This window comes from Paenibacillus polysaccharolyticus, from assembly GCF_023714295.1.
GTDB classification, from domain to species: Bacteria; Bacillota; Bacilli; order Paenibacillales; family Paenibacillaceae; genus Paenibacillus; species Paenibacillus polysaccharolyticus_A.
In genome coordinates this window covers 57672-115342 of record NZ_JAMAUN010000005.1, presented here as the reverse complement: position 1 = coordinate 115342, position 57671 = coordinate 57672, and the positions used below count along the sequence as shown (strand labels likewise).

General features: G+C 47.6%; 43 protein-coding genes (2 of these 43 cut by a window edge). 10 read left to right on the top strand and 33 right to left on the bottom strand.

Translation table 11 applies throughout. The features are described from left to right. From M3629_RS14785 to M3629_RS14725, 13 genes are all read right to left on the bottom strand, one after another. A protein-coding gene (locus M3629_RS14785) for a glycoside hydrolase family 2 TIM barrel-domain containing protein (protein WP_251507651.1) crosses the window boundary here: on the bottom strand, positions 1–708 show its start. It extends 2922 nt beyond the left edge of the window; only the first 708 of its 3630 coding nucleotides appear in the window; it begins with the start codon at positions 706–708; its stop codon lies off the left edge, out of view. A 657-nt stretch (positions 709–1365) separates the two neighbouring features. Further along, positions 1366–3354 carry an IucA/IucC family protein gene (locus M3629_RS14780; protein ID WP_251507649.1) on the bottom strand — a complete coding sequence of 663 codons (1989 nt, stop codon included), beginning with the start codon at positions 3352–3354 and terminating at the stop codon, positions 1366–1368. Next, positions 3314–4573: a type III PLP-dependent enzyme gene (locus M3629_RS14775; protein ID WP_251507648.1), complete on the bottom strand. Its 1260-nt coding sequence runs from the start codon at positions 4571–4573 to the stop codon at positions 3314–3316. Before M3629_RS14775 ends, M3629_RS14780 begins: the two co-directional genes overlap by 41 nt. Next, positions 4570–5346: an HpcH/HpaI aldolase family protein gene (locus M3629_RS14770; RefSeq protein ID WP_251507646.1), complete on the bottom strand. Its 777-nt coding sequence runs from the start codon at positions 5344–5346 to the stop codon at positions 4570–4572. Before M3629_RS14770 ends, M3629_RS14775 begins: the two co-directional genes overlap by 4 nt. Then, entirely contained in the window at positions 5343–7403 is a 2061-nt protein-coding gene (locus tag M3629_RS14765) for an IucA/IucC family protein (RefSeq protein ID WP_251507645.1), read from the bottom strand. Before M3629_RS14765 ends, M3629_RS14770 begins: the two co-directional genes overlap by 4 nt. Beyond that, the gene (locus tag M3629_RS14760; protein WP_251508124.1) at positions 7381–9111 is read right to left on the bottom strand and encodes an IucA/IucC family protein; all 1731 of its coding nucleotides are present in this window, start codon (positions 9109–9111) and stop codon (positions 7381–7383) included. The genes M3629_RS14765 and M3629_RS14760 overlap by 23 nt, the downstream gene beginning before the upstream one ends. After that, entirely contained in the window at positions 9068–10522 is a 1455-nt protein-coding gene (locus tag M3629_RS14755) for an MFS transporter (protein ID WP_285888790.1), read from the bottom strand. The genes M3629_RS14760 and M3629_RS14755 overlap by 44 nt, the downstream gene beginning before the upstream one ends. Beyond that, positions 10516–11871 (bottom strand): diaminobutyrate--2-oxoglutarate transaminase, encoded by a 1356-nt coding sequence (locus M3629_RS14750; RefSeq protein WP_251507641.1) that lies wholly within the window; start codon positions 11869–11871, stop codon positions 10516–10518. Before M3629_RS14750 ends, M3629_RS14755 begins: the two co-directional genes overlap by 7 nt. Positions 11872–11943: 72 nt before the next feature. Continuing rightward, positions 11944–12966 (bottom strand): hypothetical protein, encoded by a 1023-nt coding sequence (locus M3629_RS14745; RefSeq protein ID WP_251507639.1) that lies wholly within the window; start codon positions 12964–12966, stop codon positions 11944–11946. 413 nt (positions 12967–13379) lie between these two features. Further along, positions 13380–14204 (bottom strand): ABC transporter ATP-binding protein, encoded by an 825-nt coding sequence (locus M3629_RS14740; protein WP_145332999.1) that lies wholly within the window; start codon positions 14202–14204, stop codon positions 13380–13382. A gap of 13 nt (positions 14205–14217) precedes the next feature. Beyond that, positions 14218–15261: a FecCD family ABC transporter permease gene (locus M3629_RS14735; protein ID WP_251507637.1), complete on the bottom strand. Its 1044-nt coding sequence runs from the start codon at positions 15259–15261 to the stop codon at positions 14218–14220. Beyond that, positions 15258–16271, bottom strand: coding sequence for a FecCD family ABC transporter permease (locus tag M3629_RS14730; protein WP_251507635.1), 1014 nt, complete (start codon positions 16269–16271; stop codon positions 15258–15260). Before M3629_RS14730 ends, M3629_RS14735 begins: the two co-directional genes overlap by 4 nt. A 96-nt stretch (positions 16272–16367) precedes the next feature. Then, complete coding sequence (locus M3629_RS14725; protein ID WP_251507633.1) at positions 16368–17387, bottom strand: ABC transporter substrate-binding protein; 1020 nt, start codon at positions 17385–17387, stop codon at positions 16368–16370. A 479-nt stretch (positions 17388–17866) separates the two neighbouring features. Between M3629_RS14725 and M3629_RS14720 the strand changes: the two genes are divergently transcribed. Next, positions 17867–18442, top strand: coding sequence for a hypothetical protein (locus M3629_RS14720; RefSeq protein ID WP_251507631.1), 576 nt, complete (start codon positions 17867–17869; stop codon positions 18440–18442). Between the two features lie 217 nt (positions 18443–18659). Then, positions 18660–20432, top strand: coding sequence for a glycoside hydrolase family 13 protein (locus M3629_RS14715; protein WP_251507629.1), 1773 nt, complete (start codon positions 18660–18662; stop codon positions 20430–20432). Between the two features lie 219 nt (positions 20433–20651). On the opposite strand, the gene M3629_RS14710 is transcribed toward M3629_RS14715, so the two are convergent. Genes M3629_RS14710 through M3629_RS14700 form a run of 3 tightly spaced genes read right to left on the bottom strand, consistent with a single transcriptional unit; the run spans position 20652 to position 24819 of the window. Continuing rightward, positions 20652–22004, bottom strand: a complete 1353-nt coding sequence (locus M3629_RS14710) for a class I adenylate-forming enzyme family protein (RefSeq protein WP_251507627.1) — start codon at positions 22002–22004, stop codon at positions 20652–20654. Next, the gene (locus tag M3629_RS14705) at positions 22001–23425 is read right to left on the bottom strand and encodes a BtrH N-terminal domain-containing protein (protein WP_251507625.1); all 1425 of its coding nucleotides are present in this window, start codon (positions 23423–23425) and stop codon (positions 22001–22003) included. Before M3629_RS14705 ends, M3629_RS14710 begins: the two co-directional genes overlap by 4 nt. After that, complete coding sequence (locus M3629_RS14700) at positions 23422–24819, bottom strand: alpha/beta hydrolase (RefSeq protein ID WP_251507623.1); 1398 nt, start codon at positions 24817–24819, stop codon at positions 23422–23424. The genes M3629_RS14705 and M3629_RS14700 overlap by 4 nt, the downstream gene beginning before the upstream one ends. Positions 24820–25319: 500 nt before the next feature. On the opposite strand from M3629_RS14700, the gene M3629_RS14695 reads away from it, so the two are divergent. Then, positions 25320–27476, top strand: a complete 2157-nt coding sequence (locus tag M3629_RS14695) for an alpha-amylase family glycosyl hydrolase (RefSeq protein WP_251507621.1) — start codon at positions 25320–25322, stop codon at positions 27474–27476. 148 nt (positions 27477–27624) lie between these two features. Here the strand turns inward: M3629_RS14695 and M3629_RS14690 are convergent, their stop codons facing one another. The 4 genes from M3629_RS14690 to M3629_RS14675 all read right to left on the bottom strand — a co-directional run bounded on the left by M3629_RS14690 (position 27625) and on the right by M3629_RS14675 (position 32695). Further along, entirely contained in the window at positions 27625–28911 is a 1287-nt protein-coding gene (locus M3629_RS14690) for an MFS transporter (protein ID WP_251507619.1), read from the bottom strand. Between the two features lie 245 nt (positions 28912–29156). Further along, the gene (locus M3629_RS14685; RefSeq protein ID WP_251507617.1) at positions 29157–29993 is read right to left on the bottom strand and encodes a sugar ABC transporter permease; all 837 of its coding nucleotides are present in this window, start codon (positions 29991–29993) and stop codon (positions 29157–29159) included. After that, on the bottom strand, positions 29990–31345 hold the full coding sequence (locus M3629_RS14680; protein WP_145415057.1) for a carbohydrate ABC transporter permease: 1356 nt from the start codon (positions 31343–31345) through the stop codon (positions 29990–29992). The genes M3629_RS14685 and M3629_RS14680 overlap by 4 nt, the downstream gene beginning before the upstream one ends. 60 nt (positions 31346–31405) lie before the next feature. Continuing rightward, complete coding sequence (locus M3629_RS14675; protein ID WP_251507615.1) at positions 31406–32695, bottom strand: sugar ABC transporter substrate-binding protein; 1290 nt, start codon at positions 32693–32695, stop codon at positions 31406–31408. A 449-nt stretch (positions 32696–33144) separates the two neighbouring features. On the opposite strand from M3629_RS14675, the gene M3629_RS14670 reads away from it, so the two are divergent. Next, complete coding sequence (locus M3629_RS14670; protein ID WP_145333466.1) at positions 33145–34179, top strand: LacI family DNA-binding transcriptional regulator; 1035 nt, start codon at positions 33145–33147, stop codon at positions 34177–34179. Positions 34180–34411: 232 nt separating this feature from the next. Here M3629_RS14670 and M3629_RS14665 read toward each other — a convergent pair whose 3' ends face one another. Further along, a complete protein-coding gene (locus M3629_RS14665) occupies positions 34412–35170 on the bottom strand; it encodes an SDR family oxidoreductase (protein ID WP_251507613.1) in 759 nt (252 codons plus the stop codon). Positions 35171–35365: 195 nt separating this feature from the next. Here M3629_RS14665 and M3629_RS14660 point away from each other — a divergent pair, with 195 nt between their 5' ends. From M3629_RS14660 to M3629_RS14650, 3 genes are all read left to right on the top strand, one after another. After that, positions 35366–35956 carry a TetR/AcrR family transcriptional regulator gene (locus M3629_RS14660; RefSeq protein ID WP_251507611.1) on the top strand — a complete coding sequence of 197 codons (591 nt, stop codon included), beginning with the start codon at positions 35366–35368 and terminating at the stop codon, positions 35954–35956. An 87-nt stretch (positions 35957–36043) separates the two neighbouring features. Next, entirely contained in the window at positions 36044–37087 is a 1044-nt protein-coding gene (locus tag M3629_RS14655) for a cupin domain-containing protein (protein WP_251507609.1), read from the top strand. A 126-nt stretch (positions 37088–37213) separates the two neighbouring features. Next, positions 37214–37933 (top strand): YoaK family protein, encoded by a 720-nt coding sequence (locus tag M3629_RS14650; RefSeq protein ID WP_251507608.1) that lies wholly within the window; start codon positions 37214–37216, stop codon positions 37931–37933. A 52-nt stretch (positions 37934–37985) separates the two neighbouring features. On the opposite strand, the gene M3629_RS14645 is transcribed toward M3629_RS14650, so the two are convergent. The 4 genes from M3629_RS14645 to M3629_RS14630 all read right to left on the bottom strand — a co-directional run bounded on the left by M3629_RS14645 (position 37986) and on the right by M3629_RS14630 (position 44834). Beyond that, positions 37986–39125 (bottom strand): toxic anion resistance protein, encoded by a 1140-nt coding sequence (locus tag M3629_RS14645; RefSeq protein ID WP_145332981.1) that lies wholly within the window; start codon positions 39123–39125, stop codon positions 37986–37988. A 79-nt stretch (positions 39126–39204) separates the two neighbouring features. Continuing rightward, positions 39205–40893 carry a vWA domain-containing protein gene (locus tag M3629_RS14640; RefSeq protein ID WP_251507606.1) on the bottom strand — a complete coding sequence of 563 codons (1689 nt, stop codon included), beginning with the start codon at positions 40891–40893 and terminating at the stop codon, positions 39205–39207. 12 nt (positions 40894–40905) lie between these two features. Further along, the gene (locus M3629_RS14635) at positions 40906–41637 is read right to left on the bottom strand and encodes a hypothetical protein (protein ID WP_251507604.1); all 732 of its coding nucleotides are present in this window, start codon (positions 41635–41637) and stop codon (positions 40906–40908) included. An 878-nt stretch (positions 41638–42515) separates the two neighbouring features. Continuing rightward, a complete protein-coding gene (locus tag M3629_RS14630) occupies positions 42516–44834 on the bottom strand; it encodes a beta-L-arabinofuranosidase domain-containing protein (protein WP_251507602.1) in 2319 nt (772 codons plus the stop codon). Between the two features lie 217 nt (positions 44835–45051). Between M3629_RS14630 and M3629_RS14625 the strand changes: the two genes are divergently transcribed. Together M3629_RS14625 and M3629_RS14620 are read left to right on the top strand one after the other, a co-directional pair. Then, positions 45052–45819 carry a helix-turn-helix transcriptional regulator gene (locus M3629_RS14625; RefSeq protein ID WP_251507585.1) on the top strand — a complete coding sequence of 256 codons (768 nt, stop codon included), beginning with the start codon at positions 45052–45054 and terminating at the stop codon, positions 45817–45819. Positions 45820–46290: 471 nt separating this feature from the next. After that, positions 46291–46806: a GNAT family N-acetyltransferase gene (locus tag M3629_RS14620; protein ID WP_251507575.1), complete on the top strand. Its 516-nt coding sequence runs from the start codon at positions 46291–46293 to the stop codon at positions 46804–46806. Positions 46807–47008: 202 nt separating this feature from the next. On the opposite strand, the gene M3629_RS14615 is transcribed toward M3629_RS14620, so the two are convergent. Further along, entirely contained in the window at positions 47009–48052 is a 1044-nt protein-coding gene (locus tag M3629_RS14615; RefSeq protein WP_145332974.1) for a 2,3-butanediol dehydrogenase, read from the bottom strand. A 140-nt stretch (positions 48053–48192) separates the two neighbouring features. Between M3629_RS14615 and M3629_RS14610 the strand changes: the two genes are divergently transcribed. Beyond that, a complete protein-coding gene (locus M3629_RS14610) occupies positions 48193–49098 on the top strand; it encodes a LysR family transcriptional regulator (RefSeq protein WP_251507573.1) in 906 nt (301 codons plus the stop codon). Between the two features lie 167 nt (positions 49099–49265). Here the strand turns inward: M3629_RS14610 and M3629_RS14605 are convergent, their stop codons facing one another. The 7 genes from M3629_RS14605 to M3629_RS14575 all read right to left on the bottom strand — a co-directional run. Beyond that, on the bottom strand, positions 49266–51020 hold the full coding sequence (locus M3629_RS14605; protein WP_251507571.1) for a methyl-accepting chemotaxis protein: 1755 nt from the start codon (positions 51018–51020) through the stop codon (positions 49266–49268). Between the two features lie 411 nt (positions 51021–51431). Further along, positions 51432–51797: a ribonuclease toxin immunity protein CdiI gene (gene cdiI, locus M3629_RS14600; protein WP_154891164.1), complete on the bottom strand. Its 366-nt coding sequence runs from the start codon at positions 51795–51797 to the stop codon at positions 51432–51434. A 20-nt stretch (positions 51798–51817) separates the two neighbouring features. Beyond that, positions 51818–53125, bottom strand: a complete 1308-nt coding sequence (locus M3629_RS14595; protein WP_251507569.1) for a WXG100 family type VII secretion target — start codon at positions 53123–53125, stop codon at positions 51818–51820. A gap of 311 nt (positions 53126–53436) precedes the next feature. Further along, the gene (locus tag M3629_RS14590) at positions 53437–54795 is read right to left on the bottom strand and encodes an amino acid permease (protein ID WP_285888782.1); all 1359 of its coding nucleotides are present in this window, start codon (positions 54793–54795) and stop codon (positions 53437–53439) included. Positions 54796–55418: 623 nt separating this feature from the next. Further along, a complete protein-coding gene (locus tag M3629_RS14585; protein WP_251507567.1) occupies positions 55419–55877 on the bottom strand; it encodes a GNAT family N-acetyltransferase in 459 nt (152 codons plus the stop codon). Between the two features lie 137 nt (positions 55878–56014). Further along, complete coding sequence (locus M3629_RS14580) at positions 56015–57403, bottom strand: DUF1963 domain-containing protein (protein WP_251507566.1); 1389 nt, start codon at positions 57401–57403, stop codon at positions 56015–56017. A 20-nt stretch (positions 57404–57423) separates the two neighbouring features. Next, a protein-coding gene (locus M3629_RS14575) for an alanyl-tRNA editing protein (RefSeq protein WP_251507564.1) crosses the window boundary here: on the bottom strand, positions 57424–57671 show its 3' end. Its footprint extends 934 nt past the window's final position; the window shows 248 of its 1182 coding nt (coding positions 935–1182); its start codon lies off the right edge, out of view; its stop codon occupies positions 57424–57426.

Sequence of the window (57671 nt, the reverse complement as noted above, 5' to 3'; positions counted from 1 at the left end):
TTCATCTATAGCGCTCGCCACTATCTCCGCCTGAGAGGATGCAATGACTTCACCGTTGTACAGAATCGTATGCAGCAACTGCGCACGCTGATTCTGTTCCAGACACAGCTCTGTATCTACCTCCACCTGCCAGCCATCGGGTTGCTGCTCTATGGAAACATAGATGCCGTCCGTTACGATGTGATTGCGACTCCTCGTTTTCAGCCACACATTACGATAGATACCCGCCCCGGAATACCATCTGCTGTTCGGACTCTGATGCACAACTTTGACCAAAATTTCGTTAACCCCGTCCAACAACGCATTCGTAATTTCGTGCTCAAACGCAGAGTAACCATACTTCCACTCCCCAACAAACTGCCCATTCACATATATGGATGAATCCATGTATACCCCGTCGAAACACAGAATCACCTGCTGCTCATCCTTCGTATATTCAAACGTCTTGCGATACCACCCAATACTGTTCTCATATAAATCCAGCGTATTGTAGATCAGCCAATCGTGAGGCAGCTCAACCGCCTCGAAGGAAAGCTCAGTCAGCTGTGTAGGGTCAATACGACCCGTTGGCTCGGTGAGATTTGTTTGCTCAGTAGAATTCGCATCTTTAGTAAGATCAGTATCTGTATTAGACTCCGTCCGCTTTGTAACGCTTAAATCACTTTTGGCAAATTGCCATCCGTTATTAAAAAGTCTCTTCGCATTCATGCCATCTCTCACTCTCTTCTGGTTGAATAATTTATTACGTTAAACAGCCTAATTCCGCTTTCAAATCGAAAACCTTTTCGTAAAATGATAAAAAATTCTTCTCGGTAGTTAACAATGCAACAATTATACCATTTCTCTCATCTTTGTAACGTAATTTAATCTAACTAATCAAACAAAAAAGTGAACGTTTTCACATCTGGCATTAATCTTTTATCGTATGGCACCTTAACATAATCTCACGATCTACGACGAAACCAACATCAAAAAAAAAGCAAAAAAAGGAGGCAACCCGCGCACGGGCCACCTCTAGATGGCTGATATCAGTTGAAATTCTGTTTTACGTTCCCCGTCTTATCTCTCTAATCACGGCTCTCTAATTAAGCCTCGCTAACTTCAGCCCCTCCCCTTACCACCTGTCCCTTTTTCTAACGATCACCAGAGACGCTATTTGGGCAGAATCACACCGTTTTATTTTCTAACGATCACAGGGAACCCTATTTTGAGAAAAGGAAGTGAAAACAGGCGATAAACCTATGTTTTTTGCGAAATAAGCTCCCTGGTGATCGTTAGAATTCCAGAGGACCCTATATCACTCCAATAAGCTCATCTGAGATCGTTAGCGTTGTTAAGTTATCGGAGGAATACTCCCATCCAATCCTACGCCTTGTAAAAAGGGTTCCACCCTTGGCCTTTGCCCGATGGCATCGCGCCTGGCACACCGTCCGCCTCAAGCAGCGGACGGACAACTAACTTCACAGGCCACGCCTCGCTCTCGAAGATCACGCGCTCCAGCGTGGACCGATCCGTCTCGGGAAGCTGCACCTCGTGCAGTGCTTCCCGCCAGGCCTGCTCCGTGATCTCCCAGAACTTCGTTTCCGGGATGTTGTACACTTCGCTCATCGCTTCCATGATCGAAGCCAGATTCACCTGCGTCCCAAGGGACTGCACATAAAAGATCAGCTTCTGGATCGTCTCATTATAGAGACTGTTCGAATACCCCGGACGAATATGATATCCCGGATCAGCAATTCCATGTTTGTCCAGATACGGTTGATGCAAACGCACAGAGTCATGATCCCGGAATAATAGTCCCTCCACCTGATTATGCTCCAACACCAGACAGCAGTTCTGACCATGAATCTCCGGTACAACCCCCACCTTGAACAAACGCATCACGATATCATAGAATGTAGTCGCAATTTGATTGTAGAACTCCAGAACATCTTCTACACTCAGATTCCTGCCCATGATTTCGGTGAGCAGATGGTGCCCATCCAGATTTACGCCGAGTGCAGCCATCGGCACAATTTTGTAGCCATCATCCAGCAGTTCGGCGGGATAGACACGAATCTGTGCTGCCAGATGCCGCGGGTGATCGTCGAACAATCCCATGGACTCCGGCATGAAGCCCCACCAGTTCTGCTCCTCACACATGTACACGTTCTCTTTCAATGTCTCGTCACAAGCCACTGCCTGCCTTAACATCTTCTCTCCCACAAGTCCATTCAGCAGCTTAACAACCGGAAGATATCGCGCGGCACCGAGCGACAGCACACTAACGGGCAACTTGAGCATGAGTGCAGACTCAGCCGTTTGAGCCATCGACCGCAGAGATGACGTAGCAAATACATCTCCAATCTGCGCATCCAGCACCACAACGCTGCCTTCTACGATTTCTTTCGTAAATCGCGGCAAAATGATGTGTTCCAGCTGCCAAGGATGCACGGGCATAGGCAAGTACTCGTCCATCGACAAACCTCTGCGAGAGCATTCAGCCTGAACTTCCTCTCGCTGAGCATCATACAGCATATCCAGAATCGACAAGCCGTCTTCACATCCCTGTTGCACAGCATCCCGCTTAATCGCTACCCAGCGCAATCGAATCTCCTTACCGAACTCAGCTGCGTATGTCTTAACATCTTCGGTCCTGAATCCAACCTTTGCTTTGGAAGAAGGATGGAACGGGCGATCCCGAAGCGCAGCAATACGCTCACTTTTCACAAACCATTCATATGCGGACTTCGGACGGTAAGCAGACAACGTCTGCACCTGATTCCAACCAAGTTCATAGTGCTCTACAGCCAGGTCCAAACTTGCCAGAAAATCTGCCACACCCGGCTGCTTAAATTCATCTTCGGATAACGCCCGTTTCAACACCGCACGCCCCACGGCCGCCGGAGTATCAAGCATCGTCCAGCTTCCATCCGAATATTGCTGATAGATCGGTGATCCCTGAACCCACTGAATGCCTTGTCTTACTCCGTTTTCAACTAGACAAATTACACCTTCGGTATGCAAACCCAGACTGAAAGGCGGCGTAACAACGGACATATCCTGAGCACTAGCGTGATCCTCAGTAGAGTTACTCTCACTGAAATTATCCAGCGTAAAGTTATACTCATTGGAGTTATACCCACTCTTGTTCTGCTCATCGACAATGTCATGTACATGTTTCTTCGCGCTACCCTTTTCCCATTGAGCATACCCCTGATATAACTGTCGAAGCTGTGCAGGTGCAGTAGCAAAATCAACAAAACGGTGACCTTGCAGTGGAAGTAACTGCTCAGCGAGCAGGCTATTCATCAGATCGGACATCACCTGCTGTTCAGCAGTTTGCCGACTGGAACGTTGCATTAACGTTGACATGTTCATCACCCTCCATCAAATAGTGGAATGCCGGGTGCGGATGCCCCAGGAAATCATGATGCGAGATCGTCCAGGCGTACGCACCGGATTTTTCGAACACAATCACATCGCCGACTCTTAAATGGTCAATCTCTGCATCGGAGTGCATACGATCCTTCGGCGTACATAATTCACCTACAATATGAGCTCGCTCTCTCCGCACCTCAGGTCTTGTAAACTCATGCTTCCATCGATCCGTATATACAATGTGGAAGGGATGATTATGTCCCCATGATGCAGGCAGCCGATGATGATGTGTACCTCCCCTTAAAATGACAAACATCTGTCCGTGCGAACGTTTAATATCCGTTACCTCGGTTGCATAATAACCGTGATCTGCCACTAACAAGCGACCCGATTCAAAAAACAATTCTCCCCCTCGGGTAGCCAGACGATTTCTAGCTTCACTCTGCTGCAAAAGCGTGGTAAACAACGACCAGTCAAAGCCCGGACTCCCGTCATATGTCACACCAAACCCTCCGCCTGCATTGACCACGTCCACCTGCAAGTTATATTGCTGTTGCCAGCGCTCTACCTTTTGCAAATATAGCTCGATCATCTCGGCATGCAGTCTGGCGTCCATATTGTTCGACAGGGAGTGGAAATGGAATCCGCATAACCGAACCGAACCCGCGCCTTCCACACGAATCAGCTCCATCACTTCCTCCACCGCCTCTTCATCGATACCAAACGGACTTGGGCCACCGCCCATCACAATTTTGGTTTGTGGCAAGGTACTTCGCAAGTTGATGCGGAGCAGCACACGCACCTCGGGCTTCTGTTGCTCTCTCTCTTTGGCAATCGCAATGATACGGCGCAACTCCAGCAGGCTCTCTACATGGATATAACTCACGTTATGCTCGATCGCCAGCTTCAGCTCGCTCTCCTTCTTACCCGGGCCGCCAAACAGGATCGGAATTTCCTGGCTCACCGCCCGAACCTTGAGCAGCTCGCCAATAGATGCCACCTCGAAACCCTTCACGAGTGGAAGTAGCGCTTCAATAATACGTGGATCGGGATTGGCTTTGATGGCATAGAATAACTTCGTATTCCATGGCATCGTTTGCAACATGCCGCGGATCTGCTCCTGCATACCTGCCAGATCGTAAATGTACGCACAGATCGGTTCATGCTTTTGGCGTTGGATCACATCTAAGGCTTGCTGTACACTGGCTTTCATAACTGTTCACCTGCGCTTCCATAGTCATTCCGCTTTTGGGCGTAGGCTCGAAATGCCGTATTCCGGTCATCCCCCAGCACATAGATGTGCACACCACGCTCACGCCATACCGCCATATCTTCCATTCCTCGGGTGACTGTTGCATAAGGTACGCCGAATTGTTGCGCGTTCTCGTACAATACGCCTAGTGCTTCTCTCACATCCGGGTGGTTGGTCTGCCAAGGCACACCAAGTGATTGTGATAAGTCCGCTGCACCTTCCAGCACAAAGCTCACCTGCGGATGAGATAAAATCTCCGAGCTCTGACGTACCCCTTTCACACTTTCAATCATCGGCACGATCATCACCTGCGAGTTGGCTTCCGTAATGTATTCCGTTAGCGGAAATTTACCGAATACACCTGGACGCCCACTGTTAAGACTGCGCATACCCAATGGATGGTAATAGGCATGATGTACAGCTTCCTTCACTTGCGAGAGCGTCTCCACATGAGGAATCACGATCCCCTGTGCCCCGCAGTCCAGTACCTTCAGAATTACCGTGCGCTCGACCTTCGCAATACGTACAAGTGGTGTAATACCAACCAGTTCGGCGGCTCTTATCATCTCTTCTACCGATTCCATCGACGTTGCCGTATGCTCCAGATCAATGATGACAAAATCATAGTTGGCATGACCAATCATCTCGATGATGATCGGGTGCGGAATCGATACAAATAGGCCAAATACCTGCTGTTTGCGAGCAATCTTTTCCTGAAGCGTATTCTTCCTCATCGGTTTGCTGCCTTCTGTTCGTCTTCTTCCTTCGGTTTGAGTTCATCCTTCCGTTCAAGCATATCCTTGGCTAGCCGGAGTGGATTTTTTGTTTTGCGGAAATATAACTCCCCATCCCCATACAAACGGCGCTTCGTCATCTCTTCAATCAGGGCATCCTCTGCCAAAAGATTAAACATGTCAAACCGCTCGGCATACTCGGGATGTTGCCGCTGATAATCCAGAATTACTCCAGCGCACAGCTTCCAAAACGTTTCTTCGGACAAACCATATCGCTCCAACGACAGCGCAATATCCGTCATGCAGATAAAAAAGAACGCATCGTACGTATAGTCGCGTACCTCCGACACATCCCCGGCATAGATGAACGAATATCGATTGAAACTGCGATGAGTTTCCGGTTCAGGATGCAGCTTCGGTGCACGTTCCGGGTGCAGCAACTGATCGGGGACATAACGAACGCCATCATGTAAATCTTTCAGGATGATGCGTTTCGGCAACTCGTTTTCCAGTACCAAAATGATATTCTGGGCATGGCATTCAAACGCAATTCCGTGCGCATACAAAAGATGAATGACAGGCAGTGTAAGTGTACGCACCAAGGCCTCTGCCCATGGCTGAACCCCATGACGCTCGATCGCCTCCTGGATAAAAGGAACTCCGTTTCGTTGCACCAACATGAGAGCATTCAGTGGCCAAGCCATCTCGCCTGCATTCAGGTGAACGGATACATTTTCACGCCAGATCGCACCCAGGGTGCCATAAGCGCGGCCGTACTGCGTAACAGGTAATTGTTCGTAACGAAACGACAGACCCATGATTTCTTTTAAAATGGCAAACTGCTCGCGCTGCAACAGCTCATCTTCACGTATCAATTGACCCAGCCAGTCGCTAATCAGGGGTGCGTTTTGCGTTGTATGTTGGGCGAGAATACGTGTGCTAGACGTATTTGTAATACTCAAAGCCAGCTTGATGTAAGGTGCTTCTGGATTTTCCCGATTGGAGAGGGAACGAATGGATTGTTGCGCACGATAGGCTGAGGCCGAAGCCCCCAGATATATGATGTCTCCATCCATTAGTTGTTTGGCAAATATAGATTCGACCGCGTGCTCCCACTGCCACGGATGAATCGGAATGAATACGTAAGCATCCATATGTAAGGAAGCCGTTTTGTCCGAAATGACCTGACGGAATTGCTGCAAATCTTCCCTGGTCAGATGCTGTTCCAGCAGTGCTGCCAGATCATATCCATCGGAAATAGCCGCTTGAGCCAATTCTTTTCTCACCGCAACCCAAATGAGTGGAACGTCGGCATTGAACTCGGGGCCGTAGGCGAGATTGTCTTTCAGCGAGAATCCTAACCTGGACTTGTAGCTTGGATGATACAGATGACCATCAGTCATGTGACTTTCCAGCGCATCGTAGTGACGATCCCCTGCCGGAATGCGAAGAGGCAGCAAAGCCCGGCACTGACTGTCTTTCGCCATCGTTTCTTGCAATTCCTGAACAAATGCCGTCAGCTTTGCACCCTGCAAACGATTCAGCACCATCTCTTCCAAAAACACATCCAGATCCGTGCAGACAACGCCTTCGCGCTTGATCGACCCGACCTTCACCTTCACCCGTGCAAACGAAAACTTCTGCTCTGCGTCACACGTATACACCACGGATTCACCAGTTGCAGTAACACCGCAGGTCGACCACTCACTCCCGTTCAACTGACGATCCAAGATATCTTCGAACCACATCGCTTCCAGCGCCTGGCGTATGATCCTTTCCTGAACTTCCACATATACAGGGACTGCGTTGTCATTTGGCGTTCTAAGTCCTTTTTCCACAATTTGTGATTGGTGTGATTCATTAGATTGGGGTGATTCGTGTGATTCATTAGGTTCGTTTTGTTCGTTTTGTTCGTTTTTTCCGCTTCGTTCACTCGTGCTGTTAATCTTATTTGTTCCACTTGTTCCGCTTATTTCAGTTGTCTCTGTTTTTAACATTTCTGCTGGTTTACTTTCCTTCTTCTCTTCTGCCTCATTACCGATTTTCGCGAATCTCACGTGCTTCACTCCCTAAACGTTTCATGACGTTACCTACCGGCACATAAGCCGGAGTTTGACTAATGCCCGTGAGACAACTCACCAGATTTTGTTTGGCCAGAAAAGCGTCTGCGGTCAGCAAATGCTCCACATAAGCGTTACCTGTTCGTGCCCATTCTTCCTCAAGCACCTCACGTACCTGCATCCAGAAGTATTCCTCCGATACGTTCACATCCCGAGCCAATACATGAATTAACGAACCCAGATGGTTTACGATAAAATAATACGAGGTTCGCGCCCATGCCTTCTCACGCGAATAACGTAACAGCTCGGACACTTTTGAACTTAGAATCTCCCTTTGCTCATGCCGCTGCCATCCATCCACTAGCTGCTCATCTACACTGACCCCTTCCAGATCACGTACGATAAAAGCAACCGGCATGCCTTGCTCCAGCGTCACTAACGTATTCTGCAAATGGGCTTCAAAATGAATGCCTTTCTCTCCAGCCGCCCGTACAAGCGGCAACAGTGAACAGTCCAAGTATCGTGACAACCATTGCTCTACCTTGTCACGATCAACGACATCGGCATCATCCTGTCTACCACACAGCATGGTCACTAAGCGGGATGGTGCTCCTGGCAATGGCGACTCCACCAGACTGGACAATACATAGGTACTCGCAGCGTCGAACTCAATCGGACGATAAGCAACGGTGAATAATCGGGTAAGTTCTTCGTCCTCAAACTTACATGTCGCTACACCTGTCTCATATGCGATATGGGTACAAGGCTCCGCTTCGAAACAGCCCTGTTGCCACACATAATTGGACGCATCCAGTGTCCGCCGCATCTGCTCGGCACTATTGGTGCGAATCATATTCGTAATCTGCATATGCAGCGACAGCTTGATGTTGCAGTTCCAGTCCGGAATGTATACTGTACGTACGGAAGAAGTCGGATAGGCAAGGGGCCCTGCATGGCCGAGCAACAATATCTTTTCTTCAACGATATAGGACTGCAACTCGTCCAGACTGGAGATATACGCATACTGCCACGGATGGATTGGCACAATCCCATACATGGCCAGCTTTTCTTTGGATACAGACCATTCATGGCTTCCTAGAAGCTGATGCAGATCCATTTTGTCCGCATGTTGTACCCATTCCTCTGTATACACATCCTGCCTTACGGCGATGTAACAGAGCTGAAATGAGGTTCGAAGTTCTGGACTGTATCGCTGTACATCCGTGGCAGTGAAACCCCTGGAGTTTTTGGGAAAAGGATGAAACGGGTGACCGTACAGCAGGGATTGTTCAGAGGTAATATAGTCATATATCCCGAGATCGGACGCCTGCTCCATGTACAAGGTCATATTAGCCACACTGTTCTCCACTTTTTGAGTAAATTCACGAACGCGTTCGGCTCCCCGACCTTGATCTCCACTAATTTCAGACGATATCCAGCGTACCAGATCCCGGCTATGCACGGCTTGTCCATTCCAGTTCATGCTGAGATATTCATGCTCCCCCATCGCCGAGTAGTAGGATAGCAACCCCATCACGCTTACACGGCTGGTTGGAAAAGCAATCGTATACGTCAGCGTATCCGGGTTAAGCTGCATATGTTCAGCTTTTTTCGGCCCAAGCTCACGGATATAACAGTTCAGTAGCAACTTGCAGGAATGCTCATCGGCCTGTTGCTCCGCCTTGGACCGGAGTTTGTTTTCCATTTTGAACAATGAAGCCAACCTTCTTTCGAGTTATAAGTAAGACTAGAGGTAACGTCAGCAGAATGGCACAACCAAGACCTACGCATATTTCTTTAACGGCTCCCCATTTCGCTAACTCAATCGATCTTCCATGTTCGGCGAGCCATTGCCAGCGCATATCGTAATACAGCGTCATGCCCATGACTGCAAACGATGAAGCCAGTCGTTCAACCGTTGTGGACAGCACCGATCCTTCATGCATGTCTTCCTCAGGTAACGCCTGCAGTCCGATTGCAGAAATGCTCATACCGGACAGTCCTACGCCAATGCCCCGGCACGCCATGAGCACCCCGATGATCCATATGGACGCCCCCATGGGCAGAAAGGCAAACGTCAGAATAGATATCGATACCAGCAATGTGCCCCAAGCGATAAACTGAAGTGACCTCCCGCGATCCAGCAAGTTTCCTCCGATCCACATGAACAGACTCGTAGAAATGGAGAGCGGAATGAACAAGGCACCGGAAAGCGCTGGAGACAACTGAAATACCTCCTGAAAAAGCAGGGGAACCGCAAAAATCACGCCAAACATGACACAATCCTGAATCGTAGAGATCAGAACGGTAAGAGGAAATACACCTTTTCTCCGTAGCAACGAATAACGTATCAGCGGTTCATCACGTGTATTTTCAACCTGGATAAAACGAATAAGAAGCACTAGGCCAAGCACAATCAGTGTCCATGATATCCATGGAGCTACTGCTGGGCTGGCGTACACCTGTACGCCCAGACTGAGTGCACCCACTGCGCTAACAAGCCGTATCACACTGGATGGATGCCACTTTTTCCTGCGAGCAGGTGTGTAGGCTTGAATCACTCGTCCACAGCCGATCAATGAAAAAACAGCCAAGGGTACATTCAGCCAGAACAGCATCTCCAGCCTTCCATACTGAATGATAAATCCGCCAAGGGTCGGTCCAGCCGCAGGAGCTAGCATCAGCAGCAGTCCCCATGCACCCGTAATGCGTCCTCGAACCTCCGGGCCGTAGACATCGAACAGCAACACAAGGGATAAAGGAATCATCAGGCCAGCTGCCACACCATGCATGAACCTTACAAGTAGCAATACTTCAATATAGGAATGGAGCAATGCACCGAGCACCGAAAATACTCCATAGATGCAAATACCGAGCATATAGGTCCGCTTACGCCCCAGCCGATCTACGACTAGGGAAGCCAGCGGCATCGTTAATGTCATGGCGAGCATATACAGGGCAATGATCCAGCCGCCCGCCGTGGCGGAAATGTCATAATATTCGATAAAATACGGGATCAGCAGGTTAAAGGCACTGTTGGTAAGCACAAGCGTGAAGGCTCCCAGCAGAATGGCAAGTAAAACCGCATGCCGCCGAAGCAGTGATACACTCAGCATAAAGTTGGCGTTAATGCAATGGCTTCCGATACGGATTGTTCAAAGATCGCCAGTACCTCGCCTGCTTCCTTCTCCGTAATATTCAGCGGCGGCAAGAAACGCACAACCGCAGAATGACGTCCGCCAACTTCCACAATGAGTCCATTACGGAAACATTGCTGCTGTATAATGGACGCTAGTTCACCATGCTGTAGATAATGTCCAAGACGATCCTTACCCCCTTGCGGGTTAACCACTTCAACACCGATCATTAGCCCGCGGCCACGAACATCACCAATTTCGGCAAAACGGCTTTTCATCGCCTGTAACCTTGCCATGAACTGCTCACTACGCAGATGCACGTTCTGCATCACATTCTGCTCCCGAATATAACGGAGCGTAGCTAGACCTGCTGCCATGGCCAGCTGATTGCCACGAAATGTGCCCGTATGCGCACCGGGTTTCCACTGATCCAGCTCCTCCTTATAGATCACAACCGACATGGGAAGACTGCCACCTACGGCTTTTGAGCAAATAATGACATCAGGCACAATGCCCGCATGTTCAAACGAAAACATTCGACCCGTACGTGCAATGCCAGTCTGCACTTCGTCAATAATGAGCGGAATATTTCGTTCCACAGTAATTCGGCGTAACTCTCTCAGCCACTCAATATCTGCAGGAATCGCTCCACCCTCGCCCTGTACCGTTTCTACGATCACTCCGCACGGTGCAGCTATTCCGCTCTCGCAATCATCCAGTACATTCTCGATATACTGTGCACTTAATCGGGCAGTCATGCCTTCACCAACACCAAACGGACAACGATATTCATAGGGAAATGGCAAGAAATGCACATCCGGCAGGAGACTTTGCAGGTTTTCCTTTTTACTCAAATTGCCGCTCATCGACATCGTCGCTTGGGTTGAACCGTGATATCCACCTTGGAAAGCCAGAATGGACTTCCCGCCTGTAGCATGCTTCACCAGCTTAATTGCGGCTTCGACCGCATCCGCTCCCGTTGGGCCGCAGAACTGAATTTTGGATGTATTCCGCATCTCTTCGGGCAGTAAAGAGAATATCTCTTGCATAAACGAAAGCTTAAGTGGTGTGGCCAAATCGAGTGTATGTAATGGAATCTGCTGATCCAGAACATCCCGAATAGCACCAATGACTGATTCATGGTTATGTCCAAGCGCGAGTGTGCCCGCACCTGCCAAACAATCGTAATACTCACGGCCTTCCGTATCCGTGATCTTGATGCCTTGAGCTTTGCTGATGACGAGCGGGAAATGCCGTGGGTACGCTCGTGCGTTGGACTCCTTCTCGTTCTGCAGCTTCAGGTATTCCGTCTGAACCTCTACTGACATAACTCTCTAACGCTCCTTATCATCGATTCAGGCCCAATTGCCTGTACATTCGTTATTGAATAATGCTAAGCGCTAACTCTGACTGAGATATTCCAGATACTGCCGAACAACGTCTCGTGTCGTGCCGCCATGTGGATACACATGGTGAGTGAGATCTGGCAAGGCGTTGACCTCCAGAATGCCTCCCTGTTCCGTTGTAATAGGTACTCGAATGTCCTTACAGCGAACATCGATACCTGCAACGTCAATCTGGAGCGCTCGGGCTGCCTGTATCATCATGCGGGCATTATCCGGGTGAATGTCATCCGTACAATCGCTGTAAAATTCACTGATCTTTCCGGCTGCCGAATTACGGAGGTCATACAGTTCAATCTCCTGATCCACAGGAGAGACGTCATTCAAAGCAAGTCCTTGCTTACGCAATGTATCCAGCAGATGAGTATTTTCTAGGTCAATCGCGGGGAAAGCTTCGTACACACCAATCTCTGTGTCCTGCATGCGGTTCCGGTTCAGCATTTCAATCCGTTCACGGACAGACGAACTGCCGTTACCCGTCACATACACAGGACGGTATTGGTTAACCGCCGCTACCTGTCCGTTGATAATCAGCACCCGGTAGTCGGTTCCAATGACATATTGTTGCAGCAGTATGCTACTGCCATATTGGGTTGCGAGATGAATTGCCGCTTCCAGCTCAGCAACGGTGCGTACATCCAGCGTAACCCCCTGACTGCTGCTCGAATCCAGCGGTTTGACTACGATGGAACTGTATTGATGAAGGAAAACTTCGGCCTCTTCTCCCATGGCCGCTACAACGATATGAGGAGGAACTGGCATCCCCTGTTCATGCAGGATCAGATTACATGCCTGTTTATTCTTGGCAAGCAGTCCAGCGATCAGCGGTAGCCGGTGAGTTCTCGTTTTGTTAATGATGATCTGTTTGTGCTCCAAGGACAGTTTTAGAAAATCCTCACAACCATCCACCAGCAACTCGCACCCGATCCCCATCTCTCTTGCTTTGTTCAGAATCAGCCGATTCTGTAGATTCTCAAAACCTTCTGGAAATACGGAACATTTGGAACGAAGTAAATTCATATCCGACCTTCCTATCGGTTGATTTTATTGATAATGATTATCAGTATCACACAAAATCTATTTTATGGTAATTATTCACCCGTTGTCAATATGAAACTTTTCAGGGAAAAAATATCTTTATTTCAGAAGGGTATTGGCATTGTAATCGTGGAGTATTGGCATACTTAGGCATAACAAACAAGGCAAGCTATGGAGTTTCCAAATCCTCTGCTTGCCTGTTTCGTTATCCACATGACAATAAATTGATGGTACTGAGGAATAATTTGGGGGATGGATGGCCGTAAGAACATGACGTATACGGCTGTGTCCATGATGCTATAAGAATCGTAGCATTTGCCAAAAAGGCATAGCAAACGTACCGATTCAGCATTACGGGTATCTTTGACCAACAGGTGCCTCGAAGCTCTTGTTTATCAAGCCATCTGTGTATAACGTTGCTGCGTTTCATGCAGCTTCCTGCCTCTTCCGTGCGGGATACAGGTGGGTGTACCGAATAACGGATCTACAGCAATGTCACACTCCATCTGAAAAACGTTTCGTACGAGATCACGAGTGATGATATCCTCCGGTTTACCCTCTGCGTAGATGGACTTGTTGTGCACCGCAACGATATGATGTGCGTATCGACAAGCCAGATTCAAGTCGTGAAGCACCATCACGATGGTACGCCCCTCCCGTTCATTTAATTCAAACAGCAGATCCAGAATATCAATCTGATGTGTCATATCCAGATACGTTGTAGGCTCGTCCAGCAGCAATGTTTCTGTACCTTGTGCCAAGGTCATCGCGATCCATGCGCGTTGACGCTGACCACCGGATAACGCATCAACAGGACGATCTGCAAGTTCAGTCAGATGTGTAGACGCAAGAGCCAGTTCAACCATGCGCTCATCCTCACGCGACCATTGTTTAAGCCATGTCTGATGAGGATAGCGTCCTTGACGAACCAGCTGATTCACGGTCAAACCTTCCGGTGCCGTCGGTCCTTGGGGCAGAATAGACATGCGTCTTGAGATTTCTTTGGTGGGTAGCTTTGCAATCTCTTCACCATCCAATAGCACAGTGCCTGAACTGGACTTCAGCAGTCTTGCCATCGTACGCAGCAGCGTCGATTTGCCGCAACCATTACTGCCGATCAGGACTGTAATCTCTCCCTTCGGAATGGTCAGGTTCAAGTTTTCTATAATCGGATCTGCTCCATAAGAGATGGTAAGCTGTTTGGCTTCCAGAATACTCACGGCTCTCTCCTCCTCAATAATGGTTTCGATTCTTAAATAATAGATACAGAAAAAACGGTGCACCAATTCCTGCGGTAAATACGCCTGCAGGGATATCCAGCGGCAGAAATGCCGTTCGGGCAATGAGATCGGCTGTACATACCAATAAAGCACCTACAAAGCCGGATACCAGCAGCAAACTTCCAAACATCCGCCCTACCAGTTTTCGTGCAATATGAGGAGCAATTAAACCCACAAAGCCAATCGTACCTGCGACAGACACAGCAATCCCGGCGAGAAGCACACTGCATAATAACAAGGCAGATCGATGCCACTGCACCGTAACGCCAAGCCCTGTGGCAAGGTCATCTCCGAACTCCTGTGCATTCAAACTGCGACCAAACCACATGGCGAGGGGCAGAACGATGATAATCACAGGTAATATCGTCTGAATATCTGTCCATGTGGCTCCATAGATGCTGCCAGTTAGCCAAATATAAGCCTGACTTGCTGTATAGAACGGGCTTAAAATCAACATAAAGGTCGTGCCAGCGCCCGTTATAGCCGATACGCCTATACCGATCAGCACCAGCCGGATCGGACTGACTCCTTTTTTCCAGGCCAAGATATAAATGATGAATGCTGTTACCATCGCACCGATGACCGCAAAGAGTGGTAGCAATTTAATGCTTACGGCTCCACCCAGTAATGTTACAAATCCTACAGCTGCCACTGCAGCACCACCCGTTATACCGATGACATCAGGTGAGGCAAGTGGATTACGGATAATTCCCTGGAGCAGTGCTCCCGACATTCCCAGTGCGGCCCCGACAAGCAGAGATAACAACACACGTGGAAGCCTGAGTGTCAGCACGACGAAATCATGCTCTCCTGCATTCAGTCCAAAGATGGTGCGAAGGACGTCCAGTGGAGAAATAAAGTCACTGCCTAAGCTTGTTCCGACTACCCCTGCTACCAGAAACAGAAGGACACATACAGCGATGACCATCACGGACTTACGTTCCACTTGAATGGAAACAGTATCTTTTTTATTCCGATATGTCAGCATCTTCCTCATATCTTCGTCACCCCCTTCCGGGCGATATAGATGAAGAAGGGTCCGCCGATTAATGCCGTCATTACACCCAGCGGAACTTCCTGCGGTATAATGACCAGCCTTGCTACGACATCAGCTGACATTAGCAATATCGCTCCACCCAAGAAGCAATACGGGACAAGCCAGCGGTAGTCATTGCCAACAAATGCACGCATGATATGTGGTACGACCAGACCCACCAAACCTATGGAACCGGCAACTGCTACAGAACCACCCGCGAGTACTACCGTAACGATTCCCATCATCACTTTCACCAGAAGTACGTTCTGTCCCATGCCTTTGGCAATGTCATCCCCTGTTAATAACAAATTGATAGCTCTCCCCATAAATAACGACACCACTGCGGCTACCGCCATATAAGGTAGAACCGGATAGAGAATCTCCAGTGTTCGTCCACTTACCGAACCGGCAAGCCAGAACAGAACATCCTGCAGTCCCGTGCCGTCCAGCACAAGAATCGCTTGGGTGAAGGAGGCGAACAAGGCTGAAATAGCGGTACCCGCTAATACAATTTTGATTGGCGTCAGGCCATCACGCCCCAGTGAACCCAAACTATATACAATAGCTGCTGATATGGCTGCCCCGGCAAATCCAAACCACATCATCGTGGTCAAGGATGAAACGGACAGTACAACAACAGCAATAACAATGAAAAAAATGGCGCCTGAGTTAATTCCGAACACACTCGGGGATGCCAGCGGATTACGCGTCAGTGCCTGCATCAGTCCGCCTGCAACAGCCAGACTTGCCCCTACAACAGCCGCAATAATCGTGCGTGGCAATCGCTCTGTCAGAAGCACCACATGCTCTACTGATGTTTCATCATAGGACTGAACCGCATCCCACAACATATGAAACGTAATCGGTGTGCGTCCCAGAATCATGCTGGCGGTTGCAGCGACTAGCATAAGAATGAACAAACCAACTAACCCGTATATTTTCGCACTTGCCTTGGTAAAAAGGGGAAACATACTCTCACTCTTTCATCTATGAAGTGAAACAGGACCTGCCTGCCCATACACTTTGCTAACGAAAGTTCTGGTGCATGGCAGATCCTAATCCGGTTATTATTTATTCAGGTTGAACAGCTTGTATAGATCGTCCAGCATCATATTGGCTGATGTATATCCGCCTGCCATGTTCCAGGCTACCTCATCGACCTGGTACAGCTGATTGTTTTTCACAGCATCAAGGTTTTTCCAGAGCGGACTGCTCGTCCAATCTTTATAATTTTTCTCGATCGCAGCCGTATCCGTACCTGAATTGAAATTAAAAATCATGTCTGCATTCATATCCGGAATGGCCTCTTTGGATGTCAGTTCAACACCCCATTTATCTGCATCATGGCCCGCTGGTCTTGTAAATCCAAGTTCCTTCAGAATTTTACCTGCATAACCCATGTAGAAAATACGAACCTGATCTGCTCTGAAGTTAGTAATGGTTGCTTCAATCGGCAGACGGTCACCCATTTTCTCTTTGAAATCCGCTACGCGTGTCTCCCAATCGGCAAGTAGCTTATTCGATTGCTCTGTTTTGTTCATTGCTTCCCCGACCATCTTCAATGTTTCTTTCCAATCGAACAGCGTTTCGGTCACGACCGTTGGTGCGATCTGGGACAGCTGATCATAGATTTCTTCATCTCTAATTTTGGTAGCAATAATAAGATCAGGCTTCAACTTGTTGATTTCTTCCAGATTCGGCTGGGATTCCTGACCTACTTGCGGTACGCCATCCAGATCTTTACGCAGATATTCATATACCGGCTGCTGCACCCATGATTCCACGACACCTGCCGGTTTCACGCCAAGTGCAACAACGACATCATTCGCACCTTGGAACAGTGTCACGATTCGTTGCGGAGTTCCCGTGATTTTTGTTTCCCCCATGGCATGTTTGATTACCCGAGTCTCGTCTGTAGCTTTGACCGCTTGATCTCCATTCGTGCTACCTTCAGCACTTTTACCACTTGTTGCTGAGCTTGCTGTATTGGTTGTACCCGCACTTCCCCCTGAAGCACAGCCAGCCAGCAGCGAAATCATAAGAATAAGTGATGCATAAATATATACCTTTTTACTGAATCGAAACATGGAACCCGTCTCCCCTTTTCGTTCTAAATGATATTGAATCTCATTATCAATTGTATTGTAATGGAGTTGGGTGATTTAGACAAGCACTTATTTGGAAAAATATTTACGATTCATATCCAGCTTCATTTATTCTATAAACGCCGCTATAAAAGCAAATTTCAGGTTAATACATATAATATAAATCGATATTATCCAACGTTGGTGTAACCACTTATGTCAATTGTCACCTACTTCTTCTGGTCCAAATACAACTTGAACTATCCTTCTATTTCATGATGTGACGGTATACAAGTAAATTAATATTTATACATAAAAGTCTTATATTTATGAATAATTTGACCGTACTTTGTACTTTTCCTACTTAGAGTCGGCTCATATAACTCATCATTTATTCCTAAATTATTCCTGTAAATGAATCTCTTCTTATGTTAGATTATCCCTTGGAATAAAATCACAAATAGAGACAGGGGACGGACATTATGAAAAAGCATTGGATTCTTTCGATCCTGATGAGTATGGCGTTGATCGGCGGCATAGTTCTTCCAACAGGGCATTACGCTGCGGCAGCAGACAATTCCACTGTGATTTCGGACGAAGTAAACACGGAAGAGACAATCAACCAGGAAGAACAGGAACTTACGGCGGATGACCAAGATTTTCTGGATTATTTAGATGCATTGGAAGCAGCGGCTGTTTATGAAACGAAAGCTATAAACGCCATAGGCGGAAACACATACATCACCTCTGCCAATCGCAAATCTTTCTTTTTGACGTTAAACAACACAGCTATCCCGAATTACACAAAGTATGTTTCCATGCTGAAGCAGATCAAACCGGAGAATACGGAGTTGAAAAAAATCCATGACAAATTGATTAGAGGCAGCTACGCACAACTGGAAGGTTATCAGTTGTTCAAAAAGGCCGTGTCTAAAACAACAATAAACCGTACGTTCCTCAAGCAGGGCAATGACAAGGTTGCTGCGGGTAAGAAGAGCATCGAGCAGTACCTCAAAGAAGTTAAGACATACGGAGAACAACTGGGATTCCAGATGTAATATACTCGGCTCCATAATTAATTGATAATTAAGGAAAAAAAGTGTTTTCTTTTGCAAAAATAATTCGTATAATAACCGTATAATCAAAAGGCTATGCTGCCGAAAGGTACAACCTCGTGAACATGAGAGGTTGTGCCTTTTTTGCGTTTTCTACGCGTTTTTCACGGCATTCTCTAGCCCTATTTTGCATTTAACCATGTGACAAGGAGTGATATCTATGATTTTAGAAGCCATTTATCATCGTCCCAAACTGAACTGGTCTTATGCGTATAATCGCACAACCATGCATATTCGCTTGCGGTCCAAACGGGGAGATTTGGATGCCGTCATTGCGATTACAGGGGATAAATATGCCTGGGATCGGACGATCACACATATTCCTATGCAAATTTTCGCCCGGGACGAAATGTTTGATTACTGGGAAGCCGAGACATCTCCGCCTTACCGCAGACTTCGTTATGCCTTTCAGCTAATCCAGGGGGAAGATTCTGTGTGGATGACAGAGCGAGGATTTGAACAGGCACTGCCGGATCATCCGCTGGAAATGTTTGATTTTCCATTCATGAATCCGGTTGATATTTTTGAACCGCCTGCCTGGGTTAAAGATGCTGTATTTTATCAAATTTTCCCCGAACGTTTTGCGAATGGCGACCCATCTCTAACGCCAGCAAACGCTGAGTCTTGGGGCGGTACGCCTACACCTACCAATTTCTTTGGCGGAGACCTGCAAGGCGTGATGGATCATCTGGATCATCTTCATAAACTCGGGATCACAGCCATCTATTTCTGTCCATTGTTCGAGGCCACGACCAACCATAAATACAATACCGCGGATTACTTGAAAGTTGATCCTCAGTTTGGCACGAATGAACAATTGAGAATGCTAGTGGACGCATGTCATGCTCGTGGTATACGAGTCGTTCTGGATGCTGTATTTAACCATTCGGGAAGAGAGTTTCCTCCTTTTGTCGACGTAATGAAAAATGGCGCTAATTCCCCTTATGCGGACTGGTTCTACATCAAGGATTGGCCGCCACGGGTTGAGGATGGCATTCCAACCTACGAAACCTTTGCCTTTGAGCCGCTCATGCCGAAGCTCAACACGGAGCACCCGGATGTCAAAGCGTACCTGCTTGAGGTTGCACGCTACTGGATAGAGGAGATGGATATTGACGGTTGGCGACTGGATGTGGCCAATGAGGTGGATCACCAGTTCTGGCGTGAATTCCGTCAGACGGTCAAAGCAATCAAGCCCGATGCTTACCTGCTCGGTGAAATCTGGCATGATTCATTAATGTGGCTGCAAGGCGACCAGTTCGATGCAGTCATGAACTACCCTTTTACCAACTCCGTACTGGATTATGCCGTGCATGGCAAGCTGGATGGACTCGAATTCGCCAACGAGATCGGCAAACTGCTTGCTGCGTACTCCCAACCCGTTACCGAAGCAGCGTTTAACCTGCTGGGCAGCCACGATACGCCGCGGTTACTGACGTTATGTGATGGCGATATACGCAAAATGAAATTGGCTGTCACGTTGCTTTTCTCCTATCCGGGTGCGCCTTGCGTCTATTATGGGGATGAGGTCGGACTGGACGGTGGATATGATCCAGGTTGCCGCAAATGTATGGAGTGGGACGTGGGCAAACAGAACCGGGAACTGCTTGAATTTTTCATCCATACGATTGAGGTACGGAAGAAACATCCAGCTTTGCGCAGCGCGGGGTTAAAGATTATGTATGCCGAAGCAGGTGATCCTTGCCTTGCTATGGAACGTGTGGATTCGGAGACGGGAGAACGTATGGTACTGGTGATCAATGCCAGTGATGAGCCTCGTACACTGGAGCTTGGATGGGGAGATCATAACGTATGGCGTGACTTGTATACTGCGGCTTCGGTTGAGGCAAGACAGAACAAGTTGACCTTGGAGCTCGGCGCATACGGCTTCTCTTTGTTGCAATGTGAGGCGAAACAGCCAGCAGAAGCATGATTTTGGTAAAGGGTAAAATTCCGAAGGGCTGAACGTGAATAACGTCCGGCCCTTTTTTGTATAAAAAGCACACCCTTACGTCTGAAGCAACGTCTCTCCTGTATGAACAAAAAAAACGCACATCCCTTCGGATTTATGCGTTCTCCAGTTCATGGATTGTATTGGATTCATCAGCCTGATCATCCTCTGATTAAGCGGTTATGCATGATCCGGCGGCGATCATACCGGCTTTCTGACCTTTTTCATACGGGAGCTGACCAACGCTTCCTCTGTAATCACAATTTTCTGCGGAATTTTGTATGCGGGTAGTTTGTCTTGGCAATAAGTCCATATAGCCCTGCGAAGCTCTTTCAGTGAACTAGGGCCCGCGAGTCGCACTGTCGCTTTCACCTGCTGGCCTGTTATCCCGCTCACTTCTCCCGTAACTACCGCCGCTTCAATGCCATCCATCTCTTCAAGCACACTCTCCACTTCAGCAGGGTACACTTTCCAGCCACCTACGTTAATAATCTCGGAACGCCGACCCAGAATGCGGATATATCCTTCCTCCACCACTGCCTCATCTCCCGTTCGCAACCAACCGTCTTCTGTAAAAGGAGACGGAGCATTCAGGTAACCCATCATCGCCGTTGCGGTATAAATCTGTAACTCTCCATCTACAACGCGACACTTCACCTCGTCATCCTGAATGGAAAATAACAGCGAACCCGGTTCTTTAGAACGTGTTGGTAAAATCCCCAATTCGGACATGCCGTAAGCTTGAATCGTCCTGATCCTCGGAAAGCGCCGGGTCCAGGCTTCCAAAACCGACTCAGGCATTACTTCCGAGCCATAAGAGACCACTTCCAGGCTGGAAAGGTCGTAATGCTCGTCTTGTTTTCCCAAAAGCATCAGATTCATAAATGTCGGGGATACGGGCAGCGCCTGTACACGATGTTTCTGAATGGTATGGCACACTGCCTCCGGAGTACGGTTCACCACAATACACAGGCACCCGCCGCTGGATAGCGATTGTAGCATGGTGTTCACCCCGCCGATGTGATCAAACATCATGAAGGGGATAGTACGCAGCGGACGCACCTGCCGCCGAAAGGCTTGTAACAACCGGTCTGCCCGGTGAACCGTCGCCTTACTTACTCCCGTCGAGCCTGAGGAGAACAGAACTAATCCGCCCACCTGCTCCAGTCTTAATTCAGTCAAAATGGACGGCATCGCTTCTTCTTCATGAGTCTCGCGTATCTGTCTCACCAAAAGCTTGCCTGCGTCTACACCCAAGCGTACAGCTACATGTGCAAGCTTTACGTACTCGTCCCGTTTCGCTTCGACCAAATTACGGTCGATCGGAAGTACGATGCACCCTGCTCCAAGCAATGCCAGCATTGCCGATGCTGCATAGGGAGAATAGTCCTCTTCCAATGTGACAACTTGCCCCGATATCCCCTCTCTCTCGATCCATTCTCCCATGAGAAAAATCTGACGAACCAGCCAGTCGTAACTGTACTCTTGATCCTCCCAAATAAACGCCGGGTGCTGCCCGTGAGCCGCAAATCGCTCTAGCAAAAAATCAATCACCTCACACCCTCCCCATCACTGCCCAAGGTCTGTTGCTGTGCAAGATAATTCACCAGCGAGCCGACCGTCTGATACGGGCTTTCCGGCAAGGAAGCAGCAGCAATCTCGGCGAGAGCGTTCCCCAGGCCTCTTCCCCAATGCTCTTCAATGCCCTGCTCTACTACAGCCAGTAAAGACACCAGTTCCAGTGAATTCAGTCGTCCATCCCGACCATATAGTGGTGCATTACCGCCCTCATCCAAGGCAATGAATGTGTTATGATACGCATTCAGCTCCCGGCAGCTATCCAGTACAATGCGCAGCAGAGCTGCCTTGTGTTCATTTTCGTTGTCTATACCTGTTTGGGATTGCCGCGGATATGTGGAAGCTTGAGGCAGTGCTTTTCTTAACGACGAATACCAGTTGTATTCATCTGCGGCTAGCTCTTGCACTACACCTGACAACTGAGCTTGCCACCCTTCACGCTGCTTCATCCTTGCCACCTGAAGCAAACGATTGGCCTTTTCCCATCGGAGAATGATGTTCTCATATTCCTTGGCGTATTGGTCAAGCGGCGCACCCAGCCACTCAGCAGACTCCTTGAGTACATCCCGGAAATAATATCGACTCCACCGCATATCAAAAAGCAAACCCGATATTCGCGCTTCGCTCTCTGCATTCCCTCCTAAATTTCCTTCCAGTGCATCGATCAGACTGGTAGAGACAGCATATCCAAAATAAAAACGCCGTGCTCCCTCCATGATCGTTCTACCTGTCAAAAATTCATGTACCTGAGTAGTCAATGCTTGGGCCAGCATCTCCCGGTACCCCTGCGAATCCAGCAGGACTTTGGCCTGAATATCCGTTGTTCCGTAGGTTCGCAGCGTCTCCTTCCGTTTAACCTCTGCAAGTTCAGGGATCGTTTGATGCCCTCTCCAAAAATCATGAAAAGCTGCATGTTCCACCTTGCCTTTAAACTTGTAAAACACAGGGTCGTAGACATACATATGGTCTTCATCCATGCCATACACGGCAAGCCAATGATCCATCAGGTAATGCCTTGAGCCTTGTTTGACATGTTTGTTAATATACTCGGGATTGTGATAGTCGTCGCAATAAGGCAGATGATAGCTGGTGCCTGTGGCCAAAAAAAGTCTGCCCGTTTCAAGCTGCCGCCGAATCTCTATTTTTCCTTCCTCAAAGCTGCCCAGCTCCCGCTGGTCATTGATCTTCCAGATCGGTTCCTCATAATCCAGCTTGTGAAAATAAGTCTTCACCAAGCCGTTATCTTCGCATGATGGCAGCGTATATAATCGGCTGGCAGCCAGCATGGCAAGACTTGAAACGGAACCCTGCCGCTCAAGCACTTCATGAATCAAGGGGAAATTGCATGGATAATAGTAAGGGATGTCCAGTGTTGGAGCGAAGGAATGGATTATCATTTGATGGAGCCTCCTATTTCTACTTTGGCAGATGCACTGCCCCAAGCCTGAATATGATAGTGGAGAGACATGTCTTCGGTTGCACGAAATACTCGATTGGCTATGGGATTGCCTTCCTGATCCGTCTCGAATTGCCGGAAACCACGGGTAAAACGGAAAGAGAAGCCACTGTCTCGCGGAATAAGATAACAGCCTTCATAGTGACCATCACCTGCATGCGTAAGCTTCATGCCCATCCCGCCGTAGATGAACTCTTCCCATGGCTCCGATGACCTGAAAGTTGGTGTAAGCTTTGCCTGCATACAGACTTGTACAACGGGGGTTAGTTCAGATATAATCCTGTAATCTCGTGTAGCCGTTAAATCACCCGATTCCAGCGTAATTGTAGCACTCCCTATGGCCTGAGGAATCAGCGTACCGTCTGCAAGAACCTGAAGAACTTCGGGATGACTTGAAACATACTCTCCGCTTAGTAAGTTCTGACTCAGACCGTTATCACACTGGAACCGCGCCTGAACCCTTACCTGCATTCCACCTTCTAGTCCGATGACATCTCTGCCATATAGCTCTAATGAAGTCGGTTGCCCTTCTTGGCCGAACATGTACAACAGGGGGAATTGCACACGTGCTCCCCAATCCGCTTCCTGATGGCAAGCGTCTGCCTGTTCGAAGTAAGCCAGCTTTTTTGCATCCGCTCCCCGATCCAGCATCTTCTGTACTACCCTTCTCACCTGTTCAAGCAAGAACAGTCCTTCGGTGTCTCCAATATCCACCCACATGTCCACATCCGGAATGGTATCCGGCAGTCGGTACATGTTTTTCTCCCGCAGTCCATTCTCAGCTTGTTCATCCAATTGTGCATCCACAAAGTACGGAGACATCATGATCAGCTTGCCAAACACATTGGGATGACGCATCCCGATATGCAAGGTGCATAATGCAGCTGCCGAGGAACCGAGTAATCCCGTATTATCTCTATCTCTCTTTGTCCGGTATCGCTGATCAATCATCGGTTTAAGCTCATCAATAATAAATTGCTCGTATTCAATTCCAGAGCCTCCTATGCCGGTTGCTTCCTGCTCAGCATCAACGTAGTGATAGAACTCGTTGCGGGTAACCGGACGAACGTGGGCAATCGCAACAATAATGATGGGTTCAATCCGGCCAGCAGAGATGAGTTCATCTGCTGCCAGGTCAAGTTGCCACGTTTCGTTTCCCGGACTGGATGGCCCAAAAGCCCGCTGTCCTGCATGAACGTACAACACCGGGTAATGCCGTTCAATCTGCTCCTCGTAACCTGGCGGAAGATATACGTAAATGTTTCTCTTATTGCCGAGCTGCGATGCCTGAATGTTTTTCAGACACGCTATAACCGATCCTGTGCTCACTGCCATCAACCGCCTCTCTCTTCCTTTTCCCTCAGGACAAACTAACTAAGCAAACCTCCCCCGGATTCTGCTGTGAATCCTAGGTGATAACAAACAACCCCGCCTCAGGAGAGACGGGGTTGTCCCGGATAGGTCAGCCGAATTACAAGCTGATCCGGAAAGCATAGCCCTTAATTTGATTGAATCTGCGAATAGTTTAAATCGAGCGGGATACTTTTGTAAATATAAAAATAGAAAAAAAATACTCAGAAAAAAGTTATTGACATAAAAACCAAATTTTCTTAAGATAGCGTTGTGATCATAACTCGAGGGCTATGCTTTTAAACCCCAGTGGTTTAGGACAACCCCGGTAACTCCCCAAGGAGATACCGGGGTTGCCTGCGTTTGCGCCCGGAAGGAGGAATCCAAACATCTCAGTGAATCAACCTGTACTATTGTAAGCGCTATAATTCAAAGTCCGTTGGTTGTTTATCAAAAACTACTACATTCACGAAGGGTGGATTACCATGTTTCAAATGGCCAAACGCGCATTCCTCAGCACTACACTGACCCTCGGCTTGCTTGCCGGCAGCGCCCTGCCGTTCTTGCCAGCTTCCGCTGTATACGCCGATCCGGACACCGCTGTGACCAACAAACAGAGCTTCAGTACAGATGTGATTTACCAAGTATTTACGGATCGCTTTTTGGATGGCAATCCCTCCAACAACCCTACCGGAGCTGCTTATGATGCCACATGCAGCAATTTGAAGCTGTACTGCGGCGGAGACTGGCAAGGGTTAATCAACAAAATCAACGATAACTATTTCAGTGATCTGGGTGTCACAGCGTTGTGGATCTCCCAGCCTGTCGAAAATATTTTTGCAACGATCAACTACAGCGGTGTAACCAACACAGCCTACCACGGCTACTGGGCTCGGGACTTCAAAAAGACCAATCCATACTTTGGCACGATGGCGGATTTTCAGAACCTGGTTACGACGGCTCATGCCAAAGGAATCAAGATTGTCATTGACTTTGCACCGAACCACACCTCTCCAGCGATGGAAACCGACACCTCTTTTGCTGAAAATGGCAGACTGTACGATAACGGTACACTGGTAGGCGGTTATACCAATGATACCAACGGATATTTCCATCACAATGGCGGCTCCGACTTCTCTTCCCTGGAGAACGGCATCTACAAAAACTTATATGACCTGGCCGACTTCAACCACAATAATGCGACCATCGACAAATACTTCAAAGATGCCATCAAACTGTGGCTTGATATGGGCGTTGACGGCATTCGGGTGGACGCGGTGAAACATATGCCTCTCGGCTGGCAAAAGAGCTGGATGTCCTCCATCTACGCACACAAACCCGTGTTCACTTTTGGAGAATGGTTCCTGGGATCGGCTGCATCCGATGCAGATAACAAGGACTTTGCTAACAAGTCTGGTATGAGCCTGCTCGACTTCCGCTTTAACTCTGCGGTGCGTAATGTGTTCCGTGATAACACGTCCAACATGTACGCTCTGGATTCCATGATTAACAGCACAGCTACGGACTACAACCAAGTGAACGATCAAGTGACGTTCATCGACAACCATGATATGGATCGTTTCAAAACAAGCGCAGTCAACAATCGCCGTCTGGAACAGGCTTTGGCCTTCACATTGACTTCACGTGGTGTACCTGCCATCTACTATGGTACTGAACAGTATCTGACGGGGAATGGCGATCCGGATAACCGTGCCAAAATGCCTTCGTTCTCCAAATCCACTACAGCTTTTAACGTCATAAGTAAACTCGCGCCTCTGCGCAAATCCAATCCGGCCATTGCCTACGGTTCCACTCAGCAGCGCTGGATTAATAATGATGTATATGTTTATGAGCGTAAATTCGGCAAGAGTGTAGCCGTTGTCGCGGTAAACCGCAATCTTTCCACGTCTGCAAGCATTACAGGATTAAGCACTTCCCTGCCTACAGGCTCATACACGGATGTACTTGGCGGGGTGCTGAACGGAAATAACATCACCTCCACGAACGGTAGCATTAACAACTTCACCCTTGCTGCGGGTGCAACGGCAGTATGGCAATACACAACTGCCGAAACAACACCAACCATCGGTCATGTTGGTCCGGTTATGGGGAAACCCGGTAATGTGGTGACAATTGATGGCCGTGGATTCGGCTCGACGAAAGGCACGGTCTACTTCGGCACTACAGCGGTTACCGGAGCAGCGATTACGTCTTGGGAAGATACACAGATTAAAGTAACCATCCCTTCCGTTGCCGCTGGCAACTATGCAGTCAAAGTTGCGGCGAGCGGAGTAAACAGCAATGCTTACAACAACTTCACCATCCTGACTGGCGATCAGGTCACCGTTCGCTTCGTCGTAAACAATGCGTCCACAACGCTTGGACAGAACCTCTATCTGACAGGCAATGTAGCCGAGCTTGGCAACTGGAGCACCGGTTCCACTGCCATTGGACCAGCATTCAATCAGGTCATCCATCAATACCCAACCTGGTACTATGATGTCAGCGTACCGGCAGGCAAACAGCTGGAGTTCAAATTTTTCAAGAAAAACGGTTCAACGATTACATGGGAAACCGGTTCTAACCACACATTCACTACACCAGCAAGCGGAACAGCCACCGTTACGGTGAACTGGCAGTAAGAACTTCATATCATTGAATACACAAGCTAACCCGGAATACGCAAATGTAGCGTATATTCCGGGTTTTGCTATGTGATCGGATTTGTGATAGAGAATGTTTCGTTAATATCTTGTTGAAAAAACCGCCTGTCTTCATTTGTATGAATATCTAAGTATAGGTTCGAATGGACTTCAAGGTTGTGATGGCAACGATTCCTGTTGCAAGCAACATCATCCCTACGCCTTCCAATACGGCGGCGGCACCCCAGTGATCCGCAAAGATCGAGACTACTGTCAGCCCCAGAATCGGCGCTGTACTTGTAATGGTGCCAACGACACCATAAACGCTACCCTGCATCTCATCTGGCACAGCGGTGCGAAGCATAATCTGGGTGAGCATCGTGCAACAGGCAAACATGGCTCCTCCACCTATGATAAGCGGCAAGGCCATGAGAGGCGAGGATACATTCGCCATAAGCATATAAACAGGCCCTAACACAAGTAAGCCGATAAAGACCCAGCGCCCGCGATTTTTCAATCTTTTTCCCGAAGCAATCAATACCCCTGATCCAATCATATACCCCAGAGGAATGCAGGTCTCGATCAAACCAAATTGAACTGGATTCGCCTTCCATACGTTAACAGCCATCACCTGAATGAGCATCATGGCTGACATAAAAAAGAGAAGTAGCAGCGGATTGAGTAAAACAATAGAACGAATGAGTCGACTCTGATAGATGTAAGCAAACGAACTGCGCCACGCTTGTGTAAAAGATTTCGGGTCACCACTGGCACGCATCACCTGTGGAAAACGCCCTGCCAGCAGGACACAGATTGCAGACAATAGGAAAGTTGCCCCCGTAATCAGGATGGCGACAAAACCGCCGAACGCAGCTACAGCGACCCCGGCTGCCGCCAAACCACTGATACGAGCCAGATTGTCCACCAGATGAATGGTACCCGTTGCCTGCTGGATGTGTTCTTTACCCACGATGCTGGCAGCGGAAGCATGAAATGCTGGGGCCTGAAACAGACTGGAAAACATCGATAATGAGAGCAACAACAGCAATACAGGAAAAGGTACATGCCAGCTGAACAGGCTAACTGCAACCAGCAAAGCGATCACACCGCGAAACACGTCTGAAGCCAGCATCAGCTTTCTTCGATCCAGCCGATCGGCCACCGTACCCGCTACTGATCCAAATAGAAAACTGACCACCATATTGCAGATCTGCACAGCAGCCATGCTCTTAGCACTGCCCGTTGTCTGAAGTACCCACAGACTGATGGCAATACTATTAAAACAGTCCCCAAAAACAGATATGCCATACCCGTACAGGATTCTGCGGAACGTCCTGTTACGCCATAGGGTGCGCGGAGCTTCACTGCTCTGCAGAGTAGCTTGTCCCCCTGGATAGACTGTAGCTTCAGGCTCACTGGAAGGGTTCATGCCCATACATCACGTTCCTCCTTTTTCTTCATTAGAAGCCCTAAACAAGCAAGCCTTAATCAGAACCCTGAATTAGACAGCCTTGATTTAATTCCTTGTACACCTAAGCACAGGCAGACACTTCCGAAGCGTGGCCAGTCGACGAAGACATGACGTTGCGGAAGTGCCTGATTGAATTGCCGCAAGTGCGGCTCATCTTGCCCTTTGTATGCTATGAAGTGATGTTGATCTCTGGAGGCCGTAGAGAGATGTTAACCTTTGGATGCCCCTGTTGTCAGACCCTGAACGAGGAAACGCTGCAGGAATACAAACAGCAGGGTAATTGGAATAGCAATCAGTACGGCTCCTGCAGCAAACATCGTGAAGTTACTGTCCTGATACCGGTTTACGAGATCCCACATTCCTACAGCCAGAGTCCAATTTTCTTTGGTACGCAGCACGAGCCGGGCAAAAATAAAATCCATCCATGCCCCCGTGAAGCTGGTTAAGGCGACGTATGTAAGCATCGGCTTGGATAACGGAAGGATGATGCTGGTGAACACACGCAGATGACTGGCACCATCGATACGAGCTGCTTCATCCAGACTGCGCGGGATGGTGTCAAAGAAACCTTTGACAATGAATCCGCCCAGCACTGCGCCTGAGGAATAAACCAGAATAAGCGCAACATGCGTGTCGAGCAGTTTGATTTGCAGCAAAATAATATAGATGGCAATCATGCTCATGAAACTTGGAAACATGCCCAGAATGAGCATGGTGGACAGAATCGTTTTACGCCCCCGAAAACGGAACCGGGATAACGCGTACATGCCCAGCGTCACCATTAATGTAGAGAAAATCATCGTGAAGAAGGCGATTTTCAGCGTATTCATATACCATCTGCCGTACATAAAGGACGGATTGTTAAACAGCTCTCCATAGTGAGAAAGAGTGAAACTTTCCGGCCATAAGCGTTCACTGAACAATGCCGCGCCGGGACGCAGGGACGACAGAAAAATCCACAGCACAGGATAAACGGATACGACGGCAATGATCAGCAAAAGCACGTAACTGAGCGTCAAACGAATCGGATTGTTGCGTTTCTTCATTGGATCATGTCCTCCTCCTTGAATGATTTGGAGCGGCGGAAATTCCAGATGGAGAAGGTAGCGATAATCAGGAAGATGATGATGCCTACCGCAGAAGCCATGTTGAATTTATTATTGTCGAGCGTGAGTTTGTAGAGCCAGGTCACCAGCAAATCCGTTGCCCCAGCATACTGATAGTCTCCGCGAAGCGGGTTACCGTTCGTTAACAGGAAAATGACGTTGAAGTTGTTGAAGTTCCCGGCAAACTGCATAATCAGCACCGGTGTCGTGGCAAATAAAATGAACGGCATCGTAATAATTTTGAACTTCTGGAACGCGGAAGCGCCGTCCACTTCGGCTGCCTCATACAGATCACGCGGAATAGCGGTAAGCACACCCAAAATGAGCACCATGCTGACCGGAATACCGATCCACATGTTGACGACAATGACAGTAACTTTGGCCCAGAACGGGTCCGTCAGCCAAGGCAAGCCTTCCAGTCCGAACGCTCGCATATACGTATTGATCGGTCCAAACTGACCGTTGAACAGATTGCGCATCAATAGTAGCGAGATAATCTGTGGAATGGCATAAGGCAAAATAAAAATGGTACGCCACAACTTTTTGAAGCGAATGCCTTTCTGTTCAATTAACAAAGCTACAAGCACGCCGCCGAAGTACGTCGTTACTGTCGCCAAGACTGCCCAGATGACTGTCCAGGTGAGCACCCCGTAGAACGTCTGGCTCCAGGATTTGAGCTGGATCAGATCCGTAAATGTTTTGAACCCTACCCAGTCCACCAGCTTGGCTGGTGGAATATGATCCGGTGCGGCATAGTTCGTAAACGCAATCGTAACGGTGAACAGAATCGGCATGATTGTAAAAAACAGAATACCGAGTGCCGGGATGGACAGGAACAGATACGGAAAATTTTTGTCCATCACATTACGCATCGTTGCCGCGGCTCCCAGCGTAGGTTTCCCCTGCTCTCTTGCAAGTCCGGTCATATACGCATCCCGGATGTTCAGAATGTAAACAAGCACAAACACAAAAAAGACCAGCAGCACAATAATTCCGTCAAGCAACAAAAAGATGGAATGGTCGCCCTTTTGAAGCACCGTTGAACCATTTACTTTCACAAAACGCTGTGTGTTCTCCCCCAGTGTCCATATCCCCCATACCGCTTGGGACAGCCGAGGAAGCAGGTATGCAAGCCCTGCTCCCTCCAGCAGCAATAGAACAATGCCTTTAATCCACTGCCGATTGTATAACTGTCCGAGACCTTGCAGTATGATGGAGCATATGGCTGCCGTCATCCGGTGCTGCTTTTCCCTATTGGGCTGGGCTGACACCGGGACATGCGGTTGTCGCATATGCTCCCTCCTCTCCGTTTGGTATCATTCATCGTTCATCGTGTCATCGCTGTTTTGTCATTATTGCGTGGTTGCCAGGCTCTCCTTAATCTGTTTCACAGCATTGTCGAGTGAAGCTTTCACATCCTTGCCGCTGTCCCAAATATCTGTAATGGCTGACGAAATCGGTCCCCATACACTGTCCATGGCTGGAAGGGAAGGCATCGGTGTCGAGTTGTTGAATTGTTCAAGGAAGGCTTTGTTGATCGGATCTTCCTGTACTTTGGCGTCTGCCGCCACATTTTTGTTCGCTGGAAGCGTACCGTTCATGTCAAAGTTCTCCATCTGGGCTTCTTCGTTCGAGAGGAATGCAGCGAGCAACTTGGAAGCATTAGGATACTGGGTAAACGCATTGACGTAATAGGCTTTCACACCCGAGAAGGAGGTCATCGGCTTGCCGTCAATAGCAGGAAGGGGAGCGACCCCAAAATCAACTCCGGCGTTGCGATAGTCGGCAATGGTCCAAGGTCCGTTAATATCCATGGCCAGCTTGCCGCTGGAGAACAGTCCTTTTTTGATATCGTAGTTCACATCGCCCATCTTGAGCGGCAGCACTTCAGCCTTCAGCTTTTGGAGGAATTCTCCCCCTTTCTGCGCTCCTTCGTTGTTCAAACCGAGGTCACTGCTATCCATCCCGTTGTCCCCAAAGATATATCCACCCTGAGATGCCAGGAAGGCGTAGTTATAATAGAATTGTTGTAATTCCCACATCAGCGCATACTGATTGGATTTGGCATTGTTAAACGTTTTGGCAAAATCGATAATTTCGTCAAAGTTTTTCGGTGCTTCGGGGTACAAGGCTTTGTTGTAAAAGAGGGCATACGTTTCGACGCTGTACGGATATCCGTATAAAATGTCTTTGAACGTCACCGCTTTCAGCGCATTCTCGCTGGTATTGGCTGTGGTTTCAGCTTCGAAGATATCGTTAGGCAGAATAAGTCCTGCTTCCGAGGCGCTGCCAATCTTGTCATGCGGGAACACAACGACATCCGCGGCAAGCCCGGCAGGGCCGTCCGTCGTTAACTTGGTTACTTGATCTGTTGGCGGCAACTCCTCCATTTTGACCGTGACACCATATTTTTCTTCGAATTTTTTGACTCGTTGCTCAATAAAGCTACTCTGGTTTTTATCCTCCCAGATGACCAGTGTTGCACCCTCCTCAGGCTGGAGATTCTCTGCAGTCAGCTGCACCGTATCCTCTGGATTATCACTTGGCGCTGCCGGAGTAGAACTTCCTCCTCCTCCGGTTGAACATGCGGCTAGTGTAAAAGCCATTCCGATGGACAGAACTGTGCCTTGCCATTTTCTCATGTGAAATGTCCCCTTTCCCTCTGTGTAGTTCAAGAAATTTTTGCGCTTTTCACCCTTTAAACGCCGTATCTAGTCAGGATTTTATGTTCCATGTGAATCGTTGTACAAACGTTTGCTCAAAACGGAACACAAGGTCACTGAAACATTCGATATGTAGGGGTAAACAAGTTAAAAGTATGTAAATCCAATGATGTAAGCGCTATAATATATACCACATCATACAATATCAAACTTTATTTGCACAAACGTTTGCACAAGCTATATTCCTTTAAATTTAACCATATCCTGAATTTTGTTCACAGTAATTTCCTATTTCCTCGATCTAACTCTTTCTTCCTTTATTTTGCTCTACTTACATTCCGGGTTAACGAGTTAACAATTGATTTCTGGTACCCTTTGCATTACCATAGGAGAATGTTGAAATGATTGAATCAGAAGGGGTTTTTTACATGATTACGATCAAGGATATTGCCAAATTGGCGGGTGTTTCCCCTTCTACAGTGTCACGGGTGATTTCAGGCCATCCCAGAATCAGTACGGAAACATCTCTTAAAGTTAAACAAATTATGAAAGAACTTAATTATCATCCCAATATGATGGCTAAGAGCCTTGTATCCAAAACAACGCAGACGCTTGGAATTATGCTCCCCCGTCCTGCGGAGGAACTTTTTCAAAATTATTTCTTTGGAGAGTTGTTGCGCGGCATTATTACCCATGCGACTCGTAACAACTATGAGTTACTGCTGTCCACCGAGACGTCCTCCGATGATGAATTACAGGCCATTTCACGTCTCGTGCATGGGCGCAGGGTCGACGGTATTCTGTTGCTCGGTTCCAAACGGGACGATCCCATCATCTCTTTTCTCGAAGAGGAAAAATTCCCGTTTGTGCTCATTGGCCGAAGTGAGACACATCCGAATGCACCTATGGTCGACAACGATAATGTGCAGACCGCGTATGATGCAACGCAACATCTTATTGCACAGGGACACACACGCATCGGCTTTGTGAGCGGTCCGCCGGATATTACGTTATCGCATGATCGCATGCGTGGGTATCGGAACGCTCTTGAAGAATCCGGGTTAATGCCAACGAACGACTGGATCGTGGAGGGTGAATTCCTGCAGGAAAGCGGCTTCCGGGCAATGTCCCTTTTTATGTCGCTACCCGACAGGCCTACCGCCATTGTAGTTATCGACGACAATGTCGCTTTCGGTGTGTTAAGAGCACTCGCGGAGCTGGGATATCGAGTGCCCGAGGATATCAGTGTGGTCAGTTTTAACAATATCGCGTTGTCCGAACTTGCTTCGCCTCCGCTCAGTTCCATTGATATTGGCACATACCAGCTCGGGTATACCGCAGTTCAGGTTTTACTCAAGATTCTTGGCAACGAGCCTCTCGCTCAGAATCCGGTTATTATCCCGCACCGCCTGATTGTACGTGAGTCCTCCCTATATTTGAAGGCAAAGCCCTTCCTGAGTTAAGCGCTCTACCTTATTTTTTTGTAAAGTGCAAACGTTTGTCCTTATTAAAAACTCAGGCATGATATGGGATGAGCACAGATGCCAAATAAGCCGCATTTCTGCGGCTTTTCCTTTGCTTTCAATGACTAATTTTTTTGCTATATTTTTTCCACTCTATTTTCTTCACTTTATTTCCCTGTCCTTGTTAAGCGGCAGAACTATCCTGTACTCCAAGGCACGATCTGCCAACAAATTAATACGAACTCCAGCCTGCATCAGCCGTAATGACAGTACCATTTACAAAACTGGACTCGTCTGATCCAAGGAACAGAGCCACTTTGGCAATCTCCTCACTCGTTCCTACCCGTGGATTGATGGCCATCCCCTGCTGCTGCCGTCCCGCACCGAAAGGGTTAATGTCCGTCATGGTTGTCCCGATGTTCGTCGCAACGGCTCCTGGTGCAATCGCATTACAACGAATGCCTTGCTCGGCATACATGTATCCTGTATTTTTGGTAAACCCCACTACAGCATGTTTGGATGCCGTATATGCGGCTCCGGCCCGTCCACCATGCAAGCCACCAGCTGAAGCAACATTGACGATAACTCCTTGCTTCTTCTCCAGGAAAATCGGCAGTACTTTGCGTGTAGTGCGCATCACACTTGTTGTGTTCACGGCAAAAACCTTCTCCCACCGCTCATCGCTAATATCCGCAGCTGGCTCCATCCCATCCATGATCCCCGCATTGTTGACCAGAATGTCCACTGTCCCGTATTTACTCACCGTTTGATCAATCAGTTGCTGGACATCTTCCTCCTTCGCTACATTAGCCAGAAGAACAAAGGCTTCTCCACCGTTTGCCTGAATCTCTTGAACGACAGCCTCAGCTGCTTCCTCGTTGATATCGGAAACAACGACCTTGGCTCCTTCTTGCGCATACAATGTGGCAATGGCTTTGCCCATTCCCGATCCTGCACCTGTGACAATAGCCACTTTATTTTGAAGTTTCATTTGTTTATGCCTCCTTTAAAATGTATTCGTTTACATAAAGATAACAAACAAATGTTCATTATCTCTTATCCTTAGTATAATAAGTCATAGCTTTTCGATACAATCAGTAAAAAACGTTCCTAATGTACGTTAAACAACACGCTCTCACCTGTTTGTATATTATCTTTTAATAAATATCACCCGGGAGGAATTCCAATGCCTGAAACATCAGACGCGATGGATCGACGAATCCGCAAATCCAAAGCCGCCCTGAAGGAGGCACTGCTTCATTTGATGCAGAAGCAAAATTTCAAGGCAATCTCTATTTCGGATATTGTGCAACAAGCTGATCTGAATCGGGGAACCTTTTACAGACATTATCAATACAAGGAAGATCTGTTCAACGAAATCCTGCATGATGTGACTCACGATCTGGTGACTTCTTTCCGCAAGCCTTACGAGGGGATGGAGGATTTTCAAGTGGGGCAAATGCCCTCTTCCGCCATTGCCATCTTCGAACATGTGCATCAGCACGCCCAATTTTACACTCTCGTCGTGCAATCGGAAGCTTCATCCAGCTTTCAGCGTATGATCTGTGATGTGCTGCGGGATCTGTCTTTGCAGGATCTGACTCATACTTTCCCGCCCCATATTAACCCGGAACTGCTCGCAAGTTATCAGTCTCATGCCATATTCGGCATGATCATGGAGTGGATCAGACAGGATTTCAAGCACAGCCCTACTTATATGGCAGAAGAGTTGTTCAAAATTATTCATTTTACGCCCGCACAACGATTGAAAAAATGAATAATTTCTCAAAATATGGGTATAATATTATAGTTATATTCAATTATTTACACATTATCTAGTGGATTCAAATTTGAGGCAGGAGGAATGATGATGAAATCTTTCAAGTATCGTCTTGAGCAAAAAGAACCCCGTACCGGTCCCGGCGGCATTACCCGCGGAGCCTCGGTTCACGACTTCCCCGCATCCATCGGCATTGCGGGAGTATCCATGCGCCTGGAACCAGGCGGCATGCGTGAACTGCACTGGCATGCGAATGCGGCCGAGTGGGCATATGTGATCAGCGGTTCCTGCCGCACCACCGTTATCCATCCGGACGGACATGCGTATACCGATACCTTTGAACCCGGAGATGTATGGTACTTTCCGCGTGGATACGGTCACTCCATACAGGGTCTCGGGCCGGACGAATGCCACTTCATTTTGATTTTTGACAATGGGGATTTCTCGGAGGATCATACGTTCAGCATTACTGATTTTCTGACTCAGACGCCAGACGCCATTGTTGCCCAGAACCTCGGGATCTCCCTCGAACAAGCAGGCAAGCTCAATCAGGGCGAAGCCTATTTTGCCAAAGGCCCGGTACCCGATGACAGTTCCTCCTCTGCGACTTATCGCCGTAACTCTGAACTGACCACGCCGCATCGTTATCCCTTGCATGCCAAACAGCCACGCCGCGCGCCAGGTGGCGGTACGCAGCGTACGGTAACCGTCGAAGATTTCCCCATCTCCACCACGATGGCGGGTTCTCTGATCGAGCTTCAACCAGGCGCTCTGCGGGAACTGCACTGGCATCCCAATGCGGATGAGTGGCAGTATTACATTAGTGGCAGTGCCGAAATGACGGTATTTCTCGCCGAAGGGCAGGCTGTCACTGAACAATTCGAAGCTGGAGATGTCGGGTACGCTCCGATGGGTGCGGGGCATTATATCAAAAACACGGGTGATGACGTCTGCCGTGTACTGATTGGATTCAACAGCGGACACTATGAAGCCATTGATCTTAGTGAATGGATCGCAGGCAACCCGGTAGACGTGCTCTCCACGAATCTCGGCATGTCCCGTGATGAGGCAGAACAGCTTCCTAACGATACGCTGTTTATTGCACCCGATCAGAACAAGGGAAAATAACCAAGAAGGCTATACGTGAGTCGCAAGGTTCATTCCCGGAGATTAGCTCAGTTAAGGGAATGCAACATAAACTTAAGCTATATTAAGTGAACCCTATGGTTATCTGAAAATGGAGGACAGATGCCTATGCATTCCGTACGTGACTCGTCTTCCCCGAACGTTAACAACGAAAGTATCGGACACACGGTAGAACGTTTAGAGCCGGGATTTTCCCGGCTTTTGTTATCGTCCGTTCTTGTACTGCTTGCCGGTTTCATCGATTCCATTGGATATTTGGGGCTGGGTAAAGTGTATTTATCCTTCATGAGCGGCAACAGCACCAAGCTGGGCATCGCTCTTTTTGAGGCAGATTATGCGTTATGGGCAACGACAGGGACTGTCGTTCTTTTATTTATTGCAGGGGCGTTTGTCGGCACTTTCATTACAGAGTCATGGGGGAAATGGCATCTGACCCTTATTTTGAGCGTGGAGTGTGTATTGTTTCTCTTCGCAATCCTGTTGTCGCTCCTGTTCCACACGCATTATATTATATTTCCGCTCACCATGGCGATGGGCATGCAAAATACGATGCACCAGATGGTTGCGCATGCAGATGTAGGCAAAGGCTTTGTTTCGGGTACGCTTTTTGGGATCGGTCAGGCTCTGGCCAAAGCTGTACGTGGCAAAGCTCCTGCATCCGAGTGGGCTGTGCTGGCACTATCCTGGTTTATTTTTGTCATTGGCGCGGCACTGGGCGCCTGGATGCTCGTTAATAACGGTCTGCTCCTATCCCTCACTGTAGCTCTGTTATTTCTTGTCCTGGTTATCCCCTATGTTGTTTATATGCAACGTCTAAAAAACGGTTGACCCCGAACTAAAGGGCCAACCGTTTTGTGTTTTATGATATAAAATATGATAACTACAGACCAAGCTTCTGTCCTTTTTCCAATCGCTGAATCTGCTGTTCCCCGGTCTCCGCCAGTTCACGGAACTGACCAATCGTCTCGCGCATTCTTGGCAAGGCCTCTTGTTTGTAGACCGAAATCGAGTCCAGGGCAGACAGCACATCCGTGAAAGCCTGCTTCATCGTATCCACCGAGATACTTGCTTCGTAAGCCTGCTTCTGGATGGCCGTGCCCTGATCCTTCAGCATTTTGGATGTACCGGCGATCAGATCGTTGGTGGTACGGTTAAGCAACTCGATTTTCTGCAAGACAATCTTCTGATTGTATAACGCACTGGCAACGGTGACTGCAATCTTGAGCGCCGAGATCGTCACATTTTTCGCACGGTCTACGCCACGGATGAGTTCCTTGTTATTGCGAATGACCACTTCAATCGCCATGATCCCCTGCTGGTTTACGACCAGCATCTGTTGCAGATCCATGACACGCTGACGGAGCGGGAACAATACTTCTTCGGTAATAAAACGCACCTTCTCAGGGTCTTCCCCGCGAACCTTGGCTGTCTCAATCTGTGTATCAATGGATTCATCCATCAACATGCCAAGCTGAATCTCCTTCTGCAGCCGCTTGGTCAGTTCGCGCAGGCTCTGCTGCTCGATCTCAAGCGTGGTGTTGTCGTTACGCAGCGTGGCGCGGCCCTTGTCGAGTGAAACGACAATATCGGCGATGACGGCGTCGGCTTTCTGGTATTTGAGGAAATACGCGCGTAGCGGGTTGAACAGCTTGCCCAGAAAGCCTGTTTTGGCGAAATCGACCACGCTCGGGTCGAGATCCTTCAGTTGCATGTGCAGCTCGGTCAAGCCTTTGGCAACCTGACCGCCCTCGTCTCCCGTCTTGGACAGATGTCCAACGGAGACTTGAAGCAACGCGTTTTTCTCGGAAGAGGATCGCATCGTGTTCATACCAAAGCCGTCAATGGATTGCAAAATTTCTTTGCGCTTCTCCAGAGATTCAAGGTCCAGGTTCATAATCATATCCACATTCGAAGTTGCTACCTGTTGCAGTTCCGCCACCTCGGCGGGCACCGGTTTGATCTCTTCTTCAATCACCTTCTGAATTTCCTTCTGGCTCGGTATTTCCATCGTAAACGACATTCGCAGTTCCCCCTTTTAGTTACATCCGTCCTTACGTCTGAACATTAAAATAAACTTACATATGCACGTTAAAATTGACTTACATCTGTACGTTGAACAGGTTTCCGATTTTGTAGACAACATCGTCGGTGTCCGCATTAATGCTCGCCGCCTCGTTAATGCTGGAGATGCTCTCCAGAGCTTTGATGTCGGCGTTATATCCAATCGTGTAGATCGGCACTTTGTACGTCTCCACCAGGTCTCGAATATCTTTGAGCGAATGTCCTTCGTTCGTCTCGCCATCACTGAGGACAAAGATCAGCGGTTTCACGTTAGGATTGGCTGCTTTGTAATCCTCCAGCATCTTCATCGCAACCACAATGCCGTCGAATGTCGCTGTTCCCCCGCTTGCTTGCAGGCTATCCACCGTTCCGACAAACATGGATTGCTGGTTCGTATCATATTTGGCTATCGGCAGATTCACCGTCACGTCGCTGGAATATGAAACCAAACCAATGCTGTTGTCCGTACCGAGATACTTCTGACCTTTGCGCAAAGATTCTTTAAGACGGTTAAGCGGTTCCCCCGCCATACTTCCGGATACGTCCGTTACAAACACAGCGGCGATTGGATTACTGCCATTCTTCTTCTCTTTCCAGACTTTCTGCGCGGACAGCAATGTTCCACCATCCACCGTAGCCAGCTCCGATTTGTAATCTTGCAGGCCGTTGAAGCCGAACTCTACTGCCTTTTTCTGATACTGCTCTTGCGTGACAAAATCAGCAAACTTCTGGATGATCTCCTGTTTGTTCTGCGGCAGTTGACCAAGAGCATATAGCGGGCTGTCATGTCTTACACCGAATGGGGTAAACACATATCCGCTCTTCAGATCAGCTGTATTCACATAGGTCTGATACTCCAGTACAAAAGCATCCAGTCTGCCCGACTTGGCCGCTTCCCTCATCTGAATCGTGGTGGACGCTGTGAATGGCACATTCGCCTGGAATTTCTCAAAGCCTTGAATGGCTTTCTCGCCCAGCGGATTCGCGCTGTCATACGTATTTAATGCGGTAACCAGGAAGTTCAGTCCTGTAGAACTGGCAAACGGGTCGGTATATCCCATCGTAAGCTCATTGTTGGCAATAGCTTCGGTTATCGTTTTGACGTTCACGGAGCCGTAAGTGTTCACAAGTGCATCATATTTGGCTTGGGAGATGACGATTCCCGGTACGTTGCCAACAAGCCGCTTCGAGATCAGCTTCGTCTTCACTCCGCTGGCTTCCACCATCTCGCCCCACAACTCATTGGACGGGGTGAAGGCATCGGGTACATACTTACCGGACTTGATGTAATCCGTTGCGGTACCGGAAGCAATATTACGGATTTTGACCGATATTTGTTTGCCGCCGGCCGTGATCTTTGCTTGGTTAAAAGCCTCTGCAACCTCGGTTAACCATCCATCCACGCCACTACCCGACTTCTCGGTGGAAGAGAAAATTTCAACGAAATCATTGGTGGTGTTCTCCACTGTAACCGGGAATTTGGAAATGTCCGGAAGGGATTCTGCAACATCAACCGGATCAAGATCAATCTGTCCTTTCACCGGTTCCGCCGTAGCTGGTGCAATGTCCGCGTACAATTTGCCAAGTTCCTTACCTGCATTTTCGGTCGTGACCTGTGTGGTAGACTTGCCAAAGTTCGATGTCAGTGTGATTCCTCCATAAACGAGACCAAATACTAGGACTAACATGATCATGGATATGAGAAAAAACTTTCCCTTCTTTGCCATAGGTGCAACCCCTCACTGTCTATATAATTTGGTGTGCTTGATTAACTGATCAATCTCCTGCATACAAGGCATCTGCTCAATATCTCCAGCTTCAACACTGTCCAGGCGCGATATCTCCAGCAACAGCTGATCCAGCTTCAATAAAATCTCTTCATTCGTGTGAAGTGAATCCTTCACGTAGGTCAGGTAATCGTTGTACACTTTCGTTTTCTCCTGAAAAATCCTCTGCGGGATCGCAGGCGATTTGGCTTTCATCATGCTGGCATAATCGGCTTCATCGAAGACGTTCAGTCGATTCAGTATGCTGCGAATGTTCAGATATAACAGCTTCTCTACCTCTTCCGTGACCGAAGCGAATTTCTTAAAACTCAGCTCGCCGGGGTCAAACCGTTGATGAAGCACATTCATCAATGTCTCTTTCTTTTTTTTCATCCGGTTCAGTTGGGACAGCCCCAGCGTAATATCTTCTTCAAGGATTTTGATGCGTCTGTAAAAGGATAAAGCTTCTACATAATCTTCATGGGTTTCGATCTGTCTCACGGGTAAAACCACCGGCTGTTTGAACAATACATTGTAACTGCCATAGAAAAGTGCAAGTACGCTTCCGAAGAGTAGCGTCACGGAAAGTGCGGTCTGGAACGCATTCTCTCCGAATCCAAGTCCAGCAAAACCCGGGGAGAAGGCCAGAACATTCACGGCCACGATGCCGATGATGAGCCCAAACAATTGTATGTACCTGCTCATGGTCGATCCTAAGGCCTCCTTTCATGTTAGATATTAGAATTAAATGTCGTATTCTCCCTGCCCTCTCATCTTCCTATTGTACATGATGTGAACGCTCTCAGGTGGATAGGATTGGAAAATGGAAAGGGATATTTACGTTAATATTAGAGCGCTATAAAGTAGATGTTTGACTTGAAGTTTGAGTGATTGTCCAGTGGATTTAAAAGATCTTTAAATGATTCTTGCCTGATATTTAAAAGAACAACCGGGCAGGTATGGGTGCTCCATAAGCTATCATGTCGGAGCAGTACTCTTCATAGTAATATACGTGGATAGAGCTTATCCCATTATTCTTTTCACGGACAAAACAGAACGAGCTTCGCAACTTGCAGATGAGAAGAACTGCTGGACAACCAGAAACTACGGAGGTTCGTTAGTGGTAAATGAAATGTTATCCGGTAATACGTGGAAAATCAGGTTACGTGTCATTTTTTATATAGACTTGTCTTGGCGGGCTGGAGTAGGATGGGGTGCGAGAAAGAGATTTCGCGAGAGAATTGCACGCCAAAAAGACGAAACGGCGAATATCTCCATTTCGTCTTTTGTAAGTTAATATTCGTCACATCCGAATCCCACCTACTCACTACTCAATAGGCTAACGATCACAGATGACGCTATTTGGCGTTTTTTAGCTCAGCCCAGAATGTAACGATCATGAGAAACGTTATTTTCACATTTGAGATGCGATTTCATTGATTTTAGTCCGTTTTGGCTGAAATAACGTCGCTGGTGATCGTTAGATTTCTCAACATGCCTGAATCGACCAAATAAGCTCCGTACGGATCGTTAGAATTTAGAGCTTTGTGCTGGGACGTCCATCAGGCTTCTTCCTCAGACGCTCACACGAAAAAATCGAGTCTGCTGCGTGTTGTGCGAACCTCTGTCACTTTTCCCGCACAGCCCCTGTCCCCGATAGCCTGGAATGTTACGGTTACACTCTCCTTGCCTCTGGTGACTTCTTCCGGGATCTCATAGTTGGCACGGAATACCTCTCCGATCTTGTTCATATGAATGCGTTGCTCACCGACAACAATACCATCCACCAAAATATTAAATTGCCTTTCATATCGGATACCCTCTCGGTCAAAATGTAGATAGTCCCCGCCCCAATAGGCTACGTACAAATGATTCAGGGCATCCGAGTCTACAGCCAAGCGGTAGCTGAATGCTGCTCCATTCACGCCGTATGCCTCACGCCACATATACAACTTATTGCGGCCGTCTGTACCGGAGCCGTTATACTGCTCTCCGCGGCAGTTACTCTCCATTTGATGCCCGATCTCATCCTGCTGGCCGTCTGGTTGCACGCTGTCGATGGTGATATCATTCAACGCTTTCTCCAGCGCATCCCCTTCATCATTCAACGCCCAATACACTGTGTAAAATTCATGATGCACATCATAGAACGGGATCATCTTCACAGCTTCTCCGGTGGACGTCACTTCCTCACTAAGTTCAAATGTAAGTGTGCCTTTATCGACAACCTTGATCCACTGGCTCACATCCTCTTCTTCCGTTTGGATCACCGGCACGGGAGCTGTTTTTGGATTCAGCGCAGTTTCGTCGATAATGGTATCCTCGGGTAGCCCTTCGTTACCCAGCGCACCGGCAAGCACAATCGGGCCATACTGGAACGCCACCTTGTGGGCATCATCCCGGGCTGTATATTTACGCAGTGCCATCGGCAGCGTAATGGTGATGACATCGCCCGCCGACCAGGTGCGGTCGATGGACAAGTAGCCGGGTTCCAGACGTGTATACGACTGGGCCGAATCCCCGTTTACGGTTGCCGTCATCGGCTCCTGGAGCCAGGACGGCACGCGTAGTCTTAGACAAGCCGAGGCGCCGCCTTCGGTGATTGTCAGGGTTGCTTTTTCCGAATAGGGGAAGTCGGTTTCCAGCTTTAAGTTTAGTCCCTGTGATGCCCACTCCAGCTCGGAAGCGATGTACAGGTTCACATACAAGTCCTGCTCATCCTCATAATAGATCGCCTCAGCATACTTGCCCGGGTTCTCCATGCCTGATCCGGTACAGCACCACCAAGCCGTATCACGTGTGCCGTAGATTTTGTAGTGTCCTTGAAGAGTTGAGGCAAAATAGGTTTTATTGCCCGTAGTCGGGTCTTGCGTGCCAAGGATATGGTTATAGACCGCGTTCTCATAATAGTCCATATAAGCACTGTCCGGGTTCCAGGCAAACAGTTGCTTCGTCAGATGCATCATGTTGTGGGTACAGCAGCTCTCCCCGGTTTTGATGCCGAGGCTCTCCATGCCCTTTGCTTCATAATGCTCGGATATGCTCGTCGCGCCAAAGACATAAGAACGATGCTGCACGGTCGTACTCCAGAAGAATTGTGCCGCTGTCCGGTAAGACGTCTGTGCAGGGTCTTGGTTGTAGATTTCGGCTGCGCCGATGACTTTGGGAATCTGGGTGTTAGCATGCCTACCTTGCAGCTCATCCCGCTCCTGCTCTAGCGGCTCCAGAATGAGTTGGTGTGTAAACTGCCGAGCAGCCTTCAGATAGGCTGCCTTTCCTGTAATCCCATATAGTTGGGCAAACACTTCGTTCATCCCGCCATGCTCACATAGCAGCATCGTCTGGATCTGCTCCTCGGTCATGGAGTTCAGTCCATCCACTGCCCAATCCGCAAAACGTGTAACCACCTCAAGCGCCTGCTCATTGCCCGTCATTTGATAAGCGTCAATCAGACCGCGATAGATTTTATGCACGCTGTACCACGGAACCCAATATTCACCGATGTTGAATCCACCGATATGTTCCGCACGAAAAGCAATCCGGAAAGCCTCTTCAGACAAACCTCCGATATACCCGCTACCCGTCGTCTGTTGAATTGCCGCCAGTTCACTCACAGCATAATCGAGCGTGTGCTTTAAGGTGGAATTCCCCGTCGCTTGATACGTCACCGCGAGAGCCGAAATGTAGTGTCCGAGGGAATGTCCGCTAATCGAGCGTGCCTCCCAGCCTGCATAACGTTGCTTGCGTGGAGTCAAGCCGTGAGCTTCATAACATGGAGCCAGAAAGCGGTCGATCTCCAGTGATAACAAATAGCGTTCTCCGATATGCTGTGACGTTTGAAATGGACCTTCCAGCAAGTTAACCTGTGCGGGGCCCAGAAATCCTTTTCTCGTATCGATCATGCGGCTCGCTCCTTTGGTATATGTAATAACCTCATATGGTTTCTTTTCTTTTCTTCTCAGTAGGCTGGATTTAGAGACAAAGGATAAAATCCGTGTTGTATTTAGGCCAGAACTTATCTCCGCCATCTAGATTCCACCCTTGAATGTCCTCATATTATCAAATAAACTACAGTTACAGCAGACTCAGAATCCAAGAAAAGGTGGATAAATCCGTCCTATGTCAAAACCAGTGGAGCACTATTTATGCGGAAAATTCATATCCGAGGGCAACTGGAGCCATATGCGTCGAAGCATGCCGGTGCATGAGATCATTTTGATGCTGGAAGGTGAAATGTATATTGCGGAGGAGGACAAACGATACGTCGTTCGTGCGGAGGATCTTTTATTTTTAAAGGCGGGTCGGACTCATTATGGTTACCAGATCAGTGATGCACCTGTGAGCTTCTACTGGATGCATTACGGGACAGCACCTGGTTTATTCTGTGACTTTCCAACTCATTCGACCATTCAGGTTCCTTCTATGGCAAATCAGATGTTCAAACAGTTGCTTCATGTGTCCTCCTTCTCGTCCGAAGAGGCGGATGCTGCTTCGCTATTACTTCTCAAAGAAATGGAACGTAATCTGCGCACAGACTATCGCCCGCATAACGCCGTGGTGGATCATATCTGTAAATGGGTCGATATCCATCTGCATCTGAATATCACGGTGAGTGAGATTGCGGAGCACTTTAATTTCAACAAGGACTATATTTCCAAAATGGTGAAACGGGAAAAAGGAATCGGACTCAAAACGTATATCCTCACCGAACGCATGCATCGTGCCAAACGACTGTTGCTCAATACCAATGCCAGTGTGAAGGAGATTGCTGCCCAATGCGGCTTTCGTGACTATAAGCTGTTTCTGCGCACCTTCAAGCAACACGAGGCAAGTACGCCAACCGAATATCGCAATCATCTATACAGCACGCAGCTCAATCGTTTATAAGCGCCTGCATAGAACCGGATAGAAGCGAACAGCCTGTCAGTAATGGTTAATATAGATGATGCTTGACGAGATCATCCACACATAAGCACTTTAACCCTTGGGCACTTGGGCACTTAAGTCCGTGCTTGGGCTTGGGCCAAATTCTAACGATCACCAGGAAGCTTATTTAACTCAGAATAGATTGATTGAAAATCTAACGATCACCAGTAACGTTATTTGTCTAAAAAACAGCCTTTTGGGTTGAAAAACGGGTGATTTTCCCAAGATAAGCTCTCTGGTGATCGTTAGAATTTCTTACCGCTTAAAAAGCGGCAAATAGCGTCTCTGGTGATCGTTAGATTTTTTTCTTAAAGATATAGAAATGTTGAAATCTCTTATAGAAGATTCTAATATAGAGGATTGAATCCCCTGTGTTATAATGCAAGGAAATACTATTCCCTACTTTACTCATAAGAAAAGGAGAATTTAAACATGACGACGGCTGCCATAACGATTCATCCCGCTTCCCCAGCTGAACATGCTGAGATTGTTGACATTCTGGTTGCCAGTTACGCGGAATACCAGAGTTCTTTTGAGCAATCGGATCGTTGGGAAGCCTACCTGAAAGATATCCGCGAATCTGTGGACAATCCATATTTGACTGAATTATGGGTAGCCAAGATCGAAGATCGAATTGTCGGTACCGTTCAGTTGTTTGAAACGGCACATAAAGCCTATCCCAATTTTGAACTGCCGATTGATTATCCATTTGTCCGTCTGCTAGGTGTTGATCCCGAGTGGAGAGGACATGGCATTGCGCGCGAGCTGCTTCAGCGGTGTGTGGAATCCACGAAGGAGCTGGGCAAAAACGCAGTTTATCTCTATACCGGTGGTCAGATGGTTAATGCTATCCGGTTATATGAACGTTTTGGCTTTATCGAAGATCCGGAGTTCAGTTCCGTAGCGGGCGGTGGGCAGGCAATCTGCTATCGTTACGAGATAAGATAAGGGCTTAAAGGACGACATCGTAGTGCGGAATTACTAGGCTTGTCAAAAGTAATCTTGCATTCTGGAGAATGTTATGTCTCTTTATCCCATAAATATAAAACAAAGGGCTGTTCCTCCTGCCATCTGTAGATGACAAGTGGAACAGCCTTCTCGTTTAAATCTGATATCATAACGTTACAAGAGTAGCATCTTGAACCTGAGCTTAACCGCCAATCTCAATCAGAATCTTCGCATGGCTCTTGTCGCTCATCAACAGTTCAAGCCCGTCCTGCACAACATCATGCAGCTTAATTTTTTTGGTGATTACCTGCTTCACATCGAGTGCGCCTTCTGCAATGAGTGAGATGACCTCAGGGAAGATGTGTCGGTACGCTAGTGTAGCCGTCAGATTCGCTTCTTTTACCAGCATGTCGAAGAAGTTTACGTGAAGCGGGTTCGGAATTGCGGCGATCACCACAACTTCTCCACCTTTTTTAATCACGGACACAGCACTGTCCATCGTCGGTTGCACGCCAGCTGCTTCATATGCAACATCAATCCCGCCAGATTGTTGCGTAATGACTTGTGTTGCATCCACCTTGCTACTATTTACCGGAATTGCGCCAAGTTTAGCCGCCAGTTCCAGACGATCTTCGAATACATCGACAGCGTACACTTCAGATGCCCCAGCTGCTTTGGCTGACAAGATGGTCAGCAAACCAATCGGCCCAGCTCCGTATACAGCAACCTTATTTCCCACTTTCAGCTTGCTGTGACGTACGGCATGAAAAGCAACCGCAGTTGGTTCAACAAGTGCCCCTTCTTCAAAGGATACTTGATCCGGGATCGGATGCACCATATATGCTTCCACGACTACATATTCGGCAAAACCGCCATCCCCGTTCAATCCGACAAAACCAAATTGAGTACACTGATTGTATCTACCTTGAATACAGTACTCACACGTTCCACAATGGTAGAGAGGTTCTACCACCACGCGATCACCCACACTGATACCGCTTACATGATCACCTAGAGCACTTACTGTTCCTGCAAACTCATGCCCCAGTGTCAGCGGCGCTTTTTGTCCTGAAAGCGGATGATTCTCTCCCTCTTGAATACCTACACCATGATGATACGCGTGTAAGTCACTGCCACAAATTCCGGCATACTCCACTTTGATCTGAACCTGTCCTGACTTCGCAACAGGAACCTCACGATCTTCCACACGCACGTCTTTATGACCATACCAGACTGCTGCCTTCATCCTGTACATCCCCTTTTTATCTAAACTGTTAATAAAAGAATGTCCTGCTTGTCTATATATTATATCCCTGTTCATTCATTATTCATATTTATAGATACTTATGTTAACATTACTTATACTAATGTTAAAGGGATGGTCGCATGAATCTGGAACAGCTTGAATACGTTGTTGAAATCGCCAAAACGCAATCATTCTCTGCCGCATCAGAGCATCTTCATGTCACGCAATCTGCGATTAGTCAATCGGTTCAACGTCTGGAAAAAGAGTTGGGGTTGGTTCTATTCGAGCGATCCAGACAGGGCACTCATCCCACACCGGAGGGTAAACAATTTATCGCCAAAGCACTGGACATTTTACAGCGAATCGATGAATTAAAATCCCTAAATGCAACGACAGCTACGCTAACCGGTGATCTTCACGTAGCTACTTTCCCGAGTGTTATGCCTTACTTGGTGCAATTGGTTGCCGATATGAAACGGGATCATCCACAATTGAGGTTATCAATTGAAGAGAAGGGTTCAATGGAAATCATTGAGGACATTCGGAGCAATAAAACTCATCTGGGCTTTATCGCCATATACGCAAAACAGCTGCGCGAATTGGATGGGTTGCATTTTACACCGATGTATTCAAGCAAGCTTGTTGTATGCACCCATCAACTGTCTGAACTGGCCAAGCACACACGTGTGACGCCTGAGCAACTAAAAGACTATAACCTTGCGTTATATCGGGACGGTTTCATAGAGGATTTTCTACAAGAATTCACCTACGAATATGGGCCTTTATCCATCTTATTCAAGACCAATAATTCGGAGGCCATCAGCACCGTGTTAACCAATAATATTGCCGCGACTATTGGGCATGATTTTTCCTTTCACCAACATCCGCTTTGGAAGGAAGGATTAATTAAGATGGTGGAGATTACCGAGATTCAGCAACCTAAGATGCAGATCGGCTTCGTGCAGACGGAATTCAGGGAGGCTGCAGTTGCGGCAGAACAGTTTGCCCGGCGCTTCAAACAAGCGATTGAACTCGGTCATCTATGATCTGCTGTTCATGCTTGTATATTATATTCCTTCAGCAAAAAAAGTGCTTCGCCACTCAGGCGGAGCACTTTACTTCGTTGTCTTTAATTAAGTTGCCTCTACCCTGTATTCTTCTTCATCTCTTCTATAATCGTGCGGTAAAGGACTCCCGCTTCTTATGGTTTTACTTACACCTTCACCTTTTTCACCGCTTCACTCATCTCATGCGTCTGCTGTTCCAGCATCGTAGACGTTTCGGCCACCTTACGGAACATCACCGATTGATCCTGCATCAAACGGTATATCTCATCCGAGTGATCCGACACCCCTGCGGAAATCTGTGAAATGGTATTGACTGAAGCTGCTGCCTCTTCCGATCCGGCCGTAATTTCTTCAGCCGCAGCAGAGACCTCCTGTATACGCTGGGTAACTAGTTGGAACGCATCCACGACTTGTGAGAAGGCCTGCTCTGCTTCAGTTGTAAATACGACCCCCTGACCAATCTCCTGGGCAGTAACCCCCATTCGGGAACCTATCTGCTGTGACTCCTGTTCAATACGAAGTAATAAGTCCGAGATTCGTTCCATAGACGAACTGGAGGCTTCGGCAAGTTTCCTCACTTCTTCTGCCACAACCGCAAAACCCTTTCCATGCTCACCCGCATGTGCAGCCTCAATGGAGGCATTAAGCGCGAGCAGTTTGGTTTGACTTGCGAAGTCACGTACCGTATGCAGTGCACCACCAATTTCAGTAGAATAGTTGTTTAACACCTGCACCATCGTGGTAACCTCTCCAGATACTGCAGAGATGTTTTCCATCTGCTTCTTCATAATCGTCATGCGTTGCTGACCCGATTCCGCCGTAGTCAGCGCCATTGTTGCCGCATCCGATACCACATTGGAGGATTCAGATATATCGTTGATGCCTTTTGCAATCTCTTCCATAGCATGCGCACTGTCACTTGCACTCTGCTTCTGTGTATGCGCACCTTGTCTTATTTCCTCAACGGCACGATCCACTGTTTTACTCATCGCGAGCATCTCTTCGGTACTCCGATTAAACTCTTTCGTGGATTCGGATAACAATTCGGTTGTTAAAGCTACTCCTCCAACCATGTCACTTACTATTTTATTTAAATTCCCAGACATATGTATCATCGCCTGATACGTTGTTCCGATCTCATCTCTGCTCTTCAAACGATAGGCTGTCAAAATGCGATTAGCTTCGGCAAGCTCACCTTGTGCCATCTTTTCCACACTTGATTTCAGCGGATGTAGAGGGCGCAGTCCTCTAACGATAAACCACATCACTATAGCAATACCTGCAAGAGTAGCGAGCAGTAGGATCACATACAACGGCAGACTTGATCTCAAAATATCGGTTTCGATACCTCCGATAACAGAAATCCCTGTATCGATACCAATTACACCCGCAAGAGTACCGTTGCTATTCAGAATTGGAGCGTAGGAAGAAATATAATTACCGTACTCTGGATTGTTAATGATCGGCGAACTTGCTGTTTCCCCTTGTAGCAACTTCTGCACCGCATCTGCAGGAATGTCCGTTACTTCGTTAATTGCTGAAGCTTTATCCGCATCTTTCATGCCATCCACCATGATCAGCGGCGTTCCTTTATCGTCAATTTTGACGAAATACACATACATGGCACCAATACGCACTCGAAAATCATCCAATTCATCCCGAATACGAAGATACTCCTCATTTTCCTTGGGGTCCTTGGCAAAGTCCACATATGATGCTGTATCCAATTGCTTCACATAACTCTCGGCAATCTGAATATTGTAGCTTGTGATAGCCCCCTGCGCAGCAAGTTTCACATTAGCGATCTGCGTCAGCATACTTCCCGCAGCTATAATCGTAATGACCAGTGTAACAATAGCCGCAATGCGCACAACCAGACGTTTCCTGAAAAAACCGATCATTTGCTCCCTCTTCCTCCCCACGAACCCAAGCCTTTTTGACTAGGCCGTACCCAAAAAACATATGTTTGAAGCACTAAGTATGGGAAAATAGTATACGAATATGTCGAATTACGCAAGAAAATATTGGATTTACATAAAAACGTTATCATTTCCGTATTCGCTTTGGTATTAGGGACTTTAAAAAGAGTTATTTAGCGAGGTTTTTAGAGGATTTCAGGCAAAGAAAAACTCCAACATGGTAATTGGAGGTCTGTAGTTACTTTATCATCTTATGTGGGTCATGTTTCGAGAGAGTCTCTCTGTCTGAGATAACAATTGTATATTCATTTTCTACATAAAATGATTTGATCGGATAAAAGGTCAATCATGAAAAATATCTAATGCTATGAGTTAGGTATACTCCTACCCAGCTTATGCAATATTAAACTTTTGCTTGATTTCTATTAGTCGAACTTCAACCTCATCCTTAACATTTGGATTACTCTTTAAATAGTCAATACTGGCTTCCCATAGATACTGATAAAAAGTGGAGTAATCCAGTACAACTGTCTGATCTTTCTCTACCGCAGGATAATCAAAAAAATAACAAACCCCCGTATCTCCAAAATATTCTTCTTCCCACTCATCTATCTCACCAGCAAAAACACACCAAACACTCTCACTACCACCATACCCTTCTCCAACGCTATATTTTTTAAGTGCATCTAAAAAATATTTTCCCTCAAGATGTCGATAATACATATCTATTAACTCTTTTTCTGTTAATTTGGCATTCATCAAAATCATCCTCCTATACATTATTCTGATATCGTCGGAAAGAAGTTGGTTACTTTTCCACTTTCATTAAGATATCCTGTGAATTTTAGACCGTTCGATGCTGTTCCACGAATTTCCCTAACCACAATCTCTCCACTCGCCATCGCTTCTTTTCCCCATTGTATCATTTGTTCATTTGAAATTACTTTTGGATCATATACAGTCTTAGGACTTGGAATATTTTTATACTGATCAGCTATTACTTTCAATTCCTTATCAAGTGCCGGAATTCTATAATCAATCTCGAGGACTCCAGATATTGTAGGATGTGGTGTTTTCGAAACAATAAGTTCCTCAAGATTCCAACCTTGGTCTGTTAAAATCCTTTCGAAACTTTCTAAATTGTGACCTCCGACAATCCCTTTATTCTTTTTCCTTACAATACTTTGTGCATTTATTAGATGATCGTCAAAACCGTCCAAATACTCAAAATTATTTTTATTCACCCATGTAACATTATCATCACCATATTTTGAACGTAAGTACTCATCCCATTCTGCGCCTGTTCGAGTAATCTTACTATTTTCCGTCATCCGTCCCGCCTCAGGCAAACGATTAAATGCACTAACCTTGGCGCCGCCTCCTGACGAGGTCAGTAAATTATGCGGTTTGATCATCTTAGCGGTGAGGCCACCGCCGACCATCATGCCTCCCATGCCCATCATATTGGCCCAATGTTCGCTGGACCAGGCATTCGTGGGGAATATCGCTTCACGGATTGTACCATGGATGCCAAATGTCAGCCAATTGGCTGTATCATTGGCAGAATTAAAGGCTTTATCCGCTCTATCCATGTAACCTTCCACCAGACCACTTGGGATACCAAACGTCCAATAGTCCAGAAATCCGCCGACACTGTCGTAACGCTTCTGGTAGCGGTCATCTGCAGCCTGCATAAAACCAGTACCCAGTTCTTTCAAACTATCCACCGGTTTTTGAAAAGCATTACGATTGTCTACAGTGGGAGCCCGGCATTCATCCGGTGGAGGCGGCATACAATTGGCATCGTAGGATTGCGTAGTCTGCTGATCCGCCAGTCTGAATTTCTCCGCATGTCCTTCAAGCGTTTTGGCAATCGAGAGGGAGAGTGAACTGAAGTTGTCCATCACTCGTTGCGCTGCGATAAAATCAGCATAAAATCGTTCCTTGGTGCTCCCGTTCCACTGCCTTTCAATTTCGAACAGCTGTTGTTTCAAGACGTGATTTATCTGAGCAATCTGACTTTGGGCTGTGGCGAACTGTTTTGAAACGGACAATAGCTGTTCCGGAGTTACTTTAATCGTTGTCATGGTGTACCTCGTTATCGATATCGTTCTAATTATGTATTTCGTTGTTACACGAAAATTCTGTGTTTCATATATGCCAGTTCATCCACCAGCACATGGGATTCAGTATAACTGGATTGAAATTCTTTTCGTAGAGACTCCTGACTTAATCCTTTAGTTCCTATTACCCCCAGTAATCCCTATTTGTAACAGTCTTTGTGACCTAGATGCCCCTCCACTGCACCGATTCAAAACTTACTATTGTCATATAAGATAAAAGGTACAGACATCTCAACAATGTGAGATCATCTGTACCTTGTTTTTACTCAGCCTCTTTAAGCTGATTTGTTATTCATTTTGCGGAATCGAATCAAAGACCAGATCGTCAGCAATGCAAGTACCCCGAGACAGATGCTAATACTGAACCGGTTGCCTTCATCAAACACAAACATCAGAGCAATGACGCTGAGGATCAAGACAACAGCTCCGGTGATGTAAGGAAATCCCCACACCTTGAATGTAGGCTGCACCGGATACTTTTTACGCAATTTAAGCTGAGAAGCAGCGATGCAGATCCAGACCAGAATCACAACAAAGCCCGGAACCGCAAGCAACACTCTAAATAGCTGATCTTGGGCAAACAATCCTAACAAGGAACCTGCCAGCAGAACAACGGTACACACCAGCAAGGTATTGATCGGACTGCCGTTACGGTTGGTTTTGGCGAGTGCTTTAGGCGCCTCCCCACCGACGGCCATCGAATGCATCATACGGGATGCCCCGTAGATACCCGAGTTCGCTGCGGACAGCACCGCCGTCACCAATATAAAGTTCATAATATGTGCAGCACCCGGCAAACCTGTAGACGCCAGTACCTGTACAAACGGGCTGCTTTCCGGCCCAATCTCGTTCCAAGGAATCAGTCCACAGATAATCAGAATCGGCAACGTGAAGAACAAGATTATTCTGAACATGAAATTGCCCACGATCTTGGGCATCACTTTCTCCGCATTTTCCGTTTCCGTCAAGGTCAGGCCGATCAACTCCGATCCTCCATACGAGAACATAACCACAAGCAGTGCAGAGAAGATCGATGTCAATCCGTTCGGGAAGAACCCACCCGCCTGCTTGTAGTTTTGTAAATATGGTGTGTTGTCACTTGGAATAATACCAAAGATCAGCCCTGCCCCGAGCACGATAAAAATAATAATCATCGCAATTTTGATCCCGGCCAGCCAAAACTCAAACTCACCGAACACACCCACGCTGAGCAAATTCACCAATATAATAAATGCCGCACACGCCAGACTTAGCATCCATAGTGGTACGTCCGCGAACCAATATTGCAGGAAACTGCCCGCAGCAATAACCTCGATGACACATACCGATAACCACAAGAAGCAGTACATCCATCCCATAATAAACGAAACTCGGCTACCGAACGCTTCCTGTACAAAATCTTTCATATTTCTGTTCTTGTACACCGTAGCCATCTCTGCCATCGCAGCCATAACCACAAGCAACAACAGTCCGGCAAAAATGTACGTTACAATAACACCTGGGCCTGCAAGTCCAATCGTACCTGCACTGCCTTTAAAAATGCCTGTCCCAATAACGCCCCCCATCGCCATAAAGGTAATGTGTCTGGGTTTTAATTTTTTCTGTAATGATTCTTCCGTCTGAGTCTGAGCCAATTGAAATCCTCCTGAGGTACAAAAACGTCTGTAATCCTTGTCTATTTTTGAGCAATATAAAGTCCAGTATACCCTATCCATGATGAAACAGCCCACCCAATCTGTATGGCCAATTCATCCCAAACTTATGACATGCCTATGATTTATACCCTTTAAGTGTACAAAGTAATCGGTAAGTTGCCCATGTTATCAAACTATACCCTATTCCATAAAGTAGCCATGCATCCAGATTGGCGGTAAACGTCCCCCAATCACTAGTGATATACAGCAAAGGCAGCAAAAGAGATATACCCAAAGCAATTGTCCTACTGCACCATTTCGAAGCATACCAGCACACACCCAGAATCACAGCCAATATGGGACACAATACGAATCCAACGAACAATGGGTTCATTCCTTCAAACCACCAGTAGAGCATTCTCCTGCACTCTCCATTCTTTGGTGCGTCACAGCGTTCAAACCCCGAATTTTAGTTTATCACTTTTTACGCTGTATGAACTGTATCAAATGTTTCATTTTTTCTTCAAATCCATAAACACTTCAACACATAAATAAACGTCAAAAACCAGCCTCCCTATACTAGAGAGACTGGCTGTTTCCGTTATGATTCATCATCTATAAGGTTATTCAATAACTTTGGTCATAAATGTACTATTCGGGTCTAAAATATAGTCCGCAAACGGCTCGCAATATGCAAAACCAAAGTCTTCATACAGCTTGCGTGCCGGGATAAAAGAATCCATTGAACCTGTCTCCAGACTGATACGCTGATATCCGCGAGACGTAGCCTCTTCAATAATGTGAGCCAAGATTCGGCGAGCTACCCCTTTACGCAAGTGGGCGGCAGCCGTACGCATCGATTTCAGTTCAGCATGCTCCGCGTTCAGTTCCTTGATCGCCCCGCAACCGAGCAGTTCCTCTCCGTCCCATGCACACCAGAACGTAATCTCGGGTTTCTTCAGTCCATCCAGATTCAGTGCATGTATACTTTCCGGCGGTGAATCCGCTGCCATGCCCATCAAATGTTCCGCGATTAGCGCTTTTACCTGATCTCCATTCAAATCATCCACTCTTATTTCCATCGTTCCCACTCCTGCCGACATTTTGTAATTTATCTCTCTCCACGAAGCTGATCAATGATTATATATTACAACGATGTCAGGTTTTATGACAACAGTCACTTCATGCTGGAAAACGATAAGAAAGTGGGTGGATTATATTATGATTGCTGATACGATACTGCTGTCATCTGGCATGGCTCACACGCAAACATGTAATACACACCTTCCCCATTCTCCTGAATCATCTCACCGTCCAACTGTCCGATAGCTTTCATCGTAGCAGAGCAGGCTGGACATACTGGATAATCCGCATCTTGCACCCAGCCGGGGTGACCCCCAACCTGTGATATAGAAGGTTCCATTGCCCACTCACTGCCATGATAAGGCTGACGTGGTTCCGACGCGATACGGAACCAACGTCGCTGTACCTGCTCCTGCGCCCCTCCTGACCATTCTCCCTCGCCAGCAAGGCTACCTACATCTAAGCTACTCGAGCTAACTCCCGAAACATCTACGCTCATCTCTTCTACATCAATTTCATCAAATCCGTCGGGCTTCACATTATACTTGCTCCAGATCGGATTCCCTTCTGCATCCATTTCCATGTACACCACGCTGTAACTGCTGCATACCAAGCAAGTCTGCACATCAAGTTGTGGAGAGTTCCAGTGAACAGACCGAAGCGATGGATGTTTCACATGTAAATTCATTAAGCTAATGAATGGATTGCTGCACCACGGGCAGTGAGTGGAGCTTGGTACAAGTAAAGCAATTGGAGAACCTTTCAGATCTGCACTATGGCTTCCCTCTCCATCATTGTCTCCTACTTCATACAATGAATAACTTGGAGTAATAAACAATTCTCTGCGTTGACCTTCTTCGGTTAACTCCCACCCTGCCTGCAATGTGTAACGCTCAGGTGCGACATATAGTTTTCCAGCCCACTCGGGCGGAGAAAGCTTCCACTCCCAGAACTGCTGTACAACAACTTCATCACCAATGTAGGCCAGCATGATCAGAAAGTGGTTACGATTCTCCTCATCGTTGTTCACCTGCTGAATCAGATGATCTCGCGTCTTGCCAGAGGCGCTTTTGAACAAAACAGCTGGATAAACGATACCCCTCTCCAAAAGTTCAGGAATTTCCGCCGTCAGAGGCATATCCTGGTAACAAACAAGATACAGCAAGATATCCTTACCGCCATCCTCGTCATCTGAACGGATCAAGTCCATTGCGTAATTCTTCATCTCATGTTGTTGCTCTGCCGAAAGGGACAGGTACACTTGTTCCATGGTGTATTTATACGGTACATATCGAATAAGTTCGTTATATGCCCGGGGGTCATGCATGATTTTCAGAATCTGCGCCGCGTCCGTAACGCCCTCATACAGATCAACATCACGCCGATTCGCTTCAATATAACGCTGGTGTGCCTCCCGTTCCATCTCCTGTTTACAAGGCATACAGTACCCACCTGTTTTAGCTGCTGTTGCTGGTAAAATCATATGGTCGCATCCTTCGCGTACACACGGAATACGTTCTGTCATGCTTCCGCCTCCTTCAACCTTTAGGAATGGTGTCCAAGCTGCTCCTTGGTGAATTCGTAAAACGCAAGCGCATCCTCACTGCTCGCAAATCCCGCCTGAGCTATTTTCTCACTGCCGCCACCCTTGCCTTGGTAAGCCCCGAGATTTCCTTTGAAAAACGGTCCGCACGCCCATTCCGGCGGCTGTCCGTTCTGTGCCAGCACAACCTTCGCTTCCGAGATGCTGGCAAACAGCACCAAACCCTCATGCTCTTCCGTAAGTTTGGTAG

Bases quoted from the DNA above. Each gene is read 5' to 3' on its own strand.
- M3629_RS14745 (WP_251507639.1), bottom strand. From the start codon at position 12,966: ATGAATTTACTTCGTTCCAAATGTTCCGTATTTCCAGAAGGTTTTGAG.
- M3629_RS14665 (WP_251507613.1), bottom strand. From the start codon at position 35,170: ATGAAACTTCAAAATAAAGTGGCTATTGTCACAGGTGCAGGATCGGGA.
- M3629_RS14735 (WP_251507637.1), bottom strand. From the start codon at position 15,261: ATGAGGAAGATGCTGACATATCGGAATAAAAAAGATACTGTTTCCATT.
- M3629_RS14615 (WP_145332974.1), bottom strand. From the start codon at position 48,052: ATGAAGGCAGCAGTCTGGTATGGTCATAAAGACGTGCGTGTGGAAGAT.
- M3629_RS14770 (WP_251507646.1), bottom strand. From the start codon at position 5,346: ATGAGGAAGAATACGCTTCAGGAAAAGATTGCTCGCAAACAGCAGGTA.
- M3629_RS14730 (WP_251507635.1), bottom strand. From the start codon at position 16,271: ATGTTTCCCCTTTTTACCAAGGCAAGTGCGAAAATATACGGGTTAGTT.
- M3629_RS14690 (WP_251507619.1), bottom strand. From the start codon at position 28,911: ATGGGCATGAACCCTTCCAGTGAGCCTGAAGCTACAGTCTATCCAGGG.
- M3629_RS14630 (WP_251507602.1), bottom strand. From the start codon at position 44,834: ATGATCGATACGAGAAAAGGATTTCTGGGCCCCGCACAGGTTAACTTG.
- M3629_RS14755 (WP_285888790.1), bottom strand. From the start codon at position 10,522: ATGCTGAGTGTATCACTGCTTCGGCGGCATGCGGTTTTACTTGCCATT.
- M3629_RS14780 (WP_251507649.1), bottom strand. From the start codon at position 3,354: ATGTCAACGTTAATGCAACGTTCCAGTCGGCAAACTGCTGAACAGCAG.
- M3629_RS14585 (WP_251507567.1), bottom strand. From the start codon at position 55,877: ATGGAAATAAGAGTGGATGATTTGAATGGAGATCAGGTAAAAGCGCTA.
- M3629_RS14625 (WP_251507585.1), top strand. From the start codon at position 45,052: ATGTCAAAACCAGTGGAGCACTATTTATGCGGAAAATTCATATCCGAG.
- M3629_RS14670 (WP_145333466.1), top strand. From the start codon at position 33,145: ATGATTACGATCAAGGATATTGCCAAATTGGCGGGTGTTTCCCCTTCT.
- M3629_RS14640 (WP_251507606.1), bottom strand. From the start codon at position 40,893: ATGGCAAAGAAGGGAAAGTTTTTTCTCATATCCATGATCATGTTAGTC.
- M3629_RS14620 (WP_251507575.1), top strand. From the start codon at position 46,291: ATGACGACGGCTGCCATAACGATTCATCCCGCTTCCCCAGCTGAACAT.
- M3629_RS14655 (WP_251507609.1), top strand. From the start codon at position 36,044: ATGATGATGAAATCTTTCAAGTATCGTCTTGAGCAAAAAGAACCCCGT.
- M3629_RS14720 (WP_251507631.1), top strand. From the start codon at position 17,867: ATGAAAAAGCATTGGATTCTTTCGATCCTGATGAGTATGGCGTTGATC.
- M3629_RS14650 (WP_251507608.1), top strand. From the start codon at position 37,214: ATGCATTCCGTACGTGACTCGTCTTCCCCGAACGTTAACAACGAAAGT.
- M3629_RS14660 (WP_251507611.1), top strand. From the start codon at position 35,366: ATGCCTGAAACATCAGACGCGATGGATCGACGAATCCGCAAATCCAAA.
- cdiI (WP_154891164.1), bottom strand. From the start codon at position 51,797: ATGAATGCCAAATTAACAGAAAAAGAGTTAATAGATATGTATTATCGA.
- M3629_RS14760 (WP_251508124.1), bottom strand. From the start codon at position 9,111: ATGGAAAACAAACTCCGGTCCAAGGCGGAGCAACAGGCCGATGAGCAT.
- M3629_RS14675 (WP_251507615.1), bottom strand. From the start codon at position 32,695: ATGAGAAAATGGCAAGGCACAGTTCTGTCCATCGGAATGGCTTTTACA.
- M3629_RS14700 (WP_251507623.1), bottom strand. From the start codon at position 24,819: ATGGCAGTGAGCACAGGATCGGTTATAGCGTGTCTGAAAAACATTCAG.
- M3629_RS14705 (WP_251507625.1), bottom strand. From the start codon at position 23,425: ATGATAATCCATTCCTTCGCTCCAACACTGGACATCCCTTACTATTAT.
- M3629_RS14775 (WP_251507648.1), bottom strand. From the start codon at position 4,573: ATGAAAGCCAGTGTACAGCAAGCCTTAGATGTGATCCAACGCCAAAAG.
- M3629_RS14685 (WP_251507617.1), bottom strand. From the start codon at position 29,993: ATGAAGAAACGCAACAATCCGATTCGTTTGACGCTCAGTTACGTGCTT.
- M3629_RS14610 (WP_251507573.1), top strand. From the start codon at position 48,193: ATGAATCTGGAACAGCTTGAATACGTTGTTGAAATCGCCAAAACGCAA.
- M3629_RS14635 (WP_251507604.1), bottom strand. From the start codon at position 41,637: ATGAGCAGGTACATACAATTGTTTGGGCTCATCATCGGCATCGTGGCC.
- M3629_RS14695 (WP_251507621.1), top strand. From the start codon at position 25,320: ATGTTTCAAATGGCCAAACGCGCATTCCTCAGCACTACACTGACCCTC.
- M3629_RS14580 (WP_251507566.1), bottom strand. From the start codon at position 57,403: ATGACAGAACGTATTCCGTGTGTACGCGAAGGATGCGACCATATGATT.
- M3629_RS14605 (WP_251507571.1), bottom strand. From the start codon at position 51,020: ATGATCGGTTTTTTCAGGAAACGTCTGGTTGTGCGCATTGCGGCTATT.
- M3629_RS14595 (WP_251507569.1), bottom strand. From the start codon at position 53,125: ATGACAACGATTAAAGTAACTCCGGAACAGCTATTGTCCGTTTCAAAA.
- M3629_RS14715 (WP_251507629.1), top strand. From the start codon at position 18,660: ATGATTTTAGAAGCCATTTATCATCGTCCCAAACTGAACTGGTCTTAT.
- M3629_RS14725 (WP_251507633.1), bottom strand. From the start codon at position 17,387: ATGTTTCGATTCAGTAAAAAGGTATATATTTATGCATCACTTATTCTT.
- M3629_RS14750 (WP_251507641.1), bottom strand. From the start codon at position 11,871: ATGTCAGTAGAGGTTCAGACGGAATACCTGAAGCTGCAGAACGAGAAG.
- M3629_RS14680 (WP_145415057.1), bottom strand. From the start codon at position 31,345: ATGCGACAACCGCATGTCCCGGTGTCAGCCCAGCCCAATAGGGAAAAG.
- M3629_RS14645 (WP_145332981.1), bottom strand. From the start codon at position 39,125: ATGTCGTTTACGATGGAAATACCGAGCCAGAAGGAAATTCAGAAGGTG.